The sequence below is a fragment of the Streptomyces sp. 11x1 genome (assembly GCF_032598905.1).
Classification (GTDB): Bacteria; Actinomycetota; Actinomycetes; order Streptomycetales; family Streptomycetaceae; genus Streptomyces.
Genome location: NZ_CP122458.1, coordinates 10,268,957 through 10,326,627, shown reverse-complemented (window position 1 = coordinate 10,326,627; position 57,671 = coordinate 10,268,957). Strand labels below are relative to the sequence as shown.

General features: G+C 73.0%; 36 protein-coding genes and 2 pseudogenes (1 of these 38 cut by a window edge). 14 read left to right on the top strand and 24 right to left on the bottom strand.

Translation table 11 applies throughout. The annotated features are described in order from the left end of the window. Window positions 1-86: 86 nt before the first annotated feature. A complete protein-coding gene (locus tag P8T65_RS45385) occupies window positions 87-743 on the top strand; it encodes an ATP-dependent Clp protease proteolytic subunit (protein WP_316731260.1) in 657 nt (218 codons plus the stop codon). Next, entirely contained in the window at window positions 743-1,345 is a 603-nt protein-coding gene (locus tag P8T65_RS45380) for an ATP-dependent Clp protease proteolytic subunit (protein ID WP_316731259.1), read from the top strand. The genes P8T65_RS45385 and P8T65_RS45380 overlap by 1 nt, the downstream gene beginning before the upstream one ends. A gap of 43 nt (window positions 1,346-1,388) precedes the next feature. On the opposite strand, the gene P8T65_RS45375 is transcribed toward P8T65_RS45380, so the two are convergent. The 3 genes from P8T65_RS45375 to P8T65_RS45365 all read right to left on the bottom strand — a co-directional run bounded on the left by P8T65_RS45375 (window position 1,389) and on the right by P8T65_RS45365 (window position 3,921). Next, entirely contained in the window at window positions 1,389-1,736 is a 348-nt protein-coding gene (locus P8T65_RS45375; RefSeq protein ID WP_316731258.1) for a helix-turn-helix transcriptional regulator, read from the bottom strand. Window positions 1,737-1,816: 80 nt separating this feature from the next. Next, window positions 1,817-2,407: a DinB family protein gene (locus tag P8T65_RS45370; RefSeq protein WP_316731257.1), complete on the bottom strand. Its 591-nt coding sequence runs from the start codon at window positions 2,405-2,407 to the stop codon at window positions 1,817-1,819. A gap of 215 nt (window positions 2,408-2,622) precedes the next feature. Further along, a complete protein-coding gene (locus P8T65_RS45365; RefSeq protein WP_316731256.1) occupies window positions 2,623-3,921 on the bottom strand; it encodes a DUF6777 domain-containing protein in 1,299 nt (432 codons plus the stop codon). A gap of 174 nt (window positions 3,922-4,095) precedes the next feature. On the opposite strand from P8T65_RS45365, the gene P8T65_RS45360 reads away from it, so the two are divergent. Beyond that, complete coding sequence (locus tag P8T65_RS45360) at window positions 4,096-5,382, top strand: streptophobe family protein (RefSeq protein ID WP_316731255.1); 1,287 nt, start codon at window positions 4,096-4,098, stop codon at window positions 5,380-5,382. A 254-nt stretch (window positions 5,383-5,636) separates the two neighbouring features. Here P8T65_RS45360 and P8T65_RS45355 read toward each other — a convergent pair whose 3' ends face one another. The 5 genes from P8T65_RS45355 to P8T65_RS45335 all read right to left on the bottom strand — a co-directional run bounded on the left by P8T65_RS45355 (window position 5,637) and on the right by P8T65_RS45335 (window position 10,753). Further along, window positions 5,637-6,938: an MFS transporter gene (locus P8T65_RS45355; RefSeq protein WP_316731254.1), complete on the bottom strand. Its 1,302-nt coding sequence runs from the start codon at window positions 6,936-6,938 to the stop codon at window positions 5,637-5,639. Then, a complete protein-coding gene (locus P8T65_RS45350) occupies window positions 6,935-8,116 on the bottom strand; it encodes a PLP-dependent cysteine synthase family protein (RefSeq protein ID WP_316731253.1) in 1,182 nt (393 codons plus the stop codon). Before P8T65_RS45350 ends, P8T65_RS45355 begins: the two co-directional genes overlap by 4 nt. Before the next feature lie 51 nt (window positions 8,117-8,167). Then, entirely contained in the window at window positions 8,168-8,671 is a 504-nt protein-coding gene (locus P8T65_RS45345) for a hypothetical protein (protein ID WP_316731252.1), read from the bottom strand. Window positions 8,672-8,790: 119 nt separating this feature from the next. Then, window positions 8,791-9,258: a hypothetical protein gene (locus P8T65_RS45340; RefSeq protein WP_316731251.1), complete on the bottom strand. Its 468-nt coding sequence runs from the start codon at window positions 9,256-9,258 to the stop codon at window positions 8,791-8,793. A gap of 160 nt (window positions 9,259-9,418) precedes the next feature. Then, complete coding sequence (locus P8T65_RS45335; RefSeq protein ID WP_316731250.1) at window positions 9,419-10,753, bottom strand: SidA/IucD/PvdA family monooxygenase; 1,335 nt, start codon at window positions 10,751-10,753, stop codon at window positions 9,419-9,421. 120 nt (window positions 10,754-10,873) lie between these two features. On the opposite strand from P8T65_RS45335, the gene P8T65_RS45330 reads away from it, so the two are divergent. Then, a complete protein-coding gene (locus P8T65_RS45330; protein WP_316731249.1) occupies window positions 10,874-11,821 on the top strand; it encodes a methionyl-tRNA formyltransferase in 948 nt (315 codons plus the stop codon). Between the two features lie 120 nt (window positions 11,822-11,941). Here P8T65_RS45330 and P8T65_RS45325 read toward each other — a convergent pair whose 3' ends face one another. The 3 genes from P8T65_RS45325 to P8T65_RS45315 form a co-directional block, all read right to left on the bottom strand. Continuing rightward, window positions 11,942-12,868: an ABC transporter ATP-binding protein gene (locus tag P8T65_RS45325; RefSeq protein WP_399102807.1), complete on the bottom strand. Its 927-nt coding sequence runs from the start codon at window positions 12,866-12,868 to the stop codon at window positions 11,942-11,944. Between the two features lie 4 nt (window positions 12,869-12,872). Continuing rightward, window positions 12,873-13,982: an iron ABC transporter permease gene (locus tag P8T65_RS45320; protein ID WP_316731248.1), complete on the bottom strand. Its 1,110-nt coding sequence runs from the start codon at window positions 13,980-13,982 to the stop codon at window positions 12,873-12,875. Window positions 13,983-14,046: 64 nt separating this feature from the next. Next, window positions 14,047-15,087: an iron ABC transporter permease gene (locus P8T65_RS45315; protein WP_316731247.1), complete on the bottom strand. Its 1,041-nt coding sequence runs from the start codon at window positions 15,085-15,087 to the stop codon at window positions 14,047-14,049. 199 nt (window positions 15,088-15,286) lie between these two features. Here P8T65_RS45315 and P8T65_RS45310 point away from each other — a divergent pair, with 199 nt between their 5' ends. Further along, window positions 15,287-34,243 (top strand): non-ribosomal peptide synthetase, encoded by an 18,957-nt coding sequence (locus P8T65_RS45310; protein WP_316731246.1) that lies wholly within the window; start codon window positions 15,287-15,289, stop codon window positions 34,241-34,243. 14 nt (window positions 34,244-34,257) lie between these two features. Beyond that, window positions 34,258-34,467, top strand: coding sequence for an MbtH family protein (locus P8T65_RS45305; protein ID WP_149830609.1), 210 nt, complete (start codon window positions 34,258-34,260; stop codon window positions 34,465-34,467). A 67-nt stretch (window positions 34,468-34,534) separates the two neighbouring features. On the opposite strand, the gene P8T65_RS45300 is transcribed toward P8T65_RS45305, so the two are convergent. From P8T65_RS45300 to P8T65_RS45290, 3 genes are read right to left on the bottom strand one after another with little or no spacing between them, the layout of a single operon-like run. After that, window positions 34,535-35,602: an iron-siderophore ABC transporter substrate-binding protein gene (locus tag P8T65_RS45300; protein WP_316731245.1), complete on the bottom strand. Its 1,068-nt coding sequence runs from the start codon at window positions 35,600-35,602 to the stop codon at window positions 34,535-34,537. Next, window positions 35,602-37,722 (bottom strand): ABC transporter ATP-binding protein, encoded by a 2,121-nt coding sequence (locus P8T65_RS45295; RefSeq protein ID WP_316731244.1) that lies wholly within the window; start codon window positions 37,720-37,722, stop codon window positions 35,602-35,604. Before P8T65_RS45295 ends, P8T65_RS45300 begins: the two co-directional genes overlap by 1 nt. Further along, window positions 37,719-39,440: an ABC transporter ATP-binding protein gene (locus P8T65_RS45290; RefSeq protein ID WP_316731243.1), complete on the bottom strand. Its 1,722-nt coding sequence runs from the start codon at window positions 39,438-39,440 to the stop codon at window positions 37,719-37,721. The genes P8T65_RS45295 and P8T65_RS45290 overlap by 4 nt, the downstream gene beginning before the upstream one ends. Before the next feature lie 227 nt (window positions 39,441-39,667). On the opposite strand from P8T65_RS45290, the gene P8T65_RS45285 reads away from it, so the two are divergent. Further along, the gene (locus P8T65_RS45285; protein WP_316731242.1) at window positions 39,668-41,239 is read left to right on the top strand and encodes an amidohydrolase; all 1,572 of its coding nucleotides are present in this window, start codon (window positions 39,668-39,670) and stop codon (window positions 41,237-41,239) included. A 154-nt stretch (window positions 41,240-41,393) separates the two neighbouring features. Here the strand turns inward: P8T65_RS45285 and P8T65_RS45280 are convergent. Beyond that, a pseudogene (locus tag P8T65_RS45280) lies at window positions 41,394-42,094 on the bottom strand (Dyp-type peroxidase); the annotation flags it as partial. Between the two features lie 82 nt (window positions 42,095-42,176). Here P8T65_RS45280 and P8T65_RS45275 point away from each other — a divergent pair. Continuing rightward, window positions 42,177-42,737 (top strand): hypothetical protein, encoded by a 561-nt coding sequence (locus P8T65_RS45275; RefSeq protein ID WP_316731241.1) that lies wholly within the window; start codon window positions 42,177-42,179, stop codon window positions 42,735-42,737. Window positions 42,738-42,774: 37 nt separating this feature from the next. Here the strand turns inward: P8T65_RS45275 and P8T65_RS45270 are convergent, their stop codons facing one another. Together P8T65_RS45270 and P8T65_RS45260 are read right to left on the bottom strand one after the other, a co-directional pair. After that, window positions 42,775-42,969 (bottom strand): hypothetical protein, encoded by a 195-nt coding sequence (locus P8T65_RS45270; protein ID WP_316731978.1) that lies wholly within the window; start codon window positions 42,967-42,969, stop codon window positions 42,775-42,777. A gap of 254 nt (window positions 42,970-43,223) precedes the next feature. Continuing rightward, window positions 43,224-45,671 (bottom strand): SpoIIE family protein phosphatase, encoded by a 2,448-nt coding sequence (locus tag P8T65_RS45260; protein ID WP_316731240.1) that lies wholly within the window; start codon window positions 45,669-45,671, stop codon window positions 43,224-43,226. Window positions 45,672-46,074: 403 nt separating this feature from the next. On the opposite strand from P8T65_RS45260, the gene P8T65_RS45255 reads away from it, so the two are divergent. Continuing rightward, a complete protein-coding gene (locus P8T65_RS45255) occupies window positions 46,075-46,539 on the top strand; it encodes an RpiB/LacA/LacB family sugar-phosphate isomerase (RefSeq protein ID WP_316731239.1) in 465 nt (154 codons plus the stop codon). Here the strand turns inward: P8T65_RS45255 and P8T65_RS45250 are convergent. From P8T65_RS45250 to P8T65_RS45235, 4 genes are all read right to left on the bottom strand, one after another. Then, entirely contained in the window at window positions 46,511-47,515 is a 1,005-nt protein-coding gene (locus P8T65_RS45250) for a serine/threonine-protein kinase (protein WP_316731238.1), read from the bottom strand. The two genes, P8T65_RS45255 and P8T65_RS45250, sit on opposite strands and share 29 nt — an antisense overlap. Further along, entirely contained in the window at window positions 47,508-48,305 is a 798-nt protein-coding gene (locus P8T65_RS45245) for a hypothetical protein (protein WP_316731237.1), read from the bottom strand. Before P8T65_RS45245 ends, P8T65_RS45250 begins: the two co-directional genes overlap by 8 nt. A gap of 5 nt (window positions 48,306-48,310) precedes the next feature. After that, on the bottom strand, window positions 48,311-50,635 hold the full coding sequence (locus P8T65_RS45240) for an FHA domain-containing protein (RefSeq protein WP_316731236.1): 2,325 nt from the start codon (window positions 50,633-50,635) through the stop codon (window positions 48,311-48,313). A gap of 79 nt (window positions 50,636-50,714) precedes the next feature. Beyond that, entirely contained in the window at window positions 50,715-51,125 is a 411-nt protein-coding gene (locus P8T65_RS45235) for a hypothetical protein (protein WP_217179003.1), read from the bottom strand. A 418-nt stretch (window positions 51,126-51,543) separates the two neighbouring features. On the opposite strand from P8T65_RS45235, the pseudogene P8T65_RS45230 reads away from it, so the two are divergent. Beyond that, a pseudogene (locus P8T65_RS45230) lies at window positions 51,544-51,816 on the top strand (DUF1905 domain-containing protein); the annotation flags it as partial. 62 nt (window positions 51,817-51,878) lie between these two features. Here the strand turns inward: P8T65_RS45230 and mgrA are convergent. Then, window positions 51,879-52,877: an L-glyceraldehyde 3-phosphate reductase gene (gene mgrA / locus P8T65_RS45225; RefSeq protein ID WP_316731235.1), complete on the bottom strand. Its 999-nt coding sequence runs from the start codon at window positions 52,875-52,877 to the stop codon at window positions 51,879-51,881. Window positions 52,878-53,004: 127 nt separating this feature from the next. Between mgrA and P8T65_RS45220 the strand changes: the two genes are divergently transcribed. After that, entirely contained in the window at window positions 53,005-53,910 is a 906-nt protein-coding gene (locus tag P8T65_RS45220) for a LysR substrate-binding domain-containing protein (RefSeq protein WP_316731234.1), read from the top strand. Here the strand turns inward: P8T65_RS45220 and P8T65_RS45215 are convergent. Beyond that, window positions 53,900-55,447, bottom strand: coding sequence for a helix-turn-helix domain-containing protein (locus P8T65_RS45215; RefSeq protein ID WP_316731233.1), 1,548 nt, complete (start codon window positions 55,445-55,447; stop codon window positions 53,900-53,902). The two genes, P8T65_RS45220 and P8T65_RS45215, sit on opposite strands and share 11 nt — an antisense overlap. Before the next feature lie 240 nt (window positions 55,448-55,687). Here P8T65_RS45215 and P8T65_RS45210 point away from each other — a divergent pair, with 240 nt between their 5' ends. The 3 genes from P8T65_RS45210 to P8T65_RS45200 all read left to right on the top strand — a co-directional run bounded on the left by P8T65_RS45210 (window position 55,688) and on the right by P8T65_RS45200 (window position 57,392). Next, entirely contained in the window at window positions 55,688-56,308 is a 621-nt protein-coding gene (locus tag P8T65_RS45210) for a hypothetical protein (protein WP_316731232.1), read from the top strand. 66 nt (window positions 56,309-56,374) lie between these two features. Beyond that, window positions 56,375-56,785 (top strand): D-lyxose/D-mannose family sugar isomerase, encoded by a 411-nt coding sequence (locus P8T65_RS45205; RefSeq protein WP_316731231.1) that lies wholly within the window; start codon window positions 56,375-56,377, stop codon window positions 56,783-56,785. Between the two features lie 85 nt (window positions 56,786-56,870). Then, window positions 56,871-57,392 carry a mycothiol transferase gene (locus P8T65_RS45200; RefSeq protein WP_316731230.1) on the top strand — a complete coding sequence of 174 codons (522 nt, stop codon included), beginning with the start codon at window positions 56,871-56,873 and terminating at the stop codon, window positions 57,390-57,392. Here P8T65_RS45200 and P8T65_RS45195 read toward each other — a convergent pair. Continuing rightward, window positions 57,368-57,671, bottom strand: the 3' portion of a protein-coding gene (locus tag P8T65_RS45195) for an adenosine deaminase (protein ID WP_316731229.1). The gene runs 773 nt beyond the window's last position; 304 of the gene's 1,077 nt are visible here — the last part of the coding sequence; its start codon lies beyond the right edge, outside the window; it ends in the stop codon at window positions 57,368-57,370. The two genes, P8T65_RS45200 and P8T65_RS45195, sit on opposite strands and share 25 nt — an antisense overlap.

The following is a 57,671-nucleotide window of genomic DNA, read 5'->3' as shown; positions in this document are numbered from 1 at the left end:
GGCAGAGAAAGGCCAGGTGAGGGGTGGTTCACGGGGAGGGTGGAACCAGCGGCCACCGCGGCCGCGTTCACCCACAGGGAGGAACCGTGGCTCCATTGATCACCGGCCGGGCCCCGCTGCTCGCCCCGCGCGCGGAGGAGGGTGACACCCCGCCCTCGCGCTTCGACGACCATCTCGCCGCACAGCTCCTCGCCCAGCGGATCGTCTTCCTCGGCACCCAGGTCGACGAGGTCTCCGCGAACCGGGTCTGCGCCCAGCTGCTGGTGCTGTCGGCGGAGGACCCGCGCACCGACATCAGCCTGTACATCAACAGCCCCGGGGGGTCGGTGACGGCGGGTCTCGCCATCTACGACACGATGCGGCTGATCCCGAACGACGTGTCCACGCTGGCGATGGGGTTCGCCGCGAGCATGGGACAGTTCCTGCTGAGCGTCGGCACGCGCGGCAAGCGGTTCGCGCTGCCCAACGCGCGGATCATGATGCACCAGCCGTCGGCGGGCATCGGCGGCACCACCGCGGACATCGAGATCCAGGCGGAGAACCTGGAGTTCACCAAGCGGGCCATCGAGCGAATCACCGCGGAGCACACCGGGCAGTCCGAGGAGACGGTCTCCCGGGACGGCGACCGCGACCGCTGGTTCACGGCCGGACAGGCCCGGGAGTACGGGATGGTCGACCGGGTCGTCGAGTCGCTCGACGACGTGCGTCCGGCCTCTTCGCGTCGACGGATGGGACTGCAGTGATGGGGACGTACACGATTCCGAACGTGGTCGAGCGGACCGCCCAGGGCGAGCGGTCCTACGACGTCTTCAGCCGGCTGCTGTCCGAGCGCATCGTCTTCCTCGGCACGGAGATCGACGACGGGGTGGCAAACGTCGTCATCGCCCAACTCCTGCATCTGGAGGCGGCGATGCCGGATCGCGAGATCTCCGTCTACATCAACTCGCCCGGGGGCTCGTTCACTTCGCTGATGGCGATCTACGACACGATGTCGTACGTACGGGCCCCGATCTCGACCCTCTGTGTGGGACAGGCGGCCTCGACGGCGGCGGTGCTGCTGGCGGGCGGCGACCCCGGGCGGCGGTTCGTGCTGGAGCACGCGCGGGTGCTGCTGGGGCAGCCGGCCAGCGGGGGCCGTCAGGGCACCGTCTCCGACCTCGCCCTACAGGCCAAGGAGATGGTGCGGATCCGGGCGCAGGTCGAGCGGGTGCTCGCGCGGCACACGGGGCGTGAGGTCGCGGAACTCCGGGCCGACATGGACCGGGACAAGGTGTTCACGGCGGAGGAGGCGGTGGGCTACGGGCTGGCGGACGAGGTGCTGAGCCGACGGCCGGTGGAGGCCTGAGGCCCGCGCCCCCTCAGGGGCGCGGGGACTCCGTCGAGACCCGTCAGGCCGCGAGGCACAGGCCGTTGAAGGATGCCTTGGGCGCACCGCGGGTCAGTTCCCGCTGGGCCAGCGAGAGCAGATCTCCCAGGCCCAGGCCGAGAGCCTGGGCGGCGGCCGCCAGGACCTCCGACGAGGCCTCCTTGCGGCCGCGTTCCACCTCGGAGAGGTACGGCATCGAGATGCGGGCCGTGTCGGCGACGTCCTTCAGGGTGCGCTCCTGGGCCAGACGCTCCCGGCGGAGCACGTCGCCGACCAGGTCGCGCCACAGGGGTTCCTTGGCGGGCGGGCCGGCCGGCGGGACCGGGCGCAGGGGGATGACTCGGGCTTCGTTCGACGCGTGTTGGCTCACTTCTCCAGCCTAGGAACGGCGGGCGGGAGGGCAAGGGGGCGGCGTTCCGCCCAGAGGGGAATCCGGTTCCGCGCCGGGGCTCACTGGCCGATGCGGCCGTCTATGCGTTCGCGCAGGAGGTCGGCGTGGCCGTTGTGGCGGGCGTACTCCTCGATCAGGTGGACCAGCACCTCGCGCAGGGCGATGGGCTCGCCGTCGTGCTGTCCGGTGACGGCCAGGTCGGGGGCGGCGGCCACGAAGCGCTCGGCGAAGTCGACCTCGGCGCGCCAGGTCCGCCAGGCATCGGCGACGGCCTCGGGGTCGGCCACGGCGTCGTCGAAGTCAGCGTCGGGGTTCTCGCCGGCGCGGTAGTGGCGAGGCTCCGGCCGGCCCGCCAACGCCTCGCGGAACCAGTACTGTTCCACGCCGGCCAGATGGCGCACGAGCCCGAGCAGCGACATGTTCGACGGCGGCACCGCGCGCCGGGCCAGCGCCTCGGCGTCCAGGCCGGCGCACTTCAGCTCCAGGGTGAGCCGCTGGTTGCGCAAGTACCCGACGAGCGTGGCCCGTTCCCCGTCGAACCCGCCGTCGCCACGCGGATCCTCGTCGGGGCCGACGAATCGGTCGCCCCACCCGGTCACCCGCTCCGGCAGCGGTTGTTCGGCGTTCCGTGTCCCACGATGGTCGGTCATGCGCAGGAGCATCGACCGTCCGTGCGGCGGTCCGCCACCCGTTTTCCGTCGGGACGGCTCGTCCCCGGCCCCGGGAGCCGACTGAAGTCGCTGTGGACTCCCGTGCAACCTTCGCCCCTGATCGGCTGTCGAACAGTCTCGAATCCCCTCGGAGGCCGCCCGGGGAGTGCCGGGCCGCGAGGGCCGGCGGGTCGCAGGGCCGGTCGGCGGGCCGGTCACCTGTTCGGTGCGGCCCGCTCCGGGGCGTCGCGGAGGGCCGCCGTACCCGTCGTCGTGGTGTCGTCCGGCGCCGAGTCGTCGGTCTCGGGACTCTCCGGCTTCTCCGGCTCCGGCTCGGGCACGGAGGTGGACGGTGTCACGGCGGACGAGGAGGGGCACGGGCTGCCGGTCGAGTCGCACGGTTCGGGCGACTCGGTGGGCGGTTCCTCGGAGAACGACGTGGAAGCCGACGGGGAGGGCTGGTCGACCGGTGGGCTGGTCTTCTTGTCCTTGCCACCGGTGTCGCCGGCGGGCCGGGTGAACCAGTCGTCGTGGTCGGGGTCGTAGAGGACGAAGACGTTGATGATCACCGTCGAGGGCTCGACGGCCACCACGTTCTGGGCCCGGTACGACGACCAGGAGTCGCCCTTCGGCTCCGGTGTGGTCTTCAGCGCGACCGGCGGCTTCAACGGGTTGCCGCAGGCGCAGCGCACCCGGGGCACCCCCCGGTCGTCGACGAGGACGGCGGTGCCCGCCTGGAGGACGGCCTGGTAGCTGGTGGCGGCGCCGTCGCGGTAGCCGTGGTTGGTGACGCGGGTGTCCATGCGCAGCTGCACCGGGGTGAGCGAACGCAGATAGGCGGGAACGTCGGCGGACTCGACGCCGGCCACGGCGGCGAACGCGTCGTTCTTGGCGGGGTTCGCCCCGAGCACCTCGACCTGCTTCTCGACGTCGCAGCTGGCGACGTTGCGGGTGCCGCCGTAGAGGCCGGCGGCCGCACCGTCCACGGCGCGGGTCACGTTGGCCGGTTCGGACCGGGTCGGTGTGGTGGTGGGGGTCTCGGGCGGGATGGAGCTGTCGTTCGCCGTCGACTCGGTGAACGGGTCGGGGCCGGACTTGCCGGCGGCCTGGAGGAAGACCTCGCCGTCCGCCGAGCCGCCCGAGTCGTCGGAGCGGGTGAGGACGACGACCAGGACCACGGCGACGACGGCCGCGGCGACCAGGAGGGCGATGCGGGGCGCGGACCGCCACCACGGGCGGCCGGGGCCCGCGGGTCCTGCCCCGGAGCCGCCGGGCCCGCCCGGCCCCTCAGGGCCGCCGGGACCACCGGGTCCCCCTGGTCCCCGGGGCCCGCCGGGTCCCCCGCCGGAGTCGCCTGTTCCGCCCGCGCCCGAAGGTCCGCTCGGGGGTTCCGGTGGTCCCCCGCCGCTCGGACGGGACGGCTCGGGTGGGGTGGGGCCGGGCTGCGACGGTCCGGACAGAGGGCCGGACGGCGGGCCGGTCGGGCGGCCGGAGGACGGTTGGTCGGCGCTCACGGGGCTTCTCCCGCCGTAGGGATCTGCGGCGATTCACGCCGATGACGGCGTTCTGTTCCACAACAGGCCCATTGTGTGCTCTGGTCCCGTGCACCCCGCAAGCCGACGGGTGTCGGTGACGGGCCCCGCCCGCTCGCCGCGCGGAGTGCCCCGGCCATGCTTAGCGTGGCAAGAGTGAGTCCCCAGACCCTGCGTCCGCGGCGAACGGCGTCATCCGGGCGGGCGGTCGCCCGCCACGGCTGGCTCCACGCCCTCGCCACCGTGCTGGCCGGGCTGATCGCGATGATCGTGACGGCGTCCCTCGGACTCTGGGCGGCGGGCGCCACGGACCTCCCCGACGGCGCGTTCCCCCGGGTGGTCGCGGCCACCGTGGTGACGGCGGTCGGCGGCACCGTCGAACTCTCCGGCGACGCCGGGCCCCTCGCCGAGACGCGGGCGGGCCTGACCGTGGTCCCGCTGTCGGTGACCCTCGTCGGCGCGCTGGTGATCGCCGCCGGATTCCTGCGACCCCTGCGGCACCGGGCGGTCGCGGGAGCGGGCGAACTCGCGGGCTGGGCCGCCCGGATCGCCGTCCTGTGGCTCGTGGCCCTGATCGGCCTCGCGGTCGCGGCCCGCCAGCGCTTCGACCTCCCGCTCGGCGACGTGGGCGACTTCTTCGGCGCCTCCGCCCGGGTGGGGTTCGAGACCGCCGTGGCGCCGACCCTGTTCTTCGGGCTGCTGTGGCTCGCCGGCGTCCTCGTCCTGGCACTGCTGGTGTCGCGCGGGGCGCCGCTCCCGGCGCGGCTGCTGCGGTTCCAGGAGTCGGTGCGGCCCGCCGCGTACGCGATGGTGGGCCTGCTGCTGGCATACGTCGGCATCGGGCTGGTGATCGCCGTGGTGGTGGCGCTGACCCGAGGGCACGCCTCCGAGACGGCCGCGGTGATCCTGCTGGGGCTGCCCAACGTGATGTGGCTGGTGTTCACGATCGGCCTGGGCGTCACCTGGGACAGCCAGGTCGAGGGGCCCTTCGGGCTGCCGATGCCCAAGATCCTGGACGAGGTCGTGCGCGGACCCGATGTGTCGACGCTGAACCTGGGCTCCCTCGCCGAGTACGACGGCCGGGTCTGGTGGCTGGTGGTCGTGAACGCCGTGCTGCTGACCGCCGCCGCGTTCGTGATGGCAGCCCGCTCACCTGCCCGGGTGCGGCTGTGGCAGCACGGTGTGCACATGGCGGCCACGCTCGCCCTCACCGTGCTGATGATCTGCCTCGTGGCCCGGATCTCCGCGCACTACGGGCTGTCGGTCATCGGCATCGGCGACCTCGGCGGCGACCTGGGCGGGGAGTTGTACCTGCGGCCCCATCTGTGGTCCGCGCTCGGACTCGCCGTGCTGTGGGGCCTCGTGACCGGGTTCCTGGGCGGGGTGTTGGCGAAGGGCGTACGACGGCGGGGCGAGGTCGGCACGGCCGGCGACCGCCGGTAGGCGGGGCGGCGGCGCCCTGGCCCGCTCCCGCGGCGGCGACCCGCGCCCGTGGCGAGCCTGCGCCGCCCGCCACCGACACCGCGCTGCCGGGCATCCGGGAGGGGCCGAGGTGTCTCCCCGGCCCAGGACCGGTGGCGGCGGGCACCGCCGACCAGCCGCCAGGTGGGGCGGACGCCGTGCGGCGTCCGCCCCTTGTCGGTGCCTCAGGTCCGTCGAGCGGTCGGGCCGGTCGGACGGTCAGCGTCGTCCGACGGTCAGGCCGGCCTGACGGTCAACGGCTCCGGTGCGGGTGCCGCCAGCCGGCCCCCGCGGTGCAGGCCGTGCACGGACGCGGCACACCCGAGGCCGAGCGCGGTCAGCGCGAGCCACGGCAGCGCGGGCAGCCCGGCCTCCCGGGCGGCGTCCAGCGCGACGCCCGTGAGCAGGTTCCCGACGGTGATGCCGATACCGCAGACGGTGTTGTACAGCCCGTAGTGCGTGGCGACGAGCCGGTCTCCGCTGAGGCGGACGATCGTGTCCATCTCGAAGGGGTATGCGATCATCGTGCCGACGGCCAGCAGCAGCGCGGCCAGTGTCGGCGGGAGGGCCGCCGACAGCCACCGCCCCGGCCCGGCGTCGGGCACGGGCAGCAACGCGGGCACGAGCAGGGGCACGAAGGCGGCGCCCATGACCGCCAGTCCCCGCACCAGTGCCTGGCCCGGCTCGTAGCGGGCCTTGCACCAGGCCGTCACCCGGGTCTGGCCGAGGACGGTACTCAGCCCGGACACCGCGAACAGCACCGCCACGGCCGCCGTGCCGAACTCCCCGTCCCCGCCCAGGCGTCGCACCTCCAGCGGCAGGGACAGATAGACCTGGAAGGTGAGGACGTACGAGCCGGTCATCGCGGCGGCGAAGAGCAGGAAGGGCCGGTTGGCGAGGATGCCGCGCCACTGGGCGAGCAGGCTCCCTCGGCTCTCGACCCGCCGGGCCCCGTCGTCCTCGCGGTCCCGGGAGGGCAGCGCGCGGATCTGCACCACCGACAGCACGGCGAAGATGCCGGCGGCGGTGAGGCAGGTGACGCGGAAGTCGACACCGGTGAGCACCATGCCGACCAGCGGGCCGAGAAGTATGCCCGCCTGGTAGAAGACGTTGAACAGGGCGAACGCCTCGACCCTGCGCTCCCCCGCCCCGGCCGCGAGGTAGGCCCGCACGGCCGGGTTGAACAGGGCGCCCGCGAGGCCGGTGGCGGCCGAGGCCGCCAGCAGGGCGGGCAGGGAGTCGACGAAGCCGAGGGCCGCGAAGCCGACGGTGCGCAGGACGCAGCCGGCGACTATCAGCGGCTTGTGGCCGAAGCGGTCGGCGAGTGCGCCGCCGACCACGAACATGCCCTGCTGGCTGAAGTTCCGTACGCCCAGGACGAGTCCGACGATCCAGCCGGCCAGCCCGAGGGTGCCGGAGAGGTGGGCGGCCAGGTAGGGCATCAGCATGTAGAAGCCGAGGTTGATGGTGAACTGGTTGACCATCAACAGCTGGACGGCGGGGTCGTAGGACCGCACCTGGGAGAGCGTCCCCTTCATGCGCCGTCCTCCTCGCGGGCGGCGGGCCGGGCGAGGGGGTCGACGACGTCGGTGCAGCGTGTCCAGCGGGTGACTTCTTTCTCGTCCGCGCGGCCGATCACGTCGGGTTCGACGGCTGGTGGTCCGGCGAGCAGCCCGTGCCGGGCGCAGTACTCGTCGTCGTACACGGTGTCGAGGTAGCGCTGGGGGCCGTCCGGGAAGATCGCCGCGATACGGGTGTCCGGGGACTCGGTGCGGGCCACCCAGCCGGCGACGAGGGCGACCGCGCCGACGCTCCACCCGCCGGTGGCGTAGTGGGACGCGGCCAGGAGACGGCAGGTCCGTACGGCCTCGTCCGGGGCGACCCAGTGGACCTCGTCGAAGGTGTCGTAGGCGACATTGCGCGGGTGGATGCTGGAGCCCAGGCCGCGCATCAGACGGGTGCGGGCGGGCTGGCCGAAGATGGTCGAGCCGACGGTGTCGACGCCGACGATCCGGATGTCCGGATAGAGCTGGCGCAGGACCCGGCCGACGCCCGCCGAGTGTCCGCCGGTGCCGACGCTGCACACGAGGGTGTCGATGTGGCCCAGCGCGGAGGCGAGTTCGAGGGCGAGCGGGGTGTACGCGGTCGTGTTGTCGGGGTTGTTGTACTGGTCCGGGCACCAGGAGCCGTCGTAGCGGCCGAGGAGTTCGGTGACGCGGTCGCGCCTGGCCTGCTGCCAACCGCCCGTGGGATGCGGGTCGGTGACGATGTCGACGGCGGCGCCGTAGACGCCGAGCAGCCGGGTCATGGACGGTTCGAGGCCGGGGTCGGTGACCAGGGTGACGGGGTGGCCGTACACCATGCCCGCCAGCGCGAGGCCGAGGCCGAGGGTGCCGCTGGTGGACTCGATGATCCGCGCGCCGGGCCGCAACTCGCCCCGAGCGCGGGCCCGTTCGACCATGTAGAGGCCGGGGCGGTCCTTGATGCCGCCGGGGTTGAAGCCCTCAAGCTTGGCCCAGAAGCCGTGTCCGGCCGGGGTCAGCGGCTCGGACACGCGCAGGAGGGGGGTGTTGCCGACCAGCTCCGGGAGGGCCGAACGGCCGTTCGCGGCAATGCGGTCGGTGAGTGCGGTCGAGGTGAGGGGGACCGCCTCGGGGAGGGCGTGGGAGGTGGCGTTGATGGATCGCATGGTGTCGCTCTCGCTGGACGTTGACATGGTCGCGTGCACATGGCGGGCCGCCGTCGGGGGAGGCCGCGGGCGAGAGGTCTAGATCCGCCACCGCGAGGTGCGCACCAACACGGTCCGGCCCGTGCGGGAGCGCCGGCGTCGGAGCGGGCTGCGGCGCGCCGGCGGTGGTGGGCCCGGTGCCGCGGCGGTGATTCCGGCGAGCAGGAGCGCGGGATCGGTGGCGGGCGGTGGGTGGTGCGAGGTCTGGGCGGTCGGTGTCCGGGGGACGCCGCCCGACAGGCACTCCTCGGCCGAGTGATGGCCATGGGGTCCGTGCGGGGCTTCGGGTGCCGCCGGGGTTGCCCAGGTCGTCGAGATTGCCCGGGTCGCTCCGACCGTGCCCCCGGGCGCCGGGGTCGCGGTGGACACGGGGGCGGGCGCCGCGGACGAGCGGTGCGACTCGTCGGACGGCCCGTGCGCGAGGGCGCACAGGACGAACGCGACCAGCAGGAAGCCGTGCACGAGGGCGGCGAGCGGTTTCGGCCGGCGTGAGAGGGCCGGTGCCCGCCGGCAGGATGCGGGCACGCGGAAGTGGAGCGGCACGGGGGTCCTCCGGGCGCGCGCACGGCAGGCCCGGCTCGGCGGCGGGTGGCCGGGAGCGGACGAGGGCGCGCGGATGTGGAACGGGGAGACAACAGGACGGGAAGGAGGAGCGCGGGGGCCTAGACCTGCTGGACGACCAGTGCTCTCAGGGCGGCTGACGACCGGTCGGACGGGTGCGCCTCGCCGGCATCGCGCGCGGATGGAGCGCAGCCCGGTGCGACGACTTCGCTCACCGACACCGCGAACCGGGGCTGCCCCAGGGACGGCCCCTGCTGCGGTTGCGCGGAGGCGCAGTGTTCGGCCGGGCCGTCGATGCCGTGGTGGCCGTGCCCTCCGGGCCGGTCGTGCGGGTCGGCGGGAGGCCCGACGAGGGCCTCGACGGCCGCGGCCGAGGAGATCGTGGACGGCACGTCCCCACCGTGGGGCGGGAGTTCGGTCGTACCGGTCGCCGAGGTCACGGCGCTGGTCACCCCGTGTCCACCGGCGCTCTCCGGGGTCGCCCCGTGTGTCAGGGCGACGGCGAACAGAACCACGGCGAGGCCGAGCACGCGCAGCAGCGGGCCCGCGAGAGCGCGGGCCCGAGCCATGCGTCGAAGTGGCCTAACCGTCATCACACCGTGATGCTAACGCGCCCCGGAGGTCACTCGTCCGGATCTCCGGGTGCGCGGCGCCAACGCGCCAAGCAAATGACCGATTTGCTGCGGCGAGCGGCCGCCCCCTGCATCGGGGACGCATGGCGGCGGGTCCTCACCCCTCCGCGGCCGTCGGGACCGCCGCACGGCGGGCGAGGAGGGAGGCGCAGATCTCCCCGGCGCGTACGGCGGTGGTGGACAGGAGGGTGGAGGTGAGGCCGTGGGTGTGTTCGGTGCCGCCCTGCAGATAGATGTCGGCGGTGACATTGGAGTTGGTGGTGACCCGGTGGTCGCGGCCGACCATGAGGGCGTCCTCGTCGTCGCGCAGACAGAGTTTGCCGATCTCGCCCAGGTCGTCGCCGACGCCCCGGGGCCGGTAGCCGGTGGCGTAGACGAGGAGGTCGGAGGAGAGGACCTCGCGCTCCCCCGTCGGCAGGAACTCCACGGTCACCTTGACGTCCTCGGGGCCGTCCTCGACCTCGCGCAACCGGGAGACGTTCATCATCCGCAGCCGCTCCCGGCCCTGGACCTTCTCCTGGTACATGGACCGGGACAGGGACTCGATCAGGTCCATGTCCACGACGGAGTAGTTGGTGCTGCGGTGGTAGTCGAACAGCGACTGCTTCACCTCGCGGGGCGCGCCGTAGTAGAGGTCGACGGCCTCGGGGTCGAAGATCTTGTTGGCGAAGGGGCTGTCGTCGGCGGGTGTGTAGCCGTACTTGGCGAAGACCGAGCAGATCTCGGCCTCGGGGAAGTTGCGGTGGAGGTAGTCCACGGCCTCCGCCGCGCTCTGGCCCGCGCCGAGGACGATCGCGCGGCGCACGGGCCTTCCGGTGCACACGACTTGGCCGACGCGAGGCAGCAACTCGCTGTTGTGCCAGACCCGTTCGGACAGGGCGGCGCCGGGCGGGAGATGCGGCTCCAGGCCGGTGGCCACGCAGATGCTGCGGGTCCTGCGGACGGTGAGGCTGTCGGGGTCGCCGGGGACGCGGCTGGTGACGTCGAAGTAGCGGATCTCGCCGTCCTGGGTGACCGGACGTACGGAGACGACCTCCGAGGAGTATTCGACGAGGTGCGCGACGCGGGCTGCCGCCCACTCGAAGTAGTCGTGGAACTCGATGCGCAGCGGGAAGAGCGTCTTCAGGTTGAGGAAGTCGACGAGACGGCCGCGGTCGCGCAGGTAGCACAGGAAGCTGAAGTCGCTGGTGGGGTCACGCATCGTCACCAGGTCTTTGAGGAAGGACACTTGCATGGTGGCGTCGTCGATGAGCATGCCCCGGTGCCACCCGAACCGGGGTTGTCTCTCCAGGAATCCGACCCGCAGTCCGTCCTGCGTACCAGAGGCCACGGAGTGTTCGTGCAGTGCGATGGCGAGTGCGAGATTGGACGGGCCGAACCCGATCCCCAGTACGTCGTAGATGGAATCCGCCCCGGTGTGCAGCGTCGTCACCGCGTCATCTGCCTTTCATAGAAGGGGTCACAGAGTCTCCAAGCCGGAACACAGCCTCCCCCAAGCAGAGCCATGTTAGATAAGGTAAGCCTTACCTAGCAACGGCTGAGGAGGGCTCATATGCGGGTCGTCATGTTCGGGTACCAGACCTGGGGACACCGGACGCTGCAGGCACTGCTGAATTCCGAACACGAGGTGGTGCTGGCCGTCACCCATCCGAAGAGCGACCACGCGTACGAAAAGATCTGGAACGACTCGGTGGCCGATCTCGCCGAACAGCACGACGTACCGGTGCTGTTGCGCAACCGGCCGGACGACGACGAGCTGCTGCGCGCGCTCAAGGAGGCCGAGCCGGACCTCATCGTGGCGAACAACTGGCGCACCTGGCTGCCGCCGGAGATCTTCGATCTGCCGCCGCACGGCACGCTCAACATCCATGACTCGCTGCTCCCCGCCTACGCGGGCTTCTCCCCGCTCATCTGGGCACTCATCAACGGCGAGCCCGAGGTCGGTGTCACGGCCCACCGGATGGACGCCGAACTCGATATGGGCGATGTGCTGTTGCAGCGTTCGGTGGCGGTCGGGCCGAAGGACACGGCGACGGACCTGTTTCACCGCACGGTCGATCTGATCGGCCCGCTCGTCACCGAGTCGCTGGATCTCATCGCCTCCGGCGAGGCCGTGTGGACGCCCCAGGACCGCTCGCGGTCGAGTTTCTTCCACAAGCGGTCACTGGAGGACAGCCGGATCGACTGGACCTGGCCCGCCCAGGACCTGGAGCGGTTCGTACGGGCCCAGTCCGACCCGTATCCGAACGCCTTCACCCACCATCGGGGGCAGCGCGTCCGGATCGTCTCGGCCGCTGTGTCCGAGGGCCGTTACGGCGGCACGCCGGGGCGGATCTTCATCCGGGAGGGAGACGGTGTCGTGGTCGTCGCCGGCGCCGAGGCGCGCTCCGGGCGGCTGCCGGGGCTGGCGGTCAAGCGGGTGCGGACGGAGGACGGCACGGAACTCGCGGCGACGGACTACTTCCGCACGATGGGCGGCTATCTGACGGCCCGTCCGTGAACTCGGGGCACCGCCGGTCGCATCGGCCGGCGGTGCCCGCGAGGCGCCCGTGCCGGCCGGCGGTACCGAGGTGCCGCGAGGTGCTCGTGCCGGCCGGCGGTACCCGCGAGGTGTCCCGGGTCAGCCTGCGGTGCCCGCGACGGGTACCGCGTCCGCCTCCATGCCCTCGTGGTGACGGCCCATCGGGATCACCATGGGCGTGCGGCTGACGGGGTCCTCCCCGACCACGCAGCGCAGCCCGAAGACGTCCTCGACCGTCCTGGCGGTGATGACGTCGGCGGGGGCTCCCTGACCCGCTATCCGGCCGCCCTTCATCGCGACGATGTGATCGGCGTACCGACAGGCCTGGTTGAGGTCGTGCAGGACCATGACGACAGTGCGGCCCTGGTGCCGGTTGAGATCGGTGACCAGGTCGAGGACGTCGATCTGGTGGGCGAGGTCCAGGTAGGTTGTCGGCTCGTCCAGCAGCATCACCGGGGTGCCCTGGGCGACGGCCATGGCGATCCAGGCGCGTTGCCGCTGTCCGCCGGAGAGTTCGTCGACGGGACGGTGGGCGAGTTCGCTCATGGCGGTGGCCCTCAGGGCCTCGTGCACGGCCTCCTCGTCGCTCCGGGACCACTGCCGCCACCAGGTCTGGTGCGGCGAACGTCCGCGCCCCACCAGGTCGATGACGGTCAGGCCCTCGGGCGCCACGGGCGTCTGCGGGAGGATGCCGAGCCGCTGGGCGAGGACCCGGGTGGGGAGGGAGTGCACCGAGCGGCCGTCGAGGTGGACGGTGCCCGCCTTGGGGGTCAGCAGACGGGCCAGCGCACGCAACAGGGTCGACTTGCCGCAGGCGTTGGCGCCGACGATGGCGGTGACCCGGCCCGTCGGGATCACCAGGTCGAGGTCCTCCACGACGATCCGGTCGTCGTAGGCGAGGCGCAGACCCTCGGCACGCAGTTCGGGACCGTCGACGGGACCGCCCGCACGGGAATCGGCACGGGAATCGCCGAGGGCGTCGGCGCGGACGTCGCGCTTCGTGGTCGGCTCGTCCTTCGATGACACGTCTTCAGCCTCCTGAACCGGCGCGGTTGGCGCGGATGAGCAGCCACAGCAGTACGGGGGCGCCGAGCACCCCGGTGACGACCCCGACCGGAAGCTCCGTGTCCGGGACGAGCTTGCGGGCGGCGAGGTCCGACACGAGGACCATCACCGCGCCGGTGAGCCCCGCGGCGACGGGCGGTGGGAACGGAGTGCCGGCCAGGCGCTGGGCGACCTGGGGCGCGGCGAGGGCCACGAAGGCGATGGGTCCGGCGGTGGCCGTGCCGAAGGCCACGAGACCGACGGCGATGAGCAGGACGGCCACCCGGACGAGCTGCACGCGGGTGCCGAGGCCCTTGGCGACGTCGTCCCCGAGTTGCATGACACGGATCTGCCGGCCGAGCAGGATCGCGGGCGGCACGAGCACGGCCAGGGTGACGGCGAGCGGGCCGATCTGGTCCCAGGTACGGCCGTTGAGGTTGCCCACGAGCCAGCCGAGGGCGGCCTGGGCCTGGAAGCGCTGGCCGCGAGCCATGAGGTAGTCGGTGAGGCTGGTGCAGATCCAGGCCACGCCGATGCCGACGAGGACGATGCGATACCCGGTGGTGCCACGCTTCCAGGCGAGCGCGTAGACCAACAGGCCGGTGACCGCGGCGCCGAGCAGGCCCAGGGCCTGGGTGCCCAGGCCCGCGTCCCAGCCGAGGACGATCCCGGCGACGACGGCGGTCCCGGCGCCCTGGGTGATGCCGATCATGTCGGGGCTGGCCAGCGGGTTGAGCGTCACCGTCTGCAGGAGGGCGCCGGAGATGCCGAAGGCGATGCCGACGAGCAGCCCGGCCAGGGCCCGCGGCAGCCGCAGTTCGTGGACGATCAGCTCGGTACCGGGATCACCCGTGCCCGCCAGGGCCTTCATCACGTCGCCGAGCGGCAGGGCGATGTCACCGACGGAGGTCTCCACCGAGAACGCCAGGAACGCGGCCGCCGCGAGCAGCAGACCGACCGCCAGCAGCCGGGGCCGTACGACGCCGGAGACGGGCGGGGCGGGCAGCCGGAAGGCGACGCGCTCGGCCGTACGCCGCTTCGGCGTGGGGTCCCCGGCGCCCTTCGGGGGCGGCACGGGGACGAGTTCGGTCGTCATCGGCTCACAGCTCCACGGATTCGGTTCTCACGGGCCCGCGTACGCCCGGTCGTGAGGTCATGGTTCACAGCTCCGCGAGACGTCGGCGGCGGACCAGCGCGATGAAGAAGGGGCCGCCGACGAAGGCGACGAGGACACCGGCCTGGATCTCGGTCGGGCGGGCGAGCAGGCGGCCCGCGATGTCGGCGGCCAGCAGGAGGCAGGGGGCGAGGAGGGCCGACAGTGGGAGCAGCCAGCGGTGGTCCGGGCCGATCCCGGCCAGTTGGGCGAGGACCCGGGCGATGTGCGGGACCACCAGGCCCACGAAGACCACGGGCCCGATGACGGCGACCGCTCCTCCGGTCAGCAGGGTGACGGCGACGACGCCCTGGACGCGGACCAGGCCCAGCTTGAGGCCGAGCGACTTCGCGACGTCGTCGCCGAGCGCGAGGCTGTTGAGGGCGGGGGCGCAGGCGAGGGCGAGGATCGCGCCGACGGCCAGGAAGGGCAGCACGCGCAGCAGGACGGCCTCGTCCTGGTTGGCGAGGGAGCCGGCGCTCCAGAATCGGTAGCGGTTGAGCGCGTCCGGGTCGGTCAGGGCGATGGCGCTGGTCAGCGAGAACAGCAGGGAGGTCACCGCCACACCGGCCAGCGCGAGTTTGACCGGTGTGGAGCCGGACCGGCCCAGTCCGCCGAGGAGGTACACGAGGACGCTGGCGGCGAACGCGCCGCCGAAGGCGAACCAGATGTAGCCGTACACCGATCCGATGCCCAGCACCCCGACCGACAGGACCACGGCGAAGGCCGCGCCCGCGCTCACCCCGAGGATGCCGGGGTCGGCCAGCGGATTGCGGGTCAGCGCCTGCATCAGCGAGCCCGACAGGCCGAGGGCGGCGCCGGTGGCGAGGCCGAGGGCGGTGCGTGGCAGGCGTACGGACCAGATGACGTTGTCGATCCGGGTGCTGGGGGCGTCGCCGACCAGGGTGTGCCACACCTGGTCGAGGGGCACGCCCAGGGCGCCGAACGCCATCGACAGGGCGCACAGCGTGAGCAGGAGGACGCCGGAGAGCGTCAGCAGCAGTGCCGCGCGGGGGCCTTTCGCCGCCCGGACCGTCGAGGTCCCCACGTCTTCAACTTTCTTTGATGAGGCTTGCCTTAACTGTAGGGCGAGCACGGGGTGAACTGTAGGTCTTCCGTCGAATGCCGCCTCGTCCCGGCGGGTACCTCTCTTTGCGGACCCTGTGAATTAGGTAACCCTTACCTTAGTATGTCGGCGACCCCGGCCCCTGGTCCGGGACCCCGACCCGCTGGGGAGGCTCGCGGCTGTGTGCGGTTCCGAGGAAGTTCTGTCCCATTGGCGGCGGTTGCTGACACCGCTCCCGCTCGAGATCGCACTGCCCGCCGACCGGCCGCATCCGCCACATCCGCTGCCCGGACGGGACGCGCGGACGGTGACCGACCTCCCGGACGCCCCCGACACCGTCCGACTCGCGGCGTTCGTCGCGCTGTTGCACCGCTACACCGGGGCGACGGATCTGACGGTCGGTCATGGCGGGCTCCCGCTGCGGGTGTCCGTCGCGCACGAGCCGACGTTCGCCGAGTTGGTGCGCCGGGTGACCGAGGCGTGGGAGGACGCGGAGACCCACCGGGTGCCCGTCGGCCTGCTGGTGGAGGAGCTGCGCCCCCGGCCGACCCGGGGCGGCGGGCTGTTCTGCAACACGGCGTTCGGCACGGCCGACCGCCCGGCCGGTGAACTTCCCGCGCCGGTCGACGTGTTGCTGGAGGTGGACGGGGACTCGGCGCGCGCGTCGTACTCCCCCGCCCTCTTCGACGGCACGACGATCGAGCGGCTGCTGGGCCACTACCGCACACTGCTCGCCGACGCCGTGGCCCGGCCCGGGACGCCGGTGGCCCGGCTGGATCTGATGTCCCGGGAGGAGTACGGGCAGGTCGTCCTCGACTGGAACGCGACCGCGCACTCGGTGCCGGCGGACACCTGGCCGGCCATGTTCGCCGAGCAGGTGCGCCGGCGTCCCGAGGCCGTGGCGCTGGTCTTCGAGGACGAGGAACTCACCTACGCCGAGCTGGACGAACGCGCGGGCCGCCTGGCGCACGCGCTGATCGCGCGGGGTGCCGGTCCCGAGCGGATCGTCGCCCTGGCGCTGCCGCGGTCCGCCGAGCTGATCGTGGCCGAGGTGGCCGTCCTCAAGTCGGGCGCCGCCTATCTGCCGATCGACCACGACTACCCGGCGGACCGCATCGCGTACATGCTGGGCGACGCACGGCCCGTCTGCATGGTGACCACCGCCGAGACCGCGCGCGAGCTCCCCGACCCGTTGCGGGGGATGACCCTCCTGGAGCTGGACTCCCCCGCCACGGCGGCCGAGTTGGCGGGTCGCCCGGCCCACGACCCGACCGAGGCGGACCGCGGGGCGCCCCTCACGGTCCTCAACGCCGCCTACGTGATCTACACCTCCGGCTCGACCGGCCGCCCCAAGGGCGTCGTCCTCGCACACGGCGGTGTGGCGAAGCTGGTGGCCACGCAGAGCGAGCGGTTCGGCATCGGCCCGCACAGCCGGGTGCTGCAGTTCGCCTCACCCAGCTTCGACGTCGCCTTCTGGGACCTGTGCCTCGGACTGCTGTCCGGCGGCCGGCTGGTCGTCGTCCCGGCGGAGCGCCGGGTACCCGGAGCGCCGCTCGCCGACTACGCGAACGCGCACGGCATCACCTTCATGATCCTGCCGCCCGCGCTGCTCGCCGCCATGCCCGACGACATCGAACTGCCGCCCACGGCCACGCTGTTGGCGGGCACCGAGCGGGTCTCCCCCGAGCTGGTGAGCCGGTACGCGCGCGGGCGCATGATGTTCAACGCCTACGGCCCGACCGAGGCCACCACCAACTCCACGCTCGGGCTGTGCGATCCGGACATCCCCGCAGGGGCGATCGTCCCGATCGGGGTGCCCGACCCGGGGACCCGGGCGTACGTCCTGGACGCGTTCCTGCGGCCGGTGCCCGCCGGGGTCACCGGCGAGCTGTACCTGGGCGGCACGGGCCTGGCGCGGGGCTATCTCGGGCGGCCGGACCTGACCGCCGAGCGGTTCGTCGCCGACCCGTTCGGGGAGCCCGGCGAGCGGCTCTACCGCACCGGTGACCTGGTGCGCTGGCGGGCGGACGGGCGGCTGGAGTTCCTGGGGCGCGCCGACGCCCAGGTCAAGATCCGGGGCTTCCGCATCGAACCGGGCGAGATCGAGTCGGTGCTGCGCGGCCATCCGGCCGTCGACCAGGTCACGGTCGTCGTCCGTGAGGACCGCCCGGGTGACCGCCGTCTCGCCGCATATGTCGTCCCGGCCCTCGACACACCGCGTGACGCGGCCCCGGACGCACGGGTCGAGGAGTGGAAGGAGCTGCACGAACTCCTCTACGGAGCGGCCGGTTCCGAGGACTCGGGCACCGAGGGCGCCGAGGGTTCTGCGGGATCCAGGGGGGCTGCGGGATCCAGGGGCTCTGAGGGAGGGGGATCCGGGGGATCCGGCCTCCGCGAGAACTTCGCGGGCTGGAACAGCATGTACGACGGCACGCCGATCCCCGTCGAGGAGATGCGCGAATGGCGCGCGGCGACCGTCGACCGGATCCGTGAACTCGGCCCGGCCCGGCGGGTGCTGGAGATCGGCGTCGGCAGCGGCCTGATCCTGTCCCGGATCGCGCCCGACTGCGAGGCCTACTGGGGCACCGACCTCTCGACGGAGGCGGTGGCGGCCCTGCGTGCGCAGGTCGCCACTGATCCGGAGCTGGCCGCGAAGGTCGAGCTGCGGACCGCGCCCGCCCATGACACCGAGGGCCTGCCGGAGGGGTACTTCGACACCGTCGTCATCAACTCCGTCGCCCAGTACTTCCCCGGCGGGGACTACCTCGCCGACGTCCTGCGTCAGGTGTCGGAGCTGCTCGCCCCCGGTGGCCGGATCTTCGTCGGCGACGTGCGCAACCTGCGTCTGCTGCGCACGCTGCGCGCCGCCGTGGAGACCCGTCGGGCGACCGGCGGTGACGAGGACGACAAGAGCGCGCTGCGGGCGGCCGTCGAGCGGTCGATGCGCTGGGAGGGCGAACTCCTGCTCGACCCGGACTTCTTCGCCGCCCTCGACGGTTTCGACGCGGACATCCGTCTCAAGCGGGCCGCGCACCACAACGAGCTGAGCCGCTATCGGTACGACGTCGTGTTGCGCCCGGGGACTCCGACGGCGGCCCGGGAGCTGCCGGAGGCCGACTGGTCGCAGGTCGGCGGCCTCGGCGGACTGGCGGATCTGCTCGCAGGGCGACCGGACGGGCTGCGCGTCACCGGTGTGCCCAACGCGCGCCTCGCGGACGACCTGGCGGACCTGCGACGGCTGGAGGGCAGCAGCAGGCAGGCGGCGGGCGGAACCGACCCCGAGGACCTGCACGCCCTGGCGGCCGAGCACGGATACCGAGTGGCGCTCACCTGGAACGGGAACGCCGACGACGGCGCGTTCGACGCCGTGTTCGTCCTCGACGGCCCCTTCGGCCCGCTGTACCGGACGGCCGGTGTCCATCCGCGCGTCAACCGGCCCGCGCCCTTCCGTGACGTGGGCGCGCTGATGCGGACCCTGCGCGGGCACGCCGCCGAGTGGCTGCCCGACTACATGGTCCCCTCGGCGTTCGTCCCGCTGCACGCCCTGCCGGTCACCCCCAGCGGCAAGATCGACGCGCGAGCGCTGCCGGCGCCGGACTACGCCACGATGAGCTCCGGCCGCGCCCCGCGCACCCCTCGTGAGCGGCTGCTGTGCTCGCTGTACGCCGAGGTGCTCGGCCTGGGCGCGGTGACCGCCGAGGACGACTTTCTCGCGCTCGGCGGCGACAGCATCAGCGCCATCCAACTCCTCATCCGCGCCCGGGAGTCGGGTCTCAGGCTCACCACTCGTGACGTCTTCCGGCACCGCACGGTCGAGGCGCTGGCCGAGGCCGCCGTCGAACGGGTCGCCGAACATGCCGCCGACGAGCCCCTGATCGAGGTCGGCCCTGCCGAACTCGCAGAGATCCAGGGCACACATCCGCTGCCCGTCGCCGAACTGCTGCCTCTCACCCCGCTCCAGCAGGGCTTCTTCTTCCACGCCCTCACCGGCGGCGCCGGTGGAGACACCTATGTCGTCCAGCAGGTCCTGGACCTCTCCGGACCGGTCGACGCCGACGTGCTGCGCCGGGCCGCGCAGCGCCTGCTGGACCGGCACGCGCCGCTGCGGGCCGCGTTCCGCCAGCGCCCGGACGGCACCCCGGTGCAGATCATCACGCGGGACGCCGAGCTGCCCTGGCGGGAGGTCGATCTCTCGTCCCAGGACGGGGAGGTCCGCGAGACGCTGGGCGACGCTGTGGCCGCCGACGAGCGGGCCCGGGGCTTCGACCTGGCCGCGCCGCCGCTGCTGCGCTGCGCCCTGGTCCGGCTCGGCGAGGAGCGCAGCCGCCTGCTGCTGACGTTCCATCACATCGTCGCGGACGGCTGGTCGTTGCCGGTGCTGCACCGGGAACTGATGGCGTACTACGGCACAGACGCGCCCGCGCTGCCCGAGGTCGCCCCCTACCGCGGCTTCCTGCGCCGCCTCGCCGAGCAGGACCGTGCGGCGGCGCGCGAGGTCTGGCGCGACGCGCTCGCCGGGCTGGAGGAGCCCACGCGGCTGGTCGGCGCCCCGGCCGTCGGGGCACCCGTACGACCTGAGCACGTCCGGGTGGAGCTGTCCGAGCGAACCACCTCGCGGCTCGCCGAACGTGCCCGTGAGCACGGTGTCACCCTCGGCACGGTGGTGCAGGGTGCCTGGGGTCTGCTGCTGGGCCGGCTGACCGGCCGGGACGACGTGGTGTTCGGCACCACGGTCTCCGGGCGCGACGGCGAGGTCGACGGCATCGCCTCCATGGTGGGCCTGTTCATCAACACCCTTCCGACACGCTTCCGTTGGACACCCCGCGAGTCACTTGGGACCCTGCTCGCGCGTCTCCAGGAGGAGCAGGCCCGGCTGCTCGACCACCAGCACCTGGGTCTCGCCGAGATCCAGCGGCTCACCGGGCACGCGGGCTCCGGCGAACTCTTCGACAGCCTCGTCGTGTTCGAGAACTACCCCGCCGAGTCGGACCTCGGAGACGCCTCGGGCACCGTACGCATCACCGGGGACGCCTTCCACGACGCGGTGCACTATCCGCTCGCCCTCGTCGTCAAGCCCGGTCGACGGCTCGACCTACGGCTGAAGCACCACGCCGAGCGCCTCGACGGCGACACCGTCCGCGCCCTCGGCGACCGGCTGGTCCGCGTCCTGGAGGCCATCGCCGAGGCACCGGACCGTGCCGCCGCCTCCGTCGACCTGCTCTCCCCCGACGAGGCCCTGCGGGCCCACCCCGCCGGGGAAGAGCGCGTCGCCCCGGAGTCCACCCTGGCGGAGGGCTTCGCCGCGCAGGTCGCCCGGACACCGGACGCGACGGCCGTCGCCTTCGAGGACGAGCGGCTGAGCTATGCCGAACTGGACGCGCGCGCCGAGGCGTTGGCCGTACGGCTGCGTGGCCGGGGCGCGGGCCCGGGGGCGTTCGTGGCGGTCGCCGTGCCACGCTCGGCGGAGCTGATGGTGGCCCTGCTCGGCGTCCTGAAGTCGGGCGCCGCCTATCTGCCGGTGGACCTCGACTACCCGGCCGACCGGGTGGCGCACATGCTCGCCGACTCGGGCGCCACGACGGTGGTCACACTCGCCGCGACGGCCGCCCGACTGCCCGGAGCGAGCCGGTCCGCCGGGGGGAGCGTTGCTTCCGTCCTGCTGCTCGACGCCGCCGGCACCGGGCCGACCGAGGACTCCCCCGCCCCCGCCCCCGCGCGCCCCGACGATCCCGCCTACCTGATCTACACCTCCGGCTCGACCGGTCTGCCCAAGGGTGTCGTCGTCACCCACCGGGCCGTCGTGAACCGGCTGGCGTGGGCCCAGGGCGAGTACGGGCTCGGCCCCGACGACCAGGTGCTGCAGAAGACGCCCTCCAGCTTCGACGTGTCCGTCTGGGAGTTCTTCTGGCCACTCCTCGAAGGCGCGACCGTGGTTCTCGCCCGCCCGGACGGCCACCGCGACCCCGCCTATCTGACCGAACTCGTACGGGCGCGGGCCATCACGACCATGCACTTCGTGCCGTCGATGCTGGAGGCCTTCCTGCAGCACGACGAGGTCACCGGCGACCCCACCTGGTCGGCGTCGCTGCGCCGCGTACTGAGCAGCGGCGAGGCGCTCCCGGTCACCGCCGCGAGCCGCTGGCACGCGCTGACGGGTGTGCCGCTGCACAACCTCTACGGCCCGACCGAGGCGGCCGTCGACGTCACGTACCACCCGTATGCCTCCGACGAGGAGCAGACGGGTGCGTCCGTGCCCATCGGGCGGCCCGTGTGGAACACCGGGCTCCGGGTCCTGGACACCTGTCTGCGGCCCGTCCCCGACGGTGTCCCGGGCGAGCTGTACCTGACCAGCGTCCAGCTGGCCCGCGGCTACCACGCCCGGCCTGCGCTGACCGCCGAGCGGTTCACCGCCGACCCCTACGGGCCGCCCGGCACCCGGATGTACCGCACCGGTGACCTGGTCCGGCGGCGCGCGGACGGGGTGATCGAGTACCTGGGCCGCACGGACCGGCAGGTCAAGCTGCGCGGCAACCGCATCGAGCTCGGCGAGATCGAGGCCGCGCTGGTGCGGCTGCCGGAGGTGGCGCAGGCCGCCGTGACGGTACGGGACGACACCCTGGTCGCGTACGTCGTGCCCACCGGAGACGCCACCGAGCCGAGCGACCTGCGCGAGGCCCTGGCCGGCTCCCTCCCCTCCCCCATGGTGCCGAGCGCCTGGGTGGTCCTGGACGCGCTGCCGCTCACCCCGAGCGGCAAGCTGGACCGGGCCGTGCTGCCCGCCCCGCAGGGCCCGCGCGGCACCGTCACCCGGGCGCCGGGCAACCCCCGGGAGCAGGTGCTCGTCGAGATCTTCGCGGCCGTGCTGAAGCTCCCCGAGGTCGGGGTCGACGACGACTTCTTCCATCTCGGCGGTGACAGCATCAGCTCGATCGCCGTCTCCAGCCGGGCCCGCCGCGCGGGTCTGGTGATCGGCCCGCGCGAGGTGTTCGAGCACCGCACGCCCGCGGCGCTCGCGGCGACGGCGGTCCTCGACGAGTCGGCCGCCGGGGAGGGTCCCGCCGAGTCCGCGTTCACAGTGACCGAGGAGGAGCGGGAACGGATCGAGCGGCTCGCGCCGGGCCGGATCGAGGACGTGTGGCCCCTCGCCCCGCTCCAGGAGGGTCTGTTCTTCCACTCGAACTTCGACGACAGCTCCCTGGACGTCTACACCGTCCACGAGTCCTTCGACTTCGCCGAACGCATCGACGCCGAGCGGCTGTCGGCCGCCGTGTGCACGCTGTTGGGCCGCAACCCCAGCCTGCGTGCCGGGTTCACCAGTGAGGGGCTGCGCCGGCCGGTGCAGTTCATCGTGCGCGACGCCGAGGTCCCGCTGAGGGAAGTGGATCTCTCGGGGCTCCCGGCGGCCGAACAGGACCTGCGGATGCGGGAGTTGCTGGAGGAGTCGAGGGCGCAGCGGTTCGACCTCACCCGTCCGCTGCTCTTCCGGATGCTGCTGGTGCGGCTCGGCGAGGAGCGTGGCGACCGGCTGGTCGTCGGACGTCATCTGATCCTGTGGGACGGCTGGTCGGCCTGGCTCTTCCTGGACCAGCTGTTCGCGCTGTACGAGAGCGGCGGCGACCCGGTGGGCCTGGACCGCCCCGGCTCGTACCGCGACTACCTGAACTGGCTGGAGCGGCAGGACGACACCGCGGCGACCCGCGCCTGGCGGGCGGCCCTGTCCGGCTTCGAGGAGCCGACGCTGCTGGTGCCGGCCGCCTCCGACCGGGGCCGGGAGCCGGTGATCCCGCGGCAGCTGGACGCCGTGCTGGAGGCGGCGGTCGCGCGACGGCTGCGCGACACCGCGCGCGCCCACGGTCTGACCCTCAACACCGTGCTCAACGCCGCCTGGGGCCTGGTCCTGGCGGGCGCGACCGGCCGCGGCGACATCGCGTTCGGTACGACGGTGGCCGGGCGGCCCAGTGAGGTGCGGGACGTCGAGAACGTCATCGGCATGTTCCTCAACACCGTGCCCGCGCGTATCGCCTTCGACCCGCGCGAGCCGGTCCTCGACCTGTTGCGCCGGGTCCAGGGCGAGCGGCTGGAGGTCATGCCCTACGAGTACCTGGGCCTGGGTGTGCTCCAGGCCGAGACGGGCCACCGGCGGCTGTTCGACACGCTGTTCGTGCTGCGTAACGCCGACACTGACGAGCGGCTCACCGAGCTGCGCGCGCGGCACGGCGCGACGGCCGTGGCCAATGTCGACGCCACGCACTATCCGGCGAACCTGGTGGTGACCCCCGGCGAACAGGTCCGGGTGACGCTCGCCTACCGCCCCGACCTGCTGGAAGACACTTACGCCCAGGGCCTGTTGGACCGCTTCGTGCTGCTGGTCGGCCGGCTGGTGGCGGACCCGACCGCCCCCGTCGGTTCGCTGGACGCCCTGCTGCCGGCCGAGGCCGCCGCGCTGGCCCGCGAGGAGGCCGAGCAGCGGCAGCCCGTGCCGCACGAGACGGTCGCGGACATGCTGGCCGCGCAGGCCGCCCGCACCCCGGACGCGACCGCCCTGGTCTTCGGCGCGCGGACCCTCACGTACGCCGAACTCGACGCGCGCTGCGACCGGATGGCCCGGCTGCTGCTCGCGCGGGGCGCCGGACCGGAGCGGGTGATCGCGCTCGGGCTGCCCCGCTCGATCGACATGGTGGTCGCGCTGTTCGCGGTGCTGCGCACGGGGTCGGCGTACCTGCCGCTGGAGCTGGACCACCCCGCCGACCGGCTGTCGCTGATGCTGGCGGACGCCCGCCCGCTGCTCCTGCTGTCCACCGAGGCCGTGTCCCGGACGCTGACGGGCGACACGCCGCGCGTCCTGCTCGACGACCCGGCGGTGGCGGCCGAGCTGGCGGCCTTCCCGGCGGGCCCGGTGTCGGTGTCCTTCAGCCTGGACCACCCGGCGTACGTCATCTACACCTCGGGCTCCACGGGCCGCCCCAAGGGTGTCGTCACGCCGTACATCGGTCTGACGAACATGCAGCTCAACCACCAGAAGGAGATCTTCGCGCCGGCGATCGCGTCGGCGGGCGGGCGGCGGCTGCGGATCGCGCACACCGTGTCGTTCGCGTTCGACATGTCCTGGGAGGAGCTGCTGTGGCTCGTCGAGGGGCATGAGGTGCACATCTGCGACGAGGAGCTGCGGCGGGACGCGACCGCGCTGGTGGCGTACTGCGAGGAACACCGGGTCGACGTCGTCAACGTGACCCCCACCTACGCCCATCTCCTCATCGAGGAGGGCCTGTTGGAGGGGCATCGGCCGCCGTTGGTGCTGCTCGGCGGCGAGGCCGTCACCGAGACGGTGTGGAACACCCTGCGGGACACCGAGGGCACGTACGGCTACAACCTGTACGGCCCGACCGAGTACACGATCAACACCCTCGGCGGCGGCACGGAGGACAGTGCCACCCCGACCGTCGGCAGGCCGATCCGCGCCACCCGGGCCCGCGTTCTCGACACCTGGATGCGTCCGGTGCCGGACGGGGTGGCGGGCGAGCTGTTCATCGCGGGTGTCGGCCTGGCGCGCGGCTATCTCGACCGGCCGGGACTGACCGCCGAGCGTTTCGTGGCGGACCCGTACGGACTGCCGGGTGAGCGCATGTACCGCACCGGCGACCTGGTACGCCGGCGCGCCGACGGCAACCTGGACTTCCTCGGCCGGACCGACGACCAGGTCAAGATCCGGGGCTACCGGGTCGAGCTGGGCGAGATCGAGGCCGCGCTCGCTCAGCATCCCGAGGTGTCCCAGGCGGCCGTGATCGCCCGCGACGACACCTCGGCGCCGGGTACGAAGCGGCTCGTGGGCTACGTCGTGCCCGCCGAACTCGACCAGGACGCCCGGGACTCGGCCGAACGGGAGCAGATCGGTGAGTGGCGGGAGATCTACTCCGCCGAGTACACCGAGATCGGCACCGCCCTGTTCACCGAGGACTTCGCGGGCTGGGACAGCTCCTACGACGGCACGCCGATCCCCGTGGAACACATGCGGGAGTGGCGCGCGGCCACCGTGGAACGCATCCGCGAGCTGGGGCCGCGCCGCATCCTGGAGATCGGTGTCGGCTCGGGTCTGCTGCTGTCGAAGCTCGCCCCGGACGCGGAGGCGTACTGGGCGACCGACTTCGCCGCGCCCGTGATCCGCAAGCTCACCGAGGGCGTGCGGAGCGACCCGCTGCTGGCCGGGAAGGTCGAACTCCGCTGCCAGGCGGCCGAGGTGACCGACGGCCTGCCCGCCGGGTTCTTCGACACGATCGTCATCAATTCCGTCGTCCAGTACTTCCCGAGCCTGGACCACCTCCACCAGGTGATCCGGGGCGCGCTCGGCCTGCTCGCGCCCGGCGGTGCCCTGTTCCTTGGGGACGTCCGCGACCTGCGTCAGGCCCGGGTGTTCCAGTCCGGCATCCAGGCCGCCCGCGCCGACGCTGACACCGAGCCCGAGGTGCTGCGCCGGGCGGTGGAGCGGGGTCTCGCGCTGGAGAAGGAACTCCTCGTCGACCCGGACTGGTTCACCACCCTCGGTGTCGGCGTGGACCTGCGCACCAAGGCGGGCCGCCACCACAACGAGCTGACCCGCTACCGGTACGACGTGGTGCTCTACGAGGGAGCCGCCGGCCTCTCGCTGGACGGTGTCCCGGCCCTCGACTGGACCGGACGGGAGGCGCTCCTCGACCGGCTCGACGGCGGCGGACCGCTGCGGGTGCGGGGCGTCCCGGACGCCCGTACCGCCGTCGACCTCGCCGGGCTGCGGGCCCTGGACACCGGCCGCCCGTCGCCCGTCGCCGCGACCGGCGTGGAACCGGAGGATCTGCGGGAGACCGCGGCGGCACGCGGCTACCGGCTGCTCACCACGTGGTCCGCCGAACCCGGTGTCTACGAGGCCGTGTTCGTGCCCGGCACCGACACCGCCCGGACGGCCGGCCTGTACCGGCCGCGCGCCGACCGCGACGCCACCGCTCCGTACGCCAACACGCCGGCGGCCGGACGCGGCCACACCGCGCTCGTCCGGCGGCTCCGCGACGACCTCGGACAGCGGCTGCCCGGCTACATGGTGCCCGCCGCGTTCGTGGTGCTGCCCGGCCTGCCGATGAACGACAACGGCAAGCTGGACGTGCGCGCCCTGCCGGACGCCGAGCCGGCGGTCGCCCTGTCGGCCGGGCGCGGCCCGCGCACCCCCGTCGAGGAGGTGCTGTGCCGGCTCTTCGCCGAGGTGCTGGGGCTGCCCCGCACCGGTGCCGAGGACAACTTCTTCGACCTGGGCGGCCACTCGCTGCTCGCGACCCGGCTGATCAGCCGCGCCCGTACCGAACTGGGCGCCGAGCTGGCCATCCGTGACCTGTTCGAGGCGCCCACTCCGGAGGCACTGGCGCTACGGGCGGGCACCGGACGTCCCGCGCGGCCCGCCCTGCGGACGGTCGCCGAGCGGCCCGCGCGCATCCCGCTGTCGGCGGCACAGCGGCGGCTGTGGCTGGTGGAGCGGCTCACCGGCGGCGGGGTGGCCTACAACTTCCCCCTCGTCTTCCGGCTGCGCGGCGAGCTGGACCTCGTCGCGCTGCGGGCGGCCCTAGTCGATGTGACGGACCGTCACGAGGTTCTGCGGACCCGTTTCCTGGAGGAGGACGGCGAGCCCTACCAGTGGATCGTGGCGCCGGGTGCGGCCGAACCCGCCTTCCAGGTCGCCGAGGTCAGCGAGGAGGACCTGGCGAGCCGGATCGAGGCGGCACAGCGGCGGCCGTTCGACCTGAGCACCGAACTGCCGGTTCGCACGGAGGTGTTGCGGCTCGGCCCCGCCGAGCACGTGGTGACGCTGGTCCTGCACCACATCACCACCGACGAGTGGTCGGACCGGCCCTTCCTCGCCGATCTCACCACCGCGTACCGGGCCCGGACCGAGGGCCACACGCCGGGGTGGGCGCCGCTGCCGGTGCAGTACGCCGACTACACCCTCTGGCAGGACAAACTGCTCGGGCAGGTCGGTGCGGCCCAACTCGCCCACTGGACCGACGCGTTGCGGGAGCTGCCCGAGGAGCTGTCGCTGCCCCTGGACCGGCCCCGGCCGGACGCGCCCACCGGGCGGGGCGGCAAGGTGCGTCTGGAGCTGTCCCCCGCCACCGGACGGGCGCTGCGCGAGCTGTCCGCCGCCACGAACACCAGTATGTTCATGCTGTTCCAGGCGGCCACGGCGGCGCTGCTGCACCGGCTGGGCGCCGGGGACGACATTCCGCTCGGGGCACCCATCGCGGGACGTACGGACGACGCCCTCGACGACCTGGTCGGCTTCTTCGTCAACACGCTGGTGCTGCGCACCGATCTGTCGGGCGCCGAGGACGGTCCGTCCGACCTGACGTTCACTCAGCTCCTGGACCGGGTGCGGGAGTCGGCGCTCCAGGCGTTCGAGCACCAGGACCTGCCGTTCGACCACGTGGTGGAGGCCGTGAACCCGCCTCGGGTGGCCGGTCGCAACCCGCTCTTCCAGGTCATGCTGGGCTACCACTACCGGCCCGACGGCGACCCTGACGTGCTGGGCATGCCGACCGAGTGGTTCGACATGGACACCGGCATGGCCAAGTTCGACCTGCACTTCACCTTCGTCGACGAGGTGGGACGGGACCGTCTCACCCTGCTGCTGGAGTACGCGCTCGACCTCTACGACGACGAGACGGCCCGGCGTACGGCCGGGCGGCTCGCCCGGCTGCTGGAGCAGGTCGCCGACGCACCGGACACGCCGGTGCGGGAGCTGGAGGTGCTGGAGGAGGCCGAGCGGGAGTCGGTGCTGGTCCGGTGGAACGACACCGGACGGGAGGTGCCCGCGACCACCCTGTCGGAGCTGTTCCGCGCCCAGGTGGCGCGGACCCCGGACGCGCTCGCCCTCGTGCACGACGAACAGCGCCTGACGTACGCCGAGTTGGACGCACGGGTCGAGCGGACCGCGCGGGTGCTGGCGGGGATGGGCGTGGGTCCTGAGCGCACGGTGGCGGTGGCGCTGCCGCGTTCGGTGGACCTGGTGGTCGCCCTGCTGGCGGTGCACCGGGCCGGTGGCGCCTATCTGCCCCTGGAGGCCGACCAGCCGCGGGATCGGCGGGCGCTCATGCTGGAGGAAGCCCGGCCGGTGTGCGTCGTCGAGGACGTGCTGCCGCAGGGCTCCGAGGGTGAACTCCCCACCGGGTACGACCCGGCGAGCCCGGCCTACGTCATCTACACCTCAGGGTCGACCGGCCGCCCCAAGGGGGTCGTCGTGCCGCACGAGGGCATCGTCAACCGGCTGCTGTGGATGCAGGACGCGTACGGGCTCGGTCCCGACGACCGGGTGCTGCAGAAGACCCCGGCCGGCTTCGACGTGTCGGTGTGGGAGTTCTTCTGGCCGCTGATCACCGGCGCCGCGCTGGTGGTCGCCCGGCCGGACGGCCACCGGGACCCGGTGTATCTGGCCCGGGTGATCCGCGAGCAGGGCGTGACCACCACGCACTTCGTGCCGTCGATGCTCCAGGTGTTCCTGGAGGAGCCGACCGCCGCGCGCTGCACGGGTCTGCGCCGGGTGATGTGCAGTGGCGAGGCACTGCCGCCGGCGGTGGCCGAGCGCTTCCACGAGGTGCTCCCGGCGGCACTGCACAACCTGTACGGGCCGACGGAGGCCTCGGTCGACGTCACGGCCGGCCGGGTCCTGCCCGGGGCCGACCGGGTGGTGATCGGGCGTCCCGTGTGGAACACCCGGACCTACGTCCTCGACACGGCGCTGCGGCCGGTGCCGCCCGGTGTGGCGGGAGAGCTCTATCTGGCGGGCGTCCAGCTCGCCCGGGGCTACCTCGACCGTCCCGGGCTCACGGCCGAGCGGTTCGTCGCGGACCCGTACGGCGGGCCGGGCGCGCGAATGTACCGGACGGGCGACCTGGCCCGTTGGCTGCCCGACGGCACGCTCGACTTCCTCGGCCGCACCGACCACCAGGTCAAGATCCGTGGTGTGCGCATCGAGCCCGGAGAGGTCGAGGTCGTGCTCGCGCGGCACGCGTCCGTCGCCCACGCGGTCGTCGTCCCCCACGACCAGCGGCTCGTCGCGTACGTCGTCCCCGCCGCCGGAGAAGCCGCCGACCCGGCGGTCCTGCGAGCCCACACCGCCGCCGCGCTGCCCGAGCACATGGTGCCCGCGGCGGTCGTCGTCCTCGACGCGCTGCCGCTGACGTCCAACGGCAAGCTGGACCGGCGTGCGCTGCCCGCGCCCGACTTCACGGCGGGCGGCGGCACCGGCGGCCGGGCGGGGAGCCCGCGGGAGGAGATCCTGCGCGGTCTGTTCGCCCAGGTGCTGGGCGTGGACCGGGTCGGCGTCGACGACGACTTCTTCGCCCTGGGCGGCCATTCGCTGCTGGCCATGCGGCTGGTCGCAGGCGTCCGGGCCGCGTTCGGGTCCGAGGTGTCGCTGCGCACGGTGTTCGACGCGCCGACGGTGGCCCGGCTCGCGCGGAGGCTGGCCGACACGGCGGACACGGCGGGGACCGCCCGCCCGGCGCTGACGGTCCGGGAACGCCCCGAGCGGCTGCCGCTGTCCTCCGCCCAGCAGCGGCTGTGGGTGCTGTACCAGGTGGAGGGCCCCAGCGCGACGTACAACATCCCCTCGGCCTGGCGGCTGACGGGCGCGCTGGACGTCGAGGCGTTGCGGGCGGCCGTGCACGATCTGGTCGTCCGGCACGAGACGCTGCGCACGGTCTTCCCCGACGACGAGGGCCGGGCCCACCAGCTGGTCCTGGCGCCGGGGGACGTCCGGGTCCCGTTCGAGGTCGTCGACACGGACGACGAGCTGCTGCCCGAACTGCTGGCGGAGGCCGGCACGTACGGCTTCGCGCTGGAGCGTGAACTCCCGCTGCGGGTCCATGTGTTCCGCACCGGCGAGGAGGAGTGGACCGTCCTGCTGCTCCTGCACCACATCGCCGGGGACGAGTGGTCCGAGGGACCGCTGCACCGGGACCTCGGGCTCGCCTACGCCGCCCGCAGGGCCGGGCGCGCGCCCGAGTGGGAGCCGCTGCCGGTCCAGTACGCCGACTACACGCTGTGGCAGCGCGACGTCCTCGGCGACGAGAAGGACGCGGGCAGTCTCGCGGCACGGCAGGTCGCGTACTGGAAGCAGGCGTTGGCCGGGCTGCCCGAGGAGCTGGCGCTGCCCGTGGACCGGCCGCGTCCGCTGGAGTCCACCTACCGGGGCGGCTCCGCCGATCTGTCGCTGGACGCCGAACTCGCCGCCTCGCTGGACGGGTTGGCCCGGGAAAACGGGGTCAGTGTGTTCATGGTGCTCCAAGCGGCCGTGGCGACGCTCCTGTCCCGGCTCGGCGCGGGCGACGACATCCCCATCGGCAGCCCGATCTCCGGCCGCACCGACGCGGGACTGGACGACCTGGTCGGGTTCTTCCTCAACACGCTGGTGCTGCGCACCGACACCTCCGGGGACCCGACGTTCCGGGAGCTGCTCGGGCGTGTCCGGGAGGCGGACCTCGCCGCCTTCGACCACCAGAACGTGCCCTTCGAGCGGCTGGTGGAGGTGCTCAACCCGGCCCGCTCGCTCGCCCGTCACCCGCTGTTCCAGGTGATGGTCGTGTATCTCGCCTCCGGCGACGAGACGGGGCTGTCCGGCCTGGCCGGGCTGACCGCCCGCCGGGACGACGTGCCGCAGACGACCGCCAAGTTCGACCTGTCCTTCGACTTCGTCGAGCGCGGCGACGGCACCGGCGTGGACGGCGTCCTGGAGTACAGCGCCGATCTCTTCGACCCGGCCACCGCCCAGTCGTTCGCGGACCGGCTGCGGCGCGTCCTGCGCGCCGTGACCGCCGATCCGGACACCCCGCTCGGCGGCATCGACATCCTCGCCCCGGACGAACGGGCCCGGCTGCTCGGCGGCTGGCACAGCACGCCGGTCGCCGGTGGGCCCACCACGGTGCCCGCGCTCTTCGAGGAGCGGGCGCGCCTCCACGGCGACCTGCCCGCCACGGCCTCCGACGGCGTGGAGCTGACCTTCGCCGAACTGAACGCGGACGCCAACCGGTTGGCCCGGCTGCTCGTCGAGGCGGGCGCGGGACCGGAGCGGTTCGTCGCGCTCGCGCTGCCGCGCACCGCCCACTTCCTCACGGCCGTCCTCGCGGTGCACAAGGCGGGAGCGGCGTATCTGCCGCTCGACCCGGACGCCCCGGTCGAGCGTACGGCAGACGTCCTCGCCGACGCCGGTCCGGTCCTCACCCTGACGACCCGCGAGTCCGGCGCCGGACTGCCGCCCGGCATCGCCGCGCTGCGGCTGGACGATCCCGGCACCCGGGAACGGCTCGCGGCCCAGGACCCGGCCGACCTCACCGACACCGACCGCCGAGCCCCGCTGACGCCCCGCCACCCGGCGTACGTCATCTACACCTCGGGCTCCACCGGCCGCCCCAAGGGTGTCGTGATCACCCACGAGACGCTCGGCAACCTCTTCCACAGCCACCGCGAGACGCTGTACGCGCCCGCGATCGAGGCGGCCGGGCGGCGTCATCTGCGGGTCGGTCACGCCTGGTCGTTCTTCTTCGACGCGTCCTGGCAGCCGCAGCTGTGGCTGCTGGACGGGCACTGCGTCCATGTGCTGTCGGAGGAGGTCCGGCGCGACCCGGAGCTGGTCACCGAGGCCGTGCTCCGGCACCGCTTCGACTTCCTGGAGGTCACGCCGTCGTTCTTCGCGCAGATGGCCGACAGCGGGCTGCTGCGGGGCGGCGACTGCCCGCTCGCGGTCGTCGGCGTGGGCGGCGAGGCGGTGCCCGTCGCCCTGTGGAAGCGGCTGTCCGAACTGCCCGGCACCGAGGCGTTCAACCTGTACGGGCCGACCGAGTCGACCGTGGACGCCCTCGTGGGACGCGTCCGCGACAGCGAACGGCCGCTCGTGGGGCGGCCGGTGGCCGGCACCCGGGCGTACGTCCTCGACGACCGGCTGCGGCCGGTGCCGCCCGGCGTTCCCGGTGAGCTGTACCTGGCGGGCGGCGGTCTCGCCCGGGGGTATCTGGGCAGCCCGGGTCTGACGGCGGAGCGGTTCGTGGCCGACCCGTTCGGTCCGGCCGGATCACGGCTGTACCGCACCGGCGACCTGGCCCGCTGGACCGGCGACGGACGGATCGACTACCTCGGCCGCGCCGACGACCAGGTCAAGATCCGCGGTTTCCGGATCGAGCCCGCCGAGATCGAGGCCGCGCTGACCGCCCATCCGGAGGTCGCGCAGGCTCTGGTGACGGTCCATCAGGACGGGTCGCGCAAGCTGCTCGTGGCCCATGTGGTGTCGGCCCCGGGCCGTGCGCCCGACCCGGCGGCGTTGCGTGCCCATGTCGCCGGACGGCTCCCCGACCACATGGTCCCGGCGGCCGTGGTCGCCCTGGCGCGGTTCCCGCAGCTGGCCAACGGCAAGTTGGACCGGTCCGCCCTGCCCACGCCGGACTTTTCCGCGCTGTCCTCGGGACGGGCACCCTCGACGCCCGTGGAGGAGGTGCTGTGCACGGTCTTCGCGGAGGTGCTGGGGCTCGAACGGGTCGGTGCGGACGACGACTTCTTCGCCCTCGGCGGTGACAGCATCGTCGCCATGCAGCTCGTGGGCCGGGCCCGCGCGGCAGGACTGAGGATCAGTCCGAGGCTGGTCTTCCGACACCGCACGCCGGCCGCATTGGGCACGGTGGCCGAGGCGGCCGACGTCTCGGCGCCGCGTCCGGCGGACGACGGTACCGGCACGGTGCCGCTCACCCCGGTCATGCACTGGCTGCGCGAACTGGGCGGCCCCTTCGCCTCCTACCACCAGGCGGCCCTGGTCCGCACTCCGGCGGCCCTGGACCTGGCCGGTCTGACCGCCGTGCTGCGGGCGCTCGCCGACCGGCACGACCTGCTACGGGCCACCCTGGTCCGGCCCTCCGTCGAGGACACCGAGCAGTGGTCGCTGCACGTGCCGCACGTCGGCACGGTCGACCCGGCCGGCTGGATCGAACGGGTCGATGTCCGCGGTCTGGACGCGACCGCGGTCGGCGAGGCCGTACGGGAACACACCGTCGCGGCACGGGCGTTGCTCGACCCCGATGCCGGAATCATGGTCAGGGCCGTGTGGTTCGACGCCGGCGACGCCCCGGGGCGGCTGCTGCTGATGGGCCATCACCTCGTCGTGGACGGTGTGTCGTGGCGGGTGCTGCTGCCGGACCTCGCCGCGGCCTGGCAGGACGTGTCGGCGGGACGGCCCGTCGGGCTGCTGCCCGTCGAGACCTCGTTCGCCCGCTGGTCGAGGCTGCTCACGGAGCTGGCCCAGCGGCCCGAGCGGGAGGCCGAACTCCCCGTGTGGGAGGCGGTTCTCGCCGACGGCGCGGCCTCCCTGCCGCTGTCCCGGGACCGCGACCCCGACCGCGACACCAGCGCCACCCGTCGCGAGGTCGTCCTCCGGCTGCCGGCCGAGCACACCGGCCCCCTGCTGTCGGCGGTGCCCGCCGCGTTCGGGGCCGCCGTCAACGACGTCCTTCTCGCCGGGCTCGCGCTCGCCTTCGCGGACCGGCGGCGCCGGGACGGCAGCGGGGACGGTTCGGTCCTCGTCGACCTCGAAGGGCACGGTAGGGAGGAGGAGTTGGGCGGCGACGGGATCGACCTGTCGCGTACGGTCGGCTGGTTCACCAGCGTCTACCCGGTCCGGCTGGATCCGGGACCGGCCGACCCCGCCGAGGCCTTCGCCGGGGCCCCGGCGGCGGCCGAGGCGGTGCGCCGGGTGCGGGAGCACCTGGCGGCGCTGCCCGCGAACGGGGTGGGCTACGGGATGCTGCGATACCTCAACCCCCGTACCCGCACGGTGCTGGCGGCCTACGAGCCGCCGCGCGTCGAGTTCAACTACCTGGGCCGGTTCGGCATCCCGGAGGAGACGGACTGGTCGTACGCGCCGGAGGAGGACGCGGCGGACATCGGGTCGGAGGACGCGATGCGGGAGGGCCACGCGCTGGAGATCAACGTGGTGACCGAGGACCGGGCGGACGGGCCGGTGCTGGCCGCGCACTGGTCGTATCTGGAAGGACTGCTGCCGCGCGACACGGTCCAGGATCTCGCCGAGACCTGGTTCCGGGCCCTACGGGGGCTCGTCGCGTGGGCCGAGCGGAACCCGAAGTGAGAAAGAGGAGTGGCATGAGCAACCCGTTCGAGGACCCCGAGGGCACCTACCTGGTGCTGGTCAACGACGAGAACCAGCACAGCCTGTGGCCGGACTTCGTGGACGTGCCCGCCGGCTGGCGGGTGGTCCACGGACCCGACTCGCGGCAGTCCTGCCTGGAGCACGTCGAGACGCACTGGACGGACATGCGGCCGCGCAGCCTGGCGGAGTCGATGGACGGCTGACACCAGGTAAACGAGAGGGGGCCGGTCGGTGACAGGCCCCCCTCGTGCCGCGTTGTCGCCGCCCGCGTCAGGAGGCGGGCTGCTCCACCTCGGTGTCCGTCTTGCCGTCGACGGCCGCGGCCAGCTGCGGAGCCAGCCGCTCCACCACGTACGGCAGGCTGAGGACCGAGACGAAGGACGTGGCGTTGCCGTAGTCGCTGCTCTCGTTCACGAAGACCTCGCGGCCCTCCTTCACGACCTTCAGGTCCTTGTAGGAGGCGTCCTTGTGCAGCTTCGCGGCGTCCTTCGCGGGGTCGCCGACGATCCACACGACGGCGTCCTGGTCGAGCAGGTCGGTGCGCTCCTTGCTGATGTTCGCGCCGAACTTGTCGCCGATCGCCTTGTCCAGGTCTGCCGGCAGGGTGAAGCCGAGGCCGGTCAGCAGACGGGAGCGGGCGTCCTGGCTGCCGAAGACGAACATGCCCTCGTACGGGGTCGCCATGACCGCCGAGGCGCCCTTGAAGCCGGGGGTGTCGTCGGCGGCGGCCTTGATCTTCGCCTCGGTGTCGGCGACCGCCTTCGCGGCCTCCTCGGGCTTGCCGAGCGCCTTGCCGATGGTCTCGGTCTGCTCCTGCCACGGGACGCCGTAGTCGTTGTACGCCTTCGGCTGGGCGACCACGGGCGCGAACTTCGACAGCGACTCGTACTGTTCCTTGGTCAGTCCGCCGTACACCGCGAGGATCAGGTCGGGCTTGAGGGCGGCGATCTTCTCCACCTGCGGGCCGGTGCCGGTGTCCTTCAGGACGGTCGGCGCCTCGGCGGAGCCGAGCTTGTCCTCGGCCCAGGGGCCGATGGCGCCCTTGTAGCCGCCGAGCCATTCGGTGGTGCCGACCGGCACCTTGCCGAGGGCGAGGACCGCGTCCTGGTCGGTGAGGCCGACGGTGACGATCCGCTTGGGTTCGGCCTTGATCGTGATGCTGCCGTACTTGTGGTCGAGGGAGACCGGGAAGGCGGAGTCGCCGGAGGAGGTGCTCGCCTCCGCGCCGGCGCCCGACGCGTCGTCGGAGTCGGAGCCGCCCCCGCACGCGGTGGCGAGGAGCAGGGTGGCGGAGGCGAGCACGACGGCGAGCCGTGGCGCTCTGCGGGAGCGGAACATCAGCGGTCCTTCGGTTCGGGTTTCTGCGGAGCGGTGCGTGTGGGGGGCTCGGGGGCCGGCCGGGGGCCGGTGTCGCGGGCGTCCGACCAGGCCGCCCAGAGGGCGGCGTAGGGGCCTCGCGCGGCATGGAGTTCGTCGTGGGTGCCGCTCTCGACCACGCGGCCGTCCTCCATGACGACGACGCGGTCGGCGGTCGCCGCCTGGCTGAGGCGGTGGGCGACGATCAGCGCGGTCCGGCCGTCGACGGCGCGGGCGACGGCCTTCTCCAGCGTGCGGGCTCCGGCGCTGCCCGCCTCCGCCGTGGCCTCGTCGAGGATCACCAGGGGCGGGTCGGCGAGGATCAGCCGGGCCAGGGCGAGGGCCTGGGTCCGTTCGCCGCTGAGCCGGTGACCGCCGTCGCCGACGACCGTGGCGAGGCCGTCGGGCAGGGCCTCGGCCCAGGCCAGGGCGTCGACCCGGTCGAGCGCGGCGCGCAGTTCGGCGTCGGTGGCGTCGGGCCTGGCGAGCCGCAGGTCGTCGGCGAGGGGGCCCGCGAAGACATGGGTCTCCTGGGTGATCAGGGCGATGGTGCGGGAGGCGGCGGAGCCGAGTTCGGTGGGCGGGATCCCGCCCACCAGGACGGCGCCGGTGGTGGGCGGCTGGATGCCCGCGACGAGTCGCGCCAGGGTGGTCTTGCCGGCACCGCTGGCGCCGACGAGTGCCACGCGTTCGCCGTGGCGGATCGTCAGGTGGATGTCGTGCAGGACGGGGTGGCCCGGCCGGTAGGCGTGGCCGAGCCCCCGGACGGTGACGTCGACACCGCCGGCCGCGACGGTGCGTGTCGGGGGCGGGGCCACGGGTTCGTCGGTGACGCCGACGAGCCGGGCGAGGCCCGCCGTGGCCGACTGTGCGTCGTCGAGGAGGGCGAGGGCCGCGTTGACGGGGCCGAACAGGCTGTGGAAGTACAGGGCGGCGGCGGTCGCCATGCCGATGCTGGCGGAGCCGTCGCGGACCAGCCAGTAGCCGGCGACGAGGACGGCGGCGAGCCCGATGTACTCGGCGATGTGCAGCCTGCTGTAGAAGCCGAGGACGAGCCGCACGCCCCGCATGGTCAGCGCCACCACCGACGACGACCGTTCGGTGACCCGCTCGGTGTGCTCGCGGCCCAGCCGGAACGCGCGCACGGTGGAGCTGCCGCCGATGGTGTCGAGCATCTGCTGCTGCTGGGCGCCGGCGGCCACCCGCTGCTCGGCGTAGAGCGGGATGGCGCGGGCGACGTACCAGCGGGCGGTGGCCGCCTGCACGGGAACCGCGAGGAGCGCGGCCAGCAGGAACCGCCAGTCGAGCAGGGCGAGGGCGCCGAAGGTGAGGACGATGGTGAGCACCGACCGGCCGAGCGCGGGCAACGCGTTGCGTACGGCGTCGGCGATGAGGGAGACGTCGGCGGTGACCCGGGCGGTCAGGTCGCCGGCGCCGGCCTTCTCCACGCGGTCCAGGGGGAGGGCCAGGGCACGCTCGACGAAGCGTTCGCGCAGCCGGGCCAGGGTCGTCTCGCCGAGCCGGGCGATCTGCGACAGCCCGAACCCGGCGGTGACGCCCTGCGCGACGGCGACGGCCACGAGGAGCGCCGCGGTGCCGGTGATGGCGTCGGCGGATCCCCGGTCGGCGGCCAGGTCGACGATCCGGCCGAGCAGGGGTTGCACGAGCAGGCCGAGGGCGGTGGACCCGACCATGACGGCGAACGCGGACACCGCCAACCGCCGCTGCGGCCGCAGAAGTTCGGCGACCGCGGCACGCGTACGGGCGGGCGTGGCGACGGGCAGCAGCACGGGTCCGGCCTGGTCACTGCTCCGGGAGTGGGCCTCGACGGCTCCGACGCCGTGGCCGACTTCCCCGGCTTCGGCGACGCCCACGGCCTCGTCGGGCCGGACGGTTCCGGCGTCGTCCGCGGCCACGACCGACCGGACGTCTTTCCCCGCGTCCGCGCCCTCGGCGGGCGGGCCGGCTTCGGCGAGCGCTGCCGCGTCTCGGCCTCGGAGGACTCCCCCGGCGCCCCCGGCTCCCCCGGCTCGCGCGGTCTCGGCGTGTCGAGGGGCCTCCGCGGCCTCGTCGGTCCCCGCGGATGCGGCGTGATCGGTCATGTGAGGACCGCCGTCCGGTAGTCGGCGCACTCGTGGACGAGGCGTTCGTGGTCGCCGGTCGCGGTGACCCGGCCTTCGTGGAGGAGGACGACACGGTCGGTGACGGCGAGCAGGGCGGGGCTGTTGGTCACCAGGAGCGTGGTGCGTCCGCCGCGGACGTCCCGGATGCCGGCGGCGATGCGGCTCTCGGTGACGGCGTCGACGGCGGTCGCCGGTTCGTGCACGACGAGGACCGGCGCGTCGGCGGCCAGGGCGCGAGCCAGGGCCACGCGCTGGCGTTGGCCGCCGGAGAGTGAACGGCCGCGCGCGGTGACGGCGGTGTGCACGCCGTCGGGCAGCGCGCGGGCGACCTCGTCAGTGCCGGAGGCGGCCATGGCGGCGGTGACGGCCACCGTCGCGGGCGTCGGCGCCGTGATGCCGATCGCCGCCGTCACGTTGTCCAGAACCGTGCCCTCGAACAGGTCGGCGTCGTGCTCGGCGACGAGCATCGCGGCGCGGACGGCGTCCGGTCCGAGCGCGGTCAGCGCGGTGCCGTCCAGTTCCACGGAGCCGTCGTCGGGGTCGGTGTGGCGGCCGAGGCAGCGCAGCAGCGCCGTCGCGTCGGCGGGGTCGGTGGTGGCGACGCCGACGGTCTCGCCGGGGGCGATGTCGAGGTCGACCCCGCGCAGGGGGCCGTGGGTGAGGCCGCGCAGGGTCAGCCGTCCCTCGACGTCGGCCGCCGGGAGGGCCTCGGCGGGGCCCTGCGCGGGTACGGCCCCGGGGGCGTCCAGCACCTCGGCGATACGGGCGGCGGAGGCGCGGCCCTGCGCGAGTTCGGTGTTGATCCACGCGAACTCGGAGAGCGGGCCGACGATGAACAGGGCGAGCCCCACGGAGGAGACGAGTTCGCCGAGGCCGATGTCACCGCGTGCGGCGAGCCGTCCGCCGACGAGGGCGACCAGGGCGATGAAGGCGCCGGTGAGGATGGTGACGACGCCGTTCTGCCAGGCCTCGGCGCGGGCGGCGCGCAGGGTCGCGGCGAGGGAGTCCTGGCTGACGCGCCGGTAGCGGGCGACGGCCGCCTGCTCGGCACCGATGCCCTTGAGGACGCGCAGTCCGGCCACCAGGTCGGCGGCGACACCGGAGGCCTGTGCGGCGCGGTCCTGTTCGGTCTCGCTGCGCCGTTCCAGGGGCTTGCTCAACAGGTGTCCCAGCCACAGCAGCAGGGGGGTGCCCAGGAGGACGAGCAGGCCGAGGACGAGCGAGACGCGCAGCAGGGCGACCGCGCTGACCACGAGCCCGGCGGTGGCCGCGCAGGCGACGATGAGGGCCATGGCGACGGCGCCGACCCGCTTGGCGTCCTCGGTGGCGATGCTCGTCAACTCGCCGGACAGCCTTCCCTGTTCGGCGCCGCCCTCGGGGGCGAGGACTCGGCCGACGAGCGCGGTCCGGAGGTGGTGCGCGGCGGTGACGGCGGCACGTTCACCGGCCCGCGCGCTGAACCGGAAGCTGAAGGAGAGCCCGACGTACACGGCGGCCAGGACGAGCAGCCACAGCAGCAGTCCGGGGATGTCGCCGTCCACGACCCCGCGTTCGATGGCCAGTCCGATGAGCACCGGCACCAGGGCCTCGCCCGTCTGGTGTCCCATCCCCAGGACCGAGCCGAGCAGGACGTCCCGACGCTGTCCGCCGACCGCACGCCACAGGACGTTCCGTCCCGGTGGGTCCGCTTTTCTCACGCAACACTCCGGACCGGTTTCGCCAACACAGGAGACGTACAAGAAAACTTAGGTAAGGCTAACTACATTTGTCTTCCTGGACCAGCCCCGAGACGTCTTCGAGACCTGAGCAGCCTCCCGAACGCAGGGACATTGGCCGAACCGACCGTCACCTCGTAGACATATCAAGCCACTTCACCGACACAAGAACACACAGGGCGCACCGCCCCGACCGGAAGGACCCGTCCGTGCTCAGCACCAGGATCACCAACGCCCGCATCGTCACGATGGATCCGGACCGCCCGGCCGCCCGGGAGCTCGGGATCTGGCGGGGGCGCGTCGTCGGTCTGGACGAGGACGTGGCGGACCTTCCGGCGCGGCGGACGCTGGACCTGGACGGCGCCACCGTGCTCCCCGGCTTCGTCGACGCCCATGTGCACCTGGCGTGGGCGGGCCTGAAGGCCAAGGCGCCCGGTGTCGCGCCGAGTCGGCGCGCCGACGACGTGCTCCGGGTGGTCGCGGAGGCGGTGGCCGAGGCCCCGGCCGGCGGCTGGGTGGACTTCGGCGGCTACGACCAGCGCACCCTCGACCGCCCGCTCACGGCGCGCGACCTCGACACCGTCAGCGCCGGCCGCAAGGTATACCTGGGTCACCTCTCCGGGCACGCCTGCCTCGTCAACTCGGCGGTCCTCGCGGGGCTTCCGGCGGAGGTGGCACGGCCGGACGGCTTCCTCGCGGAGGGCGCCATGGGGGCCGCGCTGCGCTCCCGGCCGCCGCACTCGCTCGCCGAACTGGCGACGGCGATCGAGCACGCCGCCCGCGTCTGCCGTTCCGAGGGCATCACGGGGTGCGCCGAAGCGGGCGTCGGGGCACGGCTGTTCGGGCACAGCCCCATCGAGGGCGCCGCGTACCAGCTCGCCCACGAGTCGGGCCGGCTGCCGCTGCGGGTACGGCTGATGGTGGCCGCCGACGCGCTGCGCCCGGTCCGCGCGGACGCCGAGGACACCACGAGCCGGGCGATCGACCTCGGCCTGCGCACGGGCTTCGGCGAGGGCGCCCTCTCACTGGGCTCGCTCAAGATCTTCACCGACGGCGGCATGATGGCCCGTACGGCGGCCCTCACCAGCCCGTACCTGACACCCGCAGGCCCCGGCGGTTCCGGTCAGCTCATGCACGAGCCCGAGGTCCTGGAGAGCACGATCGTCGAGGGACACCTCGCGGGCTGGCAGCTGGCCGTGCACGCGATCGGCGACCGGGCCCTGGACGTTGCCCTGGACGCGCTGGAGAAGGCCCGGAAGCTGAGCCCCCGCCCGGAGGCGCGCCATCGCGTCGAGCACGCCGGGCTGGTCCGCCCCGACCAACTGCCCCGGCTGGCCGCGCTGGGGGTCACCGTCGTCATCCAGCCGAGCTTCCTGCGCTACTACGGCGACGACTACGCGACGATCATGGGCGAGGACCGGGCTGGCTGGCTGTACCGGGGCCGGGGCTTCCTCGACCACGGTGTCCGGGTCGCCGGCAGCTCCGACCGCCCGGTCGCGAACGGCGCCCCGCTGCGAGCGATCCAGTTCATGGTGGAGCGGGCCTCGGAGTCCGGCCGCCTCATCGGCCCCGGCGAGGCGATCACGGTCGAGGAGGCGCTGCGCGCGTACACCGTCGAGGCCGCCCGCGCCTGCCACTGGGACGGCGACGCGGGCAGCATCACCCCCGGCAGGCGGGCCGACCTCGTCGCGCTGGGAGACGATCCGCGCCGGGTGGACGTGTCCCGGATCGGGGACATCGAGGTGGTGCGGACGTTCGTCGAGGGCGAGGACGTGTACTGACGGCTCGGTGAGCCCCGGTCGGATCGGCGGACGCTGGGTCAGATCGGTGGGCGACGGGCCAGATCGGTGGGCGACGGGCCGGGATGGTGCGCAGGAAGTCCGCCGAGGGCACGAAGAACATGGTTCCGGTCACGGCCCGGGAGAAGTCCAGGATCCGGTCGTGACCGTTCGGCGGTTCGCCGAGGAACATCCTGCGCAGCATCGCCTCGGGGACCGAGGGCTCGCGGGCATAGGCGATGAAGTACGTGCCGAACTCGCCCTGTCCGGGCCTGCCGAACGGCATCGCGGCGCGCAGTATGCGCTGCTCCGTGCCGTCCGGTCCGAGGAGGGTGTTGACGTCGACGTGCGAACCCTCCACGTCCAGTTCCAGATTGGTCAGCTTGGTCCGGCCGATGACCTTCTCCTGGGCCTCGACGGGCAGCTTCTCCCAGGACTCGACGTCATGCAGGTACTTCTGCACAAGCACATAGCTGCCGCCCCGGAGGCCGGGATCCTCGACACCGACCAGCACCGCGTCGGCGGCCAGGCGCCCGACCGGGTTCTCGGTGCCGTCGACGAAGCCGAGGAGATTGCGGGAGTCGAAGGACGCGAAGGCCTGGACCTCGTCCTCCACGGCGACCGCGCCGCGCAGTTGCCGCATGATCTCGGCAGCCAGCGCGAAGCAGAGGTCCACGCGTGCCGCCCGGATGTGGAAGAGCAGGTCGCCCGGGGTGGACGCGGCCCGGTGCCGGGGCCCTCCAGCTGCGGGAAGGGGTGCAGGGCGGCGGGGTGGGGCGTGCCGAGGAGCCGGTCCCAGGCGTCGGCACCGATCCCGGCGACACAGCCCAGGGATCCGTCGGGGCTGGAGAAGCCCACCGCCCGCAGCGTTCGCCGAGTTCCGCGACCGGCCCGCCCGCTGGGCCGCCGGTGGTGTCCTGGTGCTGGACGACGTGCACGGATGCGATCCGTGTCGACGGCGGCGCTCGTCCGGCTGGTCCGTTTCGTGGTGCCCGGCCCGTTCGTGCTCGCGCTCGCCCACCGGCCCCGGCAGACCCCGCCCGAGCTGCGGGAGGCCTTGGAGGACGGGGTCCGCGCCGGCACGGTGACGCGGATCGAACCGGGTCCCCTCGACGCGGAGGCGGCCGCCGCCCTGCTCGCCGACCGGCCCGTGTCCGAGAGTCGCGTGCCGCACGCGCACGAGCCCGCCGCGCTGCGGGAGTTCGCGGGTCAGGTGTGCGCCGCCGCGGAGGGCAATCCGCTCCTGCTGCGCCTGCTCGTCGCGGCGGACTGGCGTCCCGGCCACTGGCCCGACCGGCCCGGCACCGACATCGACGGACTGCTGCGCGAGGCGAAACCGCTGATCGCCGAACTCGACGCGCTGACACCCCCGGCCGCGACGGCGATGGCGGCGGCGGCCGTGCTCGGCTCCCCTTCCGCCCGCAGGACGTTGCCCAGGTCTGCGGACTGGGCCTCCTCCTCCCGCCTCGCCCTCTCCGCCCTGCTGTGCCGCACGGGCTGACCACGCCGGACGTCCCTCCCCGTCCGCCCCGGCCCTCTCAGGTGGCGGAAGCCGGCGCCACCACCGTGCTCGTCTCCCGGTCCTCCGGGCCGGAGTCGGCGGCGGCCCGTGCGCCGGGGATGCACACGGCGACCGCCGCGGCGACCAACGCGGCACCGCAGCCGATCATCACATCCGCTCCCTGAGCGTCACCACCCTGGACGAACTCCGCACCATGGTCACCGTGCTCCACGCCTCCGGCCGCAACTCCACCTAACTCCCCCCAACCCACCATCACCGACCTCCACAAACTCGTCGAATCCAGCGGCACCCACGCCTACCTCACCGGATCACGACAAGGGTTCGTCGGACTACGAGAACGAGCCGGCATCCTCCACGGCACCCTCAACGCAGGCCCCACCACCGAAGGCGGCTACCGCGTACGACTACAGGTCCCCCTCAGCGCCGACTGACGACCTTCAGGACCGGAAGCCCACCGGCCGTCCGTCAGATGGGGGTCTCGGTGCCCGGCAGGGGCTGCTCGGCCCAGATCGTCTTGCCGACGGAGGTCTGGCGGCTGCCCCAGCGCTCGGCGATCTGGGCGACGAGCAGCAGTCCGCGTCCACCCTCGTCGAAGACGCGGGCACGTCGCAGGTGCGGGGCGGCGCTGCCGCCGTCGGAGACCTCGCAGACGAGGGCGTCGGCGCGGATGAGCCGCAGCCGGATGGGGGCGTTGCCATAACGCATCGCGTTGGTGACCAGCTCGCTGACGATCAGCTCGGTGGAGAAGTCGAGCTCGGCCAGTCCCCAGGCATCGAGTTGCTCGCCGGTCTCCCGGCGTGCCCCCGCGACGGCCGCAGGGTCCATGGGCAGCTCCCAGGTGCGTACCCGGTCGGCGCCGAGCGTGGCGGTCCGGGCCAGGAGCAGGACGATGTCGTCGGCCGGGGGGTCGGGCTGCACCTTGCGCAGTACCTCGTCGCAGGTCCCCTCCAGGTCGCTGGCCGGGCAGCGCAGCGCCTCAGCGAGCAGGTCGAGTCCGACGTCGACATCACGACCAGGAGCCTCGACGAGGCCGTCGGTGTAGAGGGCGAGCATGCTGCCCTCGCTCATGTCGACGCGGGCTGCCTCGAAGGGCAGTCCGCCCAGGCCGAGCGGTGGCCCGGGGGGCAGGTCCAGAATCTCCGCCGTGCCGTCGGGGCGCAGCAGAACGGGGGGCGGGTGGCCGGCCCGCGCCAGGTCGCACACACCGGCGACGGGGTCGTAGACGGCGTAGAGGCAGGTGGCCCCGACCTCGCCCGAGGCTTCCTCCGTCGCGCGTCGCGCGTCCGGACCCTCCTCCCGGTCGAGGCGGATGACCAGGTCGTCCAGGCGGGTGAGCAGCTCGTCGGGCGTGAAGTCGGCGTCGGCGAGGGTCCGTACCGCGGAGCGCAGCCGCCCCATCGTGGCCGAGGCGTGCACACCGTGGCCCACCACGTCGCCCACCACCAGCGCCACCCGTCCCCCGGACAGGGAGATCACATCGAACCAGTCCCCGCCGATCTCGTCCCCCGGGCCGGCCGGCAGATAGCGGTAGGCGAGGTCCACGGCCTCCACCTCGGGCAGCCGCTCCGGCAGCAGACTCCGCTGGAGGGCGAGCGCGGTCCGGCGCTCACGGGTGTAGCGGCGGGCGTTGTCGATGCTCACGGCCGCTCTCGCGGCGATCTCCTCGGCGAGCACCAGATCGTCCTGACCGAAGGCGTCCTCGGTGCGGTGGCGCATCAGCTGCATCACGCCCAGGGTGACGCCGCGGGCCCGGAGCGGCACCATCAACAGCGAGTGGATCTTGAATCGCCGTATGTTCTCCGCGCGGCCCGGCACGGCCGCCGTCCACGCACGCAGCAGCGGGTCGCCCGCGCTGTGGTGGCTGCCCCGGCCGGTGATCAGGGCCTGGGCCGGTGGGGAGCCCGGCGGGTGGATGTCGGTGTCGCCGGTCGCGACCACGGCTTCCGGGCATCCACGGAGCACCGACCGCTGCGCGGTGCGGCGGCAGACGACCGACGCGTCCGGGGGCACGGGCTGCGGCTCGTGGCCCTGGACGACCGACTCCAGCAGATCGACGGTGGCGAAGTCGGCGAACCCCGTCACCGCCACCTCGGCCAGCTCCTCGGCGGTCCGGGTCACGTCGAGGGTGCTGCCGATGCGCACGCTGGCGTCGTTCAGCACGGCCAGGCGCCGGCGGGCCCAGTACTGCTCGGTGATGTCGATGACCAGGGCCGACAGTCCGAGCACGGCGCCCGCCCTGTCCTTCACCGGGGACAGGAACAGCGACCACGCGTGGTCGCGGACCTCACCGGAGGCGCGGAAGGGCTGCTCCTCGCGGAAGATCATCTCGCCGGTGCGTACGACCTGGTGCTGGAGCCGGTCTATCTCGTCCAGGGGTGGGGTGGGGTAGATCTCCCACAGCGTCTTCCCGCCCATCTCCTCCGGGTTCAGCCCCATGGCCTGGCTCATGACCTGGTTGCAGGTGACGAACCGGGCCTCGCTGTCGTAGATGGCAACGGGCAGCGGAAGCTGTGCGAGCGTGAGGTCCCACAGCTGGGCGGATCCCGCGTCCGTCGGCCCGGCGGAGTAGGTCACCGCCGCCGGACCGACCACCCAGTGGATCCTGCCGCGCGCGTCCAGCAGGGGCGTGCCCCGGAGCCGCACGGTGACCCGGTCGCCGTCCCGCCTCCGCAGGGCCAGGTCACTCACCCAGGGCTCACCGGCGGCCAGGTGACGTCGCAGCGCGATGGGCAGCCTCGCGGCCCGCAGATGGGCGGCCGGTCGGCCCACCACGTCCTCGGGCTCGTACCCGAGCAGCCGGCCTGCCCCGGCGCTCCACACCAGGACGACTCCGCGGGCGTCGACGACGACCGCAAAGTCGTCGGGTGCGGTTGTTCCCTCTGCTCCTGTGGTCGTGTCGGGCTCGTTGTCCATGGGTGTGCACCCCGACGTCGTTCCTGCCGCTTTCCAGCACGGCGCTGCGCGCCCACCGGGGGCGCTGCCTCCAGCATCCCGCCGCGGCGAGTCCCGCTCAACCGAGGGCCCGGCCGACTGCCGCGGCGGCATGAGGTCGGCCGGGCCCTGAGAGCGGAGGGATCGGACAGCCGGACACGGGTACGGCCTGCCGGGCACCCACGGTGCCCTTCGGCGCCGTGGCCGGAGCCGTGCGGCGCAGGCTCTTCAGGCCGATGGCCACGGCCGCATTCGCCAGGGTTCCGGCGGCAACGGCGGCGGCGAGCATCAGCGGCTTGCCGAGATGGTGAGTGACTGTGTTCGGGACGCCGTTCGAGGTCAGAAGAGAAAAGAACAAGCCTAGGAGCCGGGTAGCCTCGGGAGCATGCGGATCTCCGTCTCCTCCGACATGGACGAACCTCTCGCGCGTCTCCTCGTCGCGGAGTTGCGCGGCCGGGGCCACGACGTCGTGACGCACGGCGCGCTGCGCGCCGGGGACGACCCCCGCTGGGCCGTCTGCTCCGAGGCGGCGGCGCGCGAGGTCGCCTCCGGCGCGTCCGACCAGGCCGTCGTGTGCTGCTGGACAGGCACGGGCGCGTCGATCGCCGCGAACAAGGTGCCCGGTGTACGGGCGGCCCTGTGCACGGACGCCTACACGGCCGACGGCGCCCGCCGGTGGAACGACGCCAATGTGCTGGTGATCGGGTTGCGGCTGACCTCCGAGCCGCTGCTCAAGGAGATCCTGGACGCCTGGTTCGCCGCCGATGCCGGCTCGGACGCCGACGACCGGGAGAACGTGGCCCACATCGAGCGGCTCGACGTCAGCCGGGGTGCCGGTCGGACCGGATGAACACGGGTGCGGCCCACCGGGGCGGCTCGGGCGGGGCGTCGTGCGGTCCGGACGCGGCCGGTGCGACCGCCCGGGTCGGGGCGTGCCCCGGCGGGAAGCCGCGTGCGGTGCCGGCGGCCCGGAGCGCCGCCACGAAGGAGAGGCAGGAGTCGTACCGGTCGTCCGGGGACTTGGCCAGCGCGGTCGCCATGACGTCGTCCACCGCGCGCGGCAGATCGGGGCGCACGCCGGTCAGCGGCGGCGGCTGGTCGTACTGGTGGGCCCACAACAGGGCCATGTCGTCGTCCCGTTGGAAGGGCGGCCGCCCGGCGAGCGTCTCGTGGACGACACAGGCGAGGCTGTAGACGTCGCAGCGGCCGTCGACCGGCTTGCCCGAGATCTGCTCCGGTGCCACGTAGTCGAGGGTCCCCACGAACTGGCCGACGGTGGTGAAGCCCGTCAGGGACAGCGACTTCTTCGTCAGGCCGAAGTCGGTGAGGTAGACGTGCTCGGGGTGGTCGCTGTCGGTGCCCCGCGCGACGAGGATGTTGCCGGGCTTGACGTCCCGGTGGACCAGGCCGTGGTCGTGCGCCGCGTCGAGCGCGGAGGCGACCTGGGCGGCGATGCGAGTCGCGGTCGTGACCGGCAGCGGCCCCTCCCGGTCCAGCAGGTGCCGCAGATCGCTGCCCGCGACGTACCGCATCGCGATGTAGAGGACGCCGTCCGTCTCGCCCGCCTCGAAGACCGGCACGATGTGGGGGTGGTCGATCGCGGCGGCCACCCGTGACTCGTGGGTGAAGCGGCGCCGGAAGGTGTCGTTGCGGGCCAGTTCCGGGGCGAGCAGCTTCAGGGCGACCGTCCGCTCCAGCCGGAGGTCCCGCGCCTGGTAGACGACGGCCATCCCGCCCCGGCCGATCTCGCGTTCGACGCGGTATCCGGCGATCCGCCGCCCGACCAGCTCGGAGGGACGCCCGGCGTACGGCTGCGTCTCACTCATCACGGGTCACCGGCGGGACCAGGCGCGTGGGCTCGTCCTCGCTCGGCCCCCGGTCGGCCGGCCTGGTGGCGGGCCGAGGCCCGGCGGGTGAGGGGTCGGCCGCTCGCCGGTCCGTCGGTTCGCGCACCGGCTCCCCCACGACCCTCGTAGGTTCCGGGGACGTTGCCGGAGCCGGGGCCCGTGTCGGTGTCGGTTCCGGGGCCGGGGACGATGCCGGAGACGGAGCCCGGGTCGGTGTCGGGGCCGATGCAGGAGCCGGGGCCGGGGCGGCTGCCGGTGTGAAGCGGGGGGCGGCAGGGGTCTCGCGCGGTTCGTCCACCGCGGCGAACGTGCTCAGCCGTGTCCCGTCGCAGTACACCCACCGCTCGTGCGCCGCGTCGAACAACCACAGCGACTCGCCGTCGACGACCACCCCGATCCGCAGCCCCTTCGTGCGCTCGCGGAAGGACTCGCCGTCGCGGTGCCCGGCGGCCAGCGCCTCCGCCTCGGTGCGGTAGCGCGTCAGGGCCTCCTCGGCGCGGGCCAGCAGCGGGCGCGGGTCGGCCGTGCGGGTGTGCGCGGCACCGGCGGCGGGCGGGTCCTGCGGTACGGCGACGAGGAGGCGGCCGTCGACCCAGGCGGACCAGCCGTTGGCGCACAGGACCCGGCCCCAGTCACCGCGCCGCTCCAGCAGCTGGACCGGCAGCAGCGCGTCGAGGGCCACGGTCGGGTGGGCCGGGTCCGGGCTTTCCCAGGCGGGCAGGCCGTCCGGCGGGACGACATGGGTGGGCAGGAAGCCGGGGGTCGTCATGGCGGCTACTTCCGCATCACCGCGGGCTCACGGCGGCGCAGCAGCCGGGCGACGGCCCAGCCGCAGAGCAGCGAGAGGACGACAAGCATCCCGAGGTCGAGCAGCCAGACGCCCGCCGAGTGCGCGAACAGCGGGTCAGAGGTGTCGGGGACGATCCGTTCCAGGTCGATCGTGCCGGCCATCGCGGCGAACGCCCACCGCGACGGCACCAGCCACGCCAGCTGTTCGAGGACGATCGTGCCCCGCACGTCCAGCAGGGCGCCGCAGAACACGACCTGGACGATCGCGAGGAGCACCAGCAGCGGCATGGTGACCTCCTCCTTGCGGACCAGCGCGGAGACGACCAGGCCGAGCATCATCGCGGTGAACGCGAGCAGTGCCACGGCGATCGTGATCTCGACCAGCGGTGGCAGCAACACCCCTTCGCCGCCGGGGGCGTTGAGGTCGACGCCGAGCAGCGCCACCAGCGTGAGGACGACGGCCTGGAGGACGGTGACCGTGCCGAGGACGACGACCTTGGACATCAGGTACGCGGATCTGGACAGGCCCACGGCTCTCTCGCGCCGGTAGATGACCCGCTCCTTGACCAGTTCGCGCACGGCGTTCGCAGCGCCCGTCAGGACGCCGCCCACGCAGAGGATGAGCAGTGCGTTCATGGCGGTCTCACGGTCCAGGGTGCCGCCCGCGAGTGCCCTGGCCATCGCCCCCATCACGAACGGCAGCGCGATCATGATGGCGAGGAAGGTGCGGTCGGCGCTGAGCGCGGCCGTGTACCGGCGGACCAGTGTTCCCAGTTGGGCGCCCCAGCTCTGCGGCTTGGGCGGCGGCGCCACGGCGACCGGTTCCGATTCGGCCTGGTAGGGCCGGTCCATGGTGGCGGTGACGTACCGGCTCCGGAAGGGCGAGTCGCGGTACTCCCCCGCCCAGTCCCGCTCCCGGTCCCGTTCGAAGGCCTCGAACGCCTCCGGCCACTGCTGGAAGCCGAAGAAGGCGAGGGTGTCCTCCGGCGGGCCGTAGTAGGCGACCTTGCCGCCGGGCGCGAGGACGAGGAGGCGGTCGCAGACGTCGAGGCTGAGGACGCTGTGGGTGACGACGATGACGGTGCGGCCGTCGTCGGCGAGGCCGCGCAGCATGTGCATCACCGAGCGGTCCATGCCGGGGTCGAGCCCGGAGGTCGGTTCGTCCAGGAAGAGCAGGGAGGGTTTGGTCAGGAGTTCCAGGGCGACGCTGACCCGTTTGCGCTGGCCGCCGGAGAGGCTGTGGATGGGCTGGCCGGCGCGCTGTTCCAGGCCGAGTTCGCGGATCACCTCGTCGACCCGGGCCTGCCGCTCGGCCTTCGCGGTGTCCTGGGGGAAGCGGAGTTCGGCGGCGTAGGAGAGGGCTCTGCGGACGGTCAGCTGGGCGTGCAGGATGTCGTCCTGCGGGACCAGGCCGATGCGCTGGCGCAGCTCCGCGTAGTCGCGGTACAGGTCGCGGCCGTCGTAGAGGACGGTGCCGGTGTCGGCGGGGCGCTGGCCGGTGAGGGCGTTCAGGAGGGTGGACTTGCCGGCGCCGCTCGGGCCGACGACGGCGAGGAGGCATTTCTCGCCGACCGGAAACGACACCCCGTCGAGCAACGTCTTCCGGCCGCGGTCGACGGCGACCGTGAGCTCCTGGACGTCGAGGGAGACCTCTCCGGTGTCGACGTACTCCTGGAGTGTGTCGCCGACCAGGCAGAACGCGGAGTGACCGATGCCGACGATGTCACCGGGAGTGACCGGCGCCCGGTCGACGGGGGTGCCGTTGAGGTAGGTGCCGTTGTGGCTGCCGAGGTCGACGATCTCGTACGTGCCCTCCGGCCTCGCCCGCAGCTCGGCGTGCCGGCGGGAGACGACGAGGTCGTCGATGACCAGGTCGTTGTCGGCTGCGCGGCCGATGCGGACGGTCCGCTCGGGCAGCGGGTGGACGCTGGTGGGCTGGCGGAAGGTGCCGGTGGTGGCGGGGCGGTGGATGCCGGAGGGGCGTTCGGGGGCGAGACCGGTGAGCACCGCGCGGGGGCCGTCGGGCACACTCCCGAAGTGGATGACCGTGCCGGGGCCGACGTCCCACTCGTGGATCCGGTGGCCGTCGGCGTACGTGCCGTTGGTGCTGTTCTCGTCCTCGATGGTCCAGTGGCCGGCCTCGGCCCGCAGCACCGCGTGGTGCCACGAGACCCGGTCGTCGTCGAGGACGACGTCGCTGAGCGGGTCGCGCCCCACGTGGTAGTCGTGGGACGGGGCCAGCACGGTCGAGCCCGACTCGGTCTCCAGCACGAGTGCGGGCGCAGTCGAGGCGATCGACCGCTCTGCCATGTCGAAAATTCTACCGATGGGTCCCCATATGCGCGCTCGGCGAGGTGCGGCACGGACCGGGGCCGGGTCGAGCCCGGCGTCAGGCGGCGGGTGCGGCGATGCGCTGGGCGATGCGCTGCATGCGGACGGCGTCGACGGACTCCGCGAGCAGTTCGTACTCCGTGGTGTCGTCGTTGGTGGCGATCCGGACCAGGTTCCCGGCGGCCAACTCCTCGGCGACGAGATCCTGTTGCACGTCGTCGGCGGACCAGGCGCGCAGCTGGCTGGGTACGTCGGGTACGGTGTCGGCGACCGGGACGACCGCACGGGGAGGGAAATTCGGGTTCTCGGGACGTGGGTCGAGGCGTTCGGCGATCCATAACGCACGGTCGCGCATCCACCACAGGGCGAGCGCCAGGGTGGGGGCGCGATAGGTACCGAGGGGCACGCCGACGCGCTGACCGCCGCACCAGCCGTACGCGGTGACATGGCACAGGAATTCGTCGTGCACGCTTCGCTCCCCCGATCGCACCGCCGGACCCGCCCGGCCCCACTCGCCGCGCGGGCTTGCTCTCGCCTCGCAGACTTGCTGGTCGTGCGTATCCGGCGACGAGAACGTCACGCACAGTGACGTGAAGAGCACGCGGCAGTGCGCGTTCGTTCATGACTCAATCGCCCTGTCAGTCGAGTATCGCCACTCCTGACCCTCTGTCACCATGCCAATTCAGCCAGTCTCCTGGCATATGCGAGGGCACGATTGGCCGAAACGCTGCGAAGGGGCCTCCGACCGGGGGCTTCGGCTTCCATCCATACGTATGCCGACGGCAAGGCGTTCACCGAATACGGCGGCGATGTCCCCGGCGCGGGGATTTCCTCCGCTCCGGCGGGTCTCCCGTTCGTGGCGCACCACCGGAAGCGGAGGGGACATCATGAGCACGCTCGACGAACACTTCACGGCGGAGCTGCGGAAGAGCCCGGCCAAGGGCGGCTGGTCCTACCCGGTGTGGCCCGGGTCCGCCGAATTCTTCGGCACCCGCGGCCTGGTCGAGGTCCGCGGCACGATCGACGGCCACCCCTTCCGCGGCTCCTTCATGGCCCTGGGCGACGGTACGCACAAGCTGCCCGTCAGGGCCGAGCTGCGCGGGGCGATCGGGAAGGAGGCGGGGCAGTCGGTGACCGTCCGCCTGGAGGAGCGGATCGAAAGCCAGTCGGTCCGGGGCCGGTCCGGGGTGTACGGACCGGCCGAGGTGTTCGGGCGCGGAGGCTAGGCCTTGCCCTCGATGATGGCGTCGATGCGGACCAGCTCCTCCGTGTCGAAGTCGAGGTGGGCGATGGCGCCGACGCTGTCCTCGATCTGGCGGGCGCTGCTCGCGCCGACGAGCGCCGAGGTGACCCGGCCGCCGCGCAGCGTCCAGGCCAGGGCGAGCTGCGCGAGGGTCTGGCCACGGGACTTGGCGAGCTCGTCCAGCGCGCGCAGTCTGCCCACCAGGTCCTCGGTGACGGCCTCCGAGTTCAGGAACGGGCTGTCGCTCGCCGCGCGGGAGCCCTCCGGGATGCCGTCGAGGTAGCGGGAGGTCAGCAGGCCCTGCTCCAGCGGGGAGAAGACGATGGAACCGACCTGCAGCTCGTCGAGGGCGTCGAGCAGGCCCTCGCTCTCGGGGCGCCGGTCCAGCATGGAGTAGCGCGGCTGGTGGATGAGGAGGGGGGTGCCCAGCTCGCCCAGGATCCGGGCGGCCTCACGGGTCTGCTCGGCCGAGTAGTTGGAGACACCCACGTACAGCGCCTTGCCCTGCTGGACCGCCGAGTGCAGCGCGCCCATCGTCTCCTCCAGCGGAGTCTCCGGGTCGGGGCGGTGCGAGTAGAAGATGTCGACGTAGTCCAGGCCCATGCGCTTCAGGCTCTGGTCGAGCGAGGAGAGCACGTACTTGCGTGAGCCCCACTCGCCGTACGGGCCGGGCCACATCAGATAGCCGGCCTTGGTGGAGATGACCAGCTCGTCGCGGTACGGGGCGAAGTCGGTCCTGAGGGCCTCCCCGAGGGCGGACTCGGCGGAGCCGGGCGGCGGGCCGTAGTTGTTGGCCAGGTCGAAGTGGGTGACACCCAGGTCGAAGGCGCGGCGCAGGATCGCGCGCTGCGTCTCGACGGAGCGGTCGGGGCCGAAGTTGTGCCACAGGCCGAGCGAGAGTGCCGGCAGTTTCAGGCCGCTGCGTCCGGTGCGCCGGAAGGGCATGTCCGCGTAGCGGTCGGGGTGTGCGGTGTACAACGCGACTCCAGAGAGGTGGGCACGAGGGGACCGGAGTCCCTGAGGACCGGTACCCACTCTGTCGCGACCTGGAGGCATTGGTCCAACAGAAGAATCCGATGGGATTCAGCGCCTACGCTTCTCAGTCATGGAACTCCGTCATCTCCAGCACTTCGTCGCGGTCGCCGAGGAGGAGCATTTCACCCGGGCCGCCGAACGGCTGCTGGTCTCCCAGTCGGGTCTGTCGGCCTCCGTCCGGGCCCTGGAGCGCGAGCTGCAGACGCCGCTGTTCGTGCGGACGACCCGTCGGGTGATGCTCACACCCGCCGGGCGGGCGCTGCTGGGCGAGGCGGAGCGGATCCTCGCGCAGGTGCGGTCGGCGCGGGAGGCGGTGGCCGCCGTGCAGGGCGTACTGCGGGGCATGCTGGCGGTGGGGTCCGAGCAGTGTGTGGCCGGGCTGAACGTGGCGGGGCTGCTGGCCTCGTTCCGGCGCCGCCATCCGGATGTGGAGATCTGTCTGCGCCAGGCGGGCTCGGGCGCACTGGCCGAGGAGGTCGCGAGCGGCCGCCTCGATCTGGCGTTCGCCGTGCGGGCGGCGCAGAAGGACACCGACCAGCTGCGGGTCGTCCCCCTGTCCGGCGAGCCGATGATCGTCCTGTGCCACCCGAGCCATCCCCTCGCCACCGCCGGCGCGCCCGTGACGCCGGAGGAACTCGGTGGCGAGGTCTTCGTCGACTTCCACCCGGACTGGGGCCCGCGCCGGACCACCGACGCGGTGTTCGCCGCCGCCGGTGTCCGCCGCACGGTCGCCCTGGAGGTCAACGACGTGCACAGCCTGCTGGAGCTCGTCGAGGAGAACCTCTGTGTCGCCGTCGTCCCGCGCCATTTCCAGCACAAGCGCCTCTCGCTCGTCGCGCTCGCCGTCAAGGGCACCGGCGAGACCGTGTACGAGACGGTCGCGCTGCTGCCGCCGCCGCAGGCCATGAGCCCCGCGGCGCGCGCCCTGATGGAACTCCTCGACACCCCGGCGGGGTGTCCCGAGGTCAGCCGGTGAAGGGGGTCCACCGGCGCTTCAGGGTGTCGTACTCGTAGCGCGGCAGTCCCTCGATCCCGGTCGTGCGGAACGGACGGCCTTCGTCGTCGATCCGGACCGTGCCGGTTCGGCCCTCGGAGGACCAGTCCAGCTCCAGGTACCAGCTGCAGTCACAGGTCACGGTCTTGGCGGAGACCTTCAGCATCTCCGGGTCCTCGGCCGACACACGGTACGGAAAGCGCACGGCCGGGATCCGTACGTCCAGGTCCGCGCCGTCCACCGAGCGGGCGACCGGCCGGTCCTGGTCCAGGTCCACGTCGAAGTACCGAGGCGTGACCCGTCCGCCGCAGCCCCCACCCATGAGGTAGGAGTGGCCCTTGACCGGAGCCGCGCGCTCGACGACGCGGACCCGCAGCGCGGTCAGGAGGACGTCCGTGGACTTCCGTCCCTGGACCGTGACCTCCACGATCATGTTCCCGCCGTGCACCGCACGCTGCGTCGCGGCCCAGACCTCCGCGTCCTGCGGCGCCGGCGGCGGGGGCACCTCCTTCGGCGCTTCGGCGACAACGTAGTCATGACCGCAGCCGAGGTCCCAGATCTGGGACTTCATGGTCCAGCTGAGCGGCACCCCGGTGGCCGGCGCCTGCTTCTCTGCGCTGTCGTCGTCCTCGGTGGGACGGGCCTCGGTCCCGGTGGGCGTGGGCGACGGCGAGGGGGTTCCCGAGGTGCTCTTGGTGCTGCCGGTGTCCGAGGGCGTTGGGGACGGGCTCATGGGCGCGGCCGACGGGCGCTGGGCCGCCGAGGTCGTACGGGAGGAGGTCGGCTCGCCGCCCGGCGCGGTGCCGTCACCCGATGACCTCCCGGACGGGAGCACGGTGAGGCTGCCCAGCGTCGCGACGAGCACCGCGGCGACGGCCGCGCTGACGAGGGTGCGCCGACGGCGGTGCCAGGGCCGCCGGGACGGAGGCACCGACGCGAGCGCGTCGACCGACTCGACCGGACCGACGGACTCCACCGGATCGACCGGATCGACCGGATCGACCGGATCGACCGGATCAGTGGACCCGTTGGGCTCTGTGGGGTCCGAGGACTCCCTGGGTTCGGCCGAACCGGCGGCCGGAACAGACTCCACGGACTCTGCCGACTCCACGGGCGGCTCGCCGTACTCGACGCGCTTTGCGGGCTCGTCCGACCCTACGGGGCCAGGGGCATCGATGCGTTGGGCCGCCTCGGCGGGACCGACCCGCTCGGCCGACTCCGGTGTCGGCTCGGCGGCCGCCCCTCCCCCACCCGTCCGCGCTCGCTGCCGCGCCGCCACCGCCGGCTGCCACAGCCGGTGCAGTTCGAGCCGCTCCGCGCCCGTCGCGCCGCAGAGCGCGGCGAAGCGTTCGACGGGCGCGAAGTCGAGCGGGACGGTGTCACCCGCGCAGTAGCGGTGCAGCGTAGAGGTGTTCATGCCCAGGCGCCGGGCCAGCTGCCCGTAACTGCGGTCCGTGCGTTCCTTGAGACGCGTGAGCGCTTCCGCGAACTCCCGCACGTCGTCCGGTGCTGCCGACACTGTTCTCCACATCCTCCCCGCCCCGGGGCGGCATCCCAGGGACTCCCCAGACATGCACGTCAGAGGGGCTGGGATGGTTCCATGGCCGGGGATCGGAGGTAGTCCGTTGCGCTCACGCCCCGTGACGGCCGATGCTCTTGGTGTCGCACCGACCACGGCCGGACGGACCATCCGGCGTCGTCGGCGAAGCGGCCCATTCATTCCATGTACGCACTCAGTACTCGTTCACGGGGGACCTCCATGCCCAAGCACACCCTGCCTCGCACGCTCACCGCACTCGCCCTGGCGGCTGTCACCGCGGGCTCCGCGCTCGCCGTCGGCGCCACTCCGGCCGCCGCCGCGAAGGCGAGCGGCGCACCGAAGTACCTGTCGGCCTCCGAACTCCCGCCGCACCCCTCGTCCTCCTGGACGGCCGGCAGGATCGAGGACGGTCTCCCCGAGGAGCTCCATTACTGCCTCGGCGACGCGTTCCTGGCGTACGACATCAACCACCGCTCCTACCGGACGGACCTGGAGACCAGCGCCCGGCAGGTCGTCGTCGTCACAGGCAGTGCCGGCAAGGCCAAGGCCCTCGCCGCGCGGCTGAACAAGGACTTCAAGAACTGTGTGAGCAAGTCCTCCGACCCGGACGTCGAGGCCGAGTACCGCGACCTCGGGACGCTGGCCGTCGAGGAGGGCGCCCGCGTCCACGGCGTGGCCACGGTCACGTCCTGGGGAGCCATGGACATCAGCCTCCTGTCGGTCGGCCGGGACGGCCGGACCGTCACGGTCGTGGACTGGGGGCAGATGGGCGGCTTCAAGGACGCGCCGGTGAAGGCCTTCAAGAAGACCACGACGACCGCCGTCAACAAGCTCCACTGACCGGCGACTGACACCACCCGCCGTACGGCCCTGGCGGCAGGCCTCGCCCTGGCCCTCGGCCTCGGCGTGACGGCCACCGCGTCGGCCGGCGGCCCGCGCACCGCCACCGGCACCGGCACCGGCACCGGCAAGCCGACCGGCCCGATCACCCGCATCGCCGACTTCTACGGCGCCTACATCGACGCCCGGAACACCGAGGGCGGCGGGCAACTCGCCGAGGAGCTGCGGAAGTTCTACCTGCCACCCGCCGTGCGCTGGGAACTCAAGGTCTGGGAGAAGAAGAACAACGCCGACGGTGTGCTGCGCGCCCAGAACACCCCGGCGCGGTGGAAGGTGACCGACAACGGCACCGCGAACCACACCGAGACCGGTATCACCTTCACCTGGGGCAACGGCAGGACGACCAAGCTGGTCGTCGGCATGACCCGCGACCTGAGGATCCTCCACATCGGCACGAAGGGTGCCACGGGCAGCTGACGGGGACCGAGCGGCGCCGGATCAGGGGACCGGCATCGATGGGCGGGGCGGTGCGGGCGCGGCCGCGATGCTCCATGGTGGACGTATGGATGTGAAGGACGTTCTCATCGACGCGTACGGCCGGATCAAGGAGGAGGTCCACGCCGCCGTGGACGGACTGTCCCCGGCGGAGCTTCACGCCCGCCCCGCCCCCGAGGCCAACTCCGTCGCCTGGCTGGTCTGGCATCTCACCCGGATCCAGGACGACCACGTGGCCGACGCCGCCGGTCTCGACCAGGTCTGGCTGTCCCAGGGCTGGGAGAAACGCCTCGGACTCGCGCTGCCGCCCCGGGACACGGGCTACGGGCACGGTCCGGCGCAGGTCGCCGAGGTCCGGGTGGACTCCGGTGACCTGCTGACCGGCTACTTCGACGCCGTGCACGCCCGGACGGTGGACTACGTGCGCGGGCTCGGGCCCGCCGACCTGGACCGTGTCGTGGACGAGCGGTGGACCCCGCCCGTCACCCTCGGCGTGCGCCTGGTCAGTGTCCTGGCCGACGATCTCCAGCACGTCGGCCAGGCGGCGTACGTACGAGGACTGCTTCAGCGGGACGACGCCGAGGCGTAACCGGGCAGCACCACGTTCTCGATGAGGTCGTTGCGCTCGTCGAACGGGATGAAGGCGCTCTTGAGGGCGTTGACGGTGACCGTGCGCAGGTCGTCGAGGGTCCAGTCGGCCTCCTCGACCAGCAGGGACATCTCGCGGGTCATGGTGGTGCCCGAGACCAGGCGGTTGTCGGTGTTGAGAGTGACGCGGAAGCCGAGGTCCCGCAGGCCCGTGATCGGGTGCTCGGCGATGGAGGTCGCCGCGCCGGTCTGGAGGTTGGAGGTGGGGCACATCTCCAGG

What these genes read in the sequence shown, in the direction of transcription:
- P8T65_RS45380 (WP_316731259.1), top strand. Translation starts at nt 743, where the DNA reads ATGGGGACGTACACGATTCCGAACGTGGTCGAGCGGACCGCCCAGGGC.
- P8T65_RS45370 (WP_316731257.1), bottom strand. Translation starts at nt 2,407, where the DNA reads ATGACCGACCATCGTGGGACACGGAACGCCGAACAACCGCTGCCGGAG.
- P8T65_RS45355 (WP_316731254.1), bottom strand. Translation starts at nt 6,938, where the DNA reads ATGAAGGGGACGCTCTCCCAGGTGCGGTCCTACGACCCCGCCGTCCAG.
- P8T65_RS45350 (WP_316731253.1), bottom strand. Translation starts at nt 8,116, where the DNA reads ATGTCAACGTCCAGCGAGAGCGACACCATGCGATCCATCAACGCCACC.
- P8T65_RS45340 (WP_316731251.1), bottom strand. Translation starts at nt 9,258, where the DNA reads ATGGCTCGGGCCCGCGCTCTCGCGGGCCCGCTGCTGCGCGTGCTCGGC.
- P8T65_RS45330 (WP_316731249.1), top strand. Translation starts at nt 10,874, where the DNA reads ATGCGGGTCGTCATGTTCGGGTACCAGACCTGGGGACACCGGACGCTG.
- P8T65_RS45320 (WP_316731248.1), bottom strand. Translation starts at nt 13,982, where the DNA reads ATGACGACCGAACTCGTCCCCGTGCCGCCCCCGAAGGGCGCCGGGGAC.
- P8T65_RS45305 (WP_149830609.1), top strand. Translation starts at nt 34,258, where the DNA reads ATGAGCAACCCGTTCGAGGACCCCGAGGGCACCTACCTGGTGCTGGTC.
- P8T65_RS45300 (WP_316731245.1), bottom strand. Translation starts at nt 35,602, where the DNA reads ATGTTCCGCTCCCGCAGAGCGCCACGGCTCGCCGTCGTGCTCGCCTCC.
- P8T65_RS45295 (WP_316731244.1), bottom strand. Translation starts at nt 37,722, where the DNA reads ATGACCGATCACGCCGCATCCGCGGGGACCGACGAGGCCGCGGAGGCC.
- P8T65_RS45275 (WP_316731241.1), top strand. Translation starts at nt 42,177, where the DNA reads ATGCGATCCGTGTCGACGGCGGCGCTCGTCCGGCTGGTCCGTTTCGTG.
- P8T65_RS45260 (WP_316731240.1), bottom strand. Translation starts at nt 45,671, where the DNA reads ATGGACAACGAGCCCGACACGACCACAGGAGCAGAGGGAACAACCGCA.
- P8T65_RS45255 (WP_316731239.1), top strand. Translation starts at nt 46,075, where the DNA reads ATGCGGATCTCCGTCTCCTCCGACATGGACGAACCTCTCGCGCGTCTC.
- P8T65_RS45250 (WP_316731238.1), bottom strand. Translation starts at nt 47,515, where the DNA reads ATGAGTGAGACGCAGCCGTACGCCGGGCGTCCCTCCGAGCTGGTCGGG.
- P8T65_RS45245 (WP_316731237.1), bottom strand. Translation starts at nt 48,305, where the DNA reads ATGACGACCCCCGGCTTCCTGCCCACCCATGTCGTCCCGCCGGACGGC.
- P8T65_RS45240 (WP_316731236.1), bottom strand. Translation starts at nt 50,635, where the DNA reads ATGGCAGAGCGGTCGATCGCCTCGACTGCGCCCGCACTCGTGCTGGAG.
- P8T65_RS45220 (WP_316731234.1), top strand. Translation starts at nt 53,005, where the DNA reads ATGGAACTCCGTCATCTCCAGCACTTCGTCGCGGTCGCCGAGGAGGAG.
- P8T65_RS45210 (WP_316731232.1), top strand. Translation starts at nt 55,688, where the DNA reads ATGCCCAAGCACACCCTGCCTCGCACGCTCACCGCACTCGCCCTGGCG.
- P8T65_RS45200 (WP_316731230.1), top strand. Translation starts at nt 56,871, where the DNA reads ATGGATGTGAAGGACGTTCTCATCGACGCGTACGGCCGGATCAAGGAG.